This window comes from Streptomyces sp. NPDC046349, from assembly GCF_055587885.1.
The window spans coordinates 115,343-172,385 of sequence record NZ_JBVJFK010000016.1; the positions used below are offsets into that span (position 1 = coordinate 115,343).

The following is a 57,043-nucleotide window of genomic DNA, read 5'->3' on the forward strand; positions in this document are numbered from 1 at the left end:
CCACTGGACAAGGGCCCCGCCGCGCAGGAGCACATCGACCCTGTCAACCCGGCGGCCGCGCACGACGCCATCCCGGCCGTGGACCCCCGCCTGCTCGTCAGGGAAGAGGGCCTGGCCGGCTACTGGGGCGAGTTCAAGCGCAAGATGAAGGCCGGCGACCTGGGCTCCCTCCCGGTCGTCATCGGTCTCATCGTCATCTGGTCCATCTTCCAGGGGCTGAACTCGAACTTCCTCTCCCCGGAGAACCTCAGCAACATCGCGATCACGATGACCGGCACCGGCATGATCGCCATCGGCATCATCTTCGTGCTGCTCCTCGGTGAGATCGACCTCTCGGTCGGCTCGGTCAGCGGTGTCTCGGGCGCCATCGTCGCCGTTCTCGCCGTCACCCACGGCGTGAACGAATGGGTGGCCATCATCGCGGCCATCGTCGGCGGAGCCCTGATCGGCTCGATCCACGGCTTCTTCTTCGCCAAGGTCGGGGCCCCGGCCTTCGCGGTCACCCTGTCGGGCCTGCTCTTCTGGCTGGGCGCGATGCTGCAGATCCTCGGCAGCAACGGCACGATCAACATCGACTCCGACGGCGTGGTCGGCCAGCTGACCACGTACTTCTTCTCGGACGTGGCCGTCGCCTACGGGCTGGCCGCGCTCGCGGTGGCCGGCTACTTCCTCGCGGCCTTCCTCGACGCGAGGCGCCGCGAGGCCGCCGGGATGCCCTCCCGGCCGCTCGCCGAGATCCTGCTGCGCACCGGCCTGCTCGCGCTGTGCACTTTCGGCCCCGCCGTGCTGTTCAACCAGTACAAGGGCCTGCCCCTCGCGGTGGTGCTCTTCCTGCTGGCCCTGGTCGTCACGGACTTCCTGCTGCGCCGCACGACCTTCGGACGAAACGTTTTCGCACTGGGTGGCAGCGTCGAGGCCTCCCGCCGTTCGGGCATCAACGTCACCCGGATCCGGATCACGGTCTTCGCGATCTCCAGCACCTTCGCCGCCATCGGCGGCCTGTTCTGGGCCTCCAAGATCGCGGCGGCCAACCAGAGCGCCGGTGCAGGCGACCTGCTGATGAACGTCATCGCGGCGGCCGTGATCGGCGGCACCAGCCTCTTCGGCGGCCGCGGCCGGACCTGGAACGCCCTCCTGGGTGTCATGGTCATCGTCTCGATCCAGTACGGTCTGGCCCTGGAGGGCATCGCGACGCCGATCCAGTACATGATCACCGGCGCGGTCCTGCTGGCCACCGTGGTGATCGACTCGGTCACCCGCAAGACCCAGAAGACGGCCGGACGCGCCTGACCGCGCGTCCGACTGCCCGCCGGAGCGCATCGCGGCGGTAAGAACGGTCACAGTGCCCGGCGCCACTTCGTGTGGCGCCGGGCATCCGTGCGTACAAACGCGGGTACTCCTGTGCGGGTATACGCCCGTATGCGATGTGTGGCCGCACGGTGGCGTGCACATGTATGACAAAGCTGTGACTCCGCCGGGACGGCCCGATGACCGCGCCCGCGAGCGGAACATTAGACTCGACAGACCAGCAAGCAACTGCAAGGAGGCACGGGTGCTGCTGACCCGCATCAAGGGACCGCGCGATCTGGACCGGCTCAGCCAGGAGGAGCTGATCCAGCTCGCCGCAGAGATCAGGTCCTTCCTCGTCGACGCCGTCTCCAAGACCGGCGGGCACCTCGGCCCCAACCTCGGCGTGGTCGAACTGACGATCGCCCTGCACCGGGTCTTCGAATCGCCCAAGGACAAGGTCCTCTTCGACACCGGCCACCAGGCCTACGTCCACAAGCTGCTCACGGGCCGCCAGGACTTCGCCGGCCTGCGCACCAAGAACGGCCTGTCCGGCTACCCCTCGCGCGCCGAGTCCGAGCACGACGTGATCGAGAACTCGCACGCCTCCACCGTGCTCGGCTGGGCCGACGGCCTGGCCAAGGCCAACGAGGTGCTGGGCCGCGAGGACCACCACGTCGCCGCCGTCATCGGCGACGGCGCGCTGACCGGCGGCATGGCCTGGGAGGCGCTCAACAACATCGCCGCCGCCAAGGACCGCCCGCTCGTCATCGTCGTCAACGACAACGAGCGCTCCTACGGCCCCACCATCGGCGGCCTCGCCAACCACCTGGCGACCCTGCGCACCACGGACGGCTACGAGCGCTTCCTGGCCCGCGGCAAGGAGCTCCTGGAGCGCACCCCGGTCGTCGGCAAGCCGCTCTTCGAGACCCTGCACGGCGCCAAGAAGGGCCTCAAGGACTTCATCGCCCCGCAGGGCATGTTCGAGGACCTCGGCCTGAAGTACATCGGCCCCATCGACGGTCACGACATCGAGGCCCTGGAGTCCGCCCTGCAGCGCGCCAAGCGCTTCAGCGGCCCCGTCATCGTCCACTGCCTCACCCAGAAGGGCCGCGGCTACACCCCTGCCCTCGAGCACGAGGCGGACCGCTTCCACGCGGTCGGCGTGATCCATCCGGACACCGGCCTGCCGGTCAAGACCGCGGCTGCCAGCTGGACCTCCGTCTTCGCCGACGAGATGGTCAAGATCGGCCACGATCGCGAGGACGTCGTCGGCATCACCGCCGCCATGCTGCACCCGGTGGGCCTGAACAAGTTCGCCGAGGCCTTCCCGGACCGCATCTACGACGTCGGCATCGCCGAGCAGCACGGCGCCACCTCGGCGGCGGGCCTCGCCACCGGCGGCGTCCACCCGGTGTTCGCGGTGTACGCCACCTTCCTCAACCGCGCCTTCGACCAGGTCCTGATGGACGTCGCCCTGCACAAGTGCGGCGTCACCTTCGTCCTGGACCGGGCCGGCGTGACCGGCGACGACGGCGCCTCCCACAACGGCATGTGGGACATGTCCATCCTGCAGGTCGTCCCCGGCCTGCGCCTCGCCGCGCCGCGCGACGCCGAGCAGCTGCGCGCCCAGCTCCGCGAGGCCGTCGAGGTCAAGGACGCCCCGACCGTCGTCCGGTTCTCCAAGGGCGTCGTCGGCCCGGCCGTACCGGCCGTCGGCCGCATCGGCGGCATGGACCTGCTGCGCACCCCGGCCCCCGAGGTCACCCGTCCGGACGTACTGCTCGTATCGGTCGGCGCACTCGCCCCCATGTGCCTCGAGATCGCCGACCTCCTCGACAAGCAGGGCATCTCCACCACCGTCGTCGACCCCCGCTGGGTCAAGCCCGTGGACGAGGCCCTGGCCCCGCTCGCGGAGCGGCACCGCGTGGTCGTCACCGTCGAGGACAACGGCCGCACCGGCGGTGTGGGCGCCGCTGTCTCGCAGGCCCTGCGGGACGCGGGCGTCGACGTACCGCTGCGCGACTTCGGCATCCCGCAGCGCTTCCTCGACCACGCCCTCCGCAAGGAGATCATGGCCGAGATCGGCCTGACCGCCCCGGACATCGCCCGGCAGGTCACGGGCCTGGTGGCCAAGCTCGACGGCCGCTACGACAGCGAGCCGGCCGCCACCGTCGACTAGGGGCGGCCACGCCCCCTAGATCGCCGCGCGGTTGCACGTCACGGGCCGGGAGATCACTCTTGAGGAGTGGGCCTCCCGGCCCGTTCGCGTGCGTCGACACCTGTTCGGAGGTGCGTCGGTGAGTAGGGATACGAACAGCCCCTTCCGCACCAAGACGGTGGAGCAGTCCATCCGCGACACGGAGGAGCCGGAACACGCGCTCCGCAAGTCGCTCTCCGCCTGGGACCTGACGGTGTTCGGTGTGGGTGTCATCATCGGCACCGGCATCTTCGTCCTGACGGGCATCGCGGCCCGGAACAACGCCGGACCCGCAACCGCCCTCGCCTTCGTGGCAGCGGGCATCGTCTGCGCCCTCGCGGCGCTCTGCTACGCCGAGTTCGCGTCCACCGTGCCGGTGGCCGGATCGGCGTACACCTTCAGCTACGCCTCCATCGGCGAACTGCCCGCGTGGATCATCGGCTGGGATCTGGTGCTCGAGTTCGCGCTCGGTACGGCGGTGGTCGCGGTCGGCTGGTCCGGTTACGTGCGCCACCTCATGGACACCAACCTGGGCTGGACCCTGCCGACCTCCCTGTCCGGCCCCGACGCCGGCGGCCACTTCGACCTGCTGGCCTTCCTGCTGGTCCTGGTGTTGACGTGGATCCTGGTCGTCGGTACGAAGCTGTCGGCCCGCATCACGGCGGTCGTCGTCGCCATCAAGGTCACGGTCGTGCTGCTGGTCATCATCGCGGGCCTGTTCTTCGTCAAGGCCGACAACTACTCGCCGTTCATCCCGCCGGCCCAGCCACAGGCCGAGGGCAGCAGCGGCTGGCACTCGCCGCTGGTGCAGTTGCTCTTCGGCTACGAGCCCACCAACTTCGGCGTCATGGGCATCTTCACGGCGGCCTCGCTCATCTTCTTCGCCTTCATCGGCTTCGACGTCGTGGCGACGGCGGCCGAGGAGACCAAGAACCCCCAGCGGGACATGCCGCGCGGCATCCTCGGCTCGCTGCTCATCTGCACGGTGCTCTACGTCGCTGTGACCCTCGTGGTGACGGGCATGCAGAAGTACTCGGAGATGTCCGCGACCGCCCCGCTCGCCGAGGCCTTCAAATCGGTGAACCAGCCATTCTTCTCGGGTGCCATCAGTCTCGGCGCGTCCGTCGGCCTGATCACCGTGTGCATGATCCTGCTGCTCGGCCAGACCCGTGTGTTCTTCGCCATGAGCCGCGACGGACTGCTGCCCCGGGTCTTCTCCGTGACGCACCCGAAGTACCGCACCCCCTACCGGGCGACCGTCCTGCTCGGCGGGGTCATCGCGATCGTCGCGGGCTTCACCAGCCTGGAGAGCCTGGCGGAACTGGTCAACATCGGCACCCTGTTCGCCTTCGTGGTGGTCGCGCTCGGTGTCATCGTCCTCCGCAAGACCCGCCCCGACCTGCACCGGGCCTTCCGCACCCCGTGGGTGCCGTTCATCCCGATCCTGTCGATCGCGGCCTCGCTCTGGCTGATGCTCAACCTTCCGGCCGAGACCTGGCTGCGCTTCGGCATCTGGATGGTCATCGGCGTCATCGTCTACTTCGCCTACGGACGCCGGAACAGCCGTCTGGGCCAGGTCGGCGCGGACGCCAAGTACTGAAAGGCACAGGCGCGCGAACGCCGGAGCCGGCCGTACGGGTGACCCGTACGGCCGGCTCCGGCGTTCGCGGGGACCGTCAGCCCTTGGCGGGGGAGTCCTTCGCGGAGGCGGGGACCTTCTCGTCCTTGCGCAGGGCGTCCCACAGCTGGGTGGCCTGCGGCTCGGCCACGACCACGCGGTTGGGGTCCACCTTGTCGTAGGCGACCGGAAGCATGATGGTCTCCATCGTCTCCGGGTTCACACCCTTCATGCTCTGCGCGAAGTCGGACAGCGCGGTCAGCGAGGCCAGATCGGAGTCGGTGGTCAGCGACTTGGTGCCGGCGTCCGCGAGCTTGTAGAGCCGCGCCGGGTTGCCGAGCGCGTCCTGCTTCTTGATCTCGGCCAGCATCGCCAGCATGAACTGCTGCTGCAGGCCTATGCGTCCGAGGTCGCTGCCGTCGCCGTAGCCGTACCGGGTACGGACGAACTTCAGCGAGTCGGCGCCGTTCAGCCGGTGCGTGCCCGCGTCGAGCTTCAGACCGCCCTTGGCGCCGCTCATCGGCTTGTCCAGGGTGACGGTGACCCCGCCCAGGGCGTCCACCAGGCCCTTGAAGCCGGCGAAGTCCACCTCGACGAAGTGGTCCACGCGCACACCGGACATCTGCTCGACGGTGTTGACCACGCAGGCCGGGCCGGCCAGCGAGTACACGGAGTTGAACATGACCCGCTTCGCGGACGGCACGGACTTGCCGTCGCGGTCCTTGCACTCGGGCCGGGTGATCAGGGTGTCGCGGGGGATGCTCACCGCGGTGGCCTTGGCCCGGCCCTCGGGTATGTGCACCAGCATCGCGGTGTCCGAGCGGGCCCCGCTGACGGAGCCCTGGTCGAGGTCCCCGTTGGCCCCGGCCCGCGAATCGGAGCCGAGCACCAGGATGTTCTGCGCGTTCGCGACCACCTTGGCGGGCCGGTTGTCCCCGATCGCCTGGTCGAGGTCGACGCTGTCGATGTTGTCGTTGAGGTGGCTGTACGTCCACCAGCCCGCTCCGGCCGCGCCCAGGATCAGCACGGCGACCAGCAGCAGGGTGATCCGCAGAATGCGGCGTCGGCGGCGCCTGGGCCGCGCGTGCGTTTCCGTCATGGGGGTGAATCTTAGACAGGTATTCGAACAGCCGGAGCCCGCCCCCCGGAGGGAGCGGGCCCGGCCGTCGAACAGCGGCCTGCGACCCGGACTAGGCCGGGACGCTCGCGACACCGGGGGCGAGGAACTTCTTGCCGTTCACTCGCTCCGAGACGCCCTCACGGTCCAGGTACGGCGTGATGCCGCCCAGGTGGAAGGGCCAGCCGGCACCGGTGATGAGGCAGAGGTCGATGTCCTGGGCCTCGGCCACGACACCCTCCTCCAGCATCAGGCCGATCTCCTGCGCGACCGCGTCCAGGACGCGCATCCGGACCTGCTCCTCCGTCAGGACGGAGTCGCCCTGCACCAGGAGCGCGGCGACCTCGGGGTCCAGCTCCGGCTTGCCGGAGTCGTAGACGTAGAAGCCGCGCTTGCCCGCCTCGACCACGCGCTTGAGGTTCGGGGAGACGGTGAAGCGCTCCGGGAAGGAGCGGTTCAGGGTCTCGGAGACGTGCAGGCCGATCGCCGGGCCCACGAGCTCCAGCAGCACCAGCGGGGACATCGGCAGGCCGAGCGGCTCGATGGCCTTCTCCGCGGTGGCGACCGGGGTGCCCTCGTCGATGACGTTCTGGATCTCGCCCATGAAGCGGGTCAGGATGCGGTTCACGACGAACGCCGGGGCGTCCTTGGTGAGGACCGCGGTCTTCTTCAGCTTCTTGGCGACACCGAAGGCCGTGGCCAGCGAGGCGTCGTCGGTCTGCTCACCGCGGACGATCTCCAGCAGCGGCAGGATCGCGACCGGGTTGAAGAAGTGGAAGCCGACCACGCGCTCCGGGTGCCGGAGCTTGGAGGCCATCTCCGACACCGACAGCGAGGAGGTGTTGGTGGCGAGGATCGCGTGCGCCGGGGCGACCGCCTCGACCTCCGCGAACACCTTCTGCTTGACGGACATCTCCTCGAACACGGCCTCGATGATGAAGTCCGCGTCCGCGAAGCCCTCGGCCTTGTCCAGGACACCGCTTACCAGGGCGGTCAGGCGGTTGGCCTTGTCCTGGTTGATGCGGCCCTTGCCGAGCAGCTTCTGGATCTCGGCGTGGACGTAGCCCACACCCTTGTCCACGCGCTCCTGGTCGATGTCGGTGAGGACCACCGGCACCTCCAGGCGGCGCAGGAACAGCAGCGCCAGCTGCGAGGCCATCAGGCCCGCGCCGACGACACCGACCTTGGTGACCGGACGGGCCAGGGACTTGTCCGGGGCACCGGCCGGGCGCTTGGCGCGCTTCTGGACCAGGTTGAAGGCGTAGATGCCCGAGCGCAGTTCGCCGCCCATGATGAGGTCGGCCAGGGCCGTGTCCTCGGCGTCGAAGCCGGCCTGGAGGTCGCCGTCCTTGGCCGCGGCGATGATGTCCAGCGCGCGGTAGGCGGCCGGAGCGGCGCCGTGCACCTTGGAGTCCGCGATGAAGCGGCCCTTGGCGACGGCCGCGTCCCAGGCCTCGCCGCGGTCGATCTCCGCGCGGACGACCTCGGTGGTGCCGTTCAGGACGTTGGCGGTCCACAGGAGCGACTGCTCCAGGAAGTCCGCGCCCTCGAAGATCGCGTCGGCGATGCCGAGCTCGAAGACCTGCTTGCCCTTCAGCTGCCGGTTCTGGTTCAGCGAGTTCTCGATGATGACCGAGACCGCGCGCTCGGCGCCGATCAGGTTCGGCAGGATGGCGCAGCCGCCCCAGCCGGGAACCAGGCCGAGGAAGACCTCGGGCAGCGAGAAGGCCGGGATGGCCTTCGAGACGGTGCGGTAGCTGCAGTGCAGACCGACCTCGACGCCGCCGCCCATCGCCGCGCCGTTGTAGTACGCGAAGGTCGGGACGGCCAGCGCCGAGAGGCGCTTGAAGACGTCGTGGCCGCCCTTGCCGATGGCGAGCGCCTCGTCGTGCTTCTTCAGCAGCTCGACGCCCTTGAGGTCGGCGCCGACCGCGAAGATGAACGGCTTGCCGGTCAGCCCTGCGCCGACGATGGTGCCGGCGGCGGCCTCCTGCTCGACCTGGTCGATCGCCGCGTTCAGGTTGGCGAGGGACTGCGGACCGAAGGTGGTCGGCTTGGTGTGGTCGAAGCCGTTGTCCAGCGTGATGAGCGCGAAGCGCCCGGCGCCGAACGGCAGGTCCAGGTGGCGGACGTGCGCGGACGTGACGACCTCGTCGGGGAACAGCTCGGCCGCGCCCTTCAGGAGCTCAGCGGTGGTGCTCACTTGGAGTCTCCCTCGGCGTTGAAGTTCGGGTTCTCCCAGATGACCGTCGCGCCCATGCCGAAGCCGACGCACATGGTGGTCAGGCCGTAGCGGACGTGCGGCTGCTCCTCGAACTGGCGGGCCAGCTGCGTCATCAGGCGCACGCCGGAGGAGGCCAGCGGGTGGCCGAAGGCGATGGCGCCGCCGTACTGGTTCACGCGGGCGTCGTCGTCGGCGATGCCGTAGTGCTCCAGGAAGGCCAGCACCTGCACCGCGAAGGCCTCGTTGATCTCGAAGAGACCGATGTCGTCGATCGTCAGACCGGCCTGGGCCAGGGCCTTCTCGGTGGCCGGGATCGGGCCGTAGCCCATGACCTCCGGCTCGACACCCGCGAAGGAGTACGAGACGAGGCGCATCTTGACCGGGAGGTTGTTCTCGCGGGCGAAGTCCTCGGACGCGATGATCGCGGCGGTGGCACCGTCGTTGAGACCGGCGGCGTTGCCCGCGGTGACCCGGCCGTGCGTACGGAACGGGGTCTTCAGGTTCGCCAGGTTCTCCAGCGTGGTGCCCGGGCGCATCGGCTCGTCGGTGGTGACCAGGCCCCAGCCCGTCTCGCCCGCGGCCTCGTTGGTGTTGCGCACCGAGATCGGGACCAGGTCCTGCTGGATCTTGCCGTCGGCGTACGCCTTGGCGGCCTTCTCCTGCGAGCGCACGGCGTACTCGTCGGCGCGGAGCTTGGTGATCGTCGGGTACCGGTCGTGCAGGTTCTCGGCGGTCATGCCCATGAACAGGGCCGACTCGTCGACCAGCTTCTCCGAGACGAAACGCGGGTTCGGGTCCACGCCCTCGCCCATGGGGTGGCGGCCCATGTGCTCGACACCGCCGGCGAGGGCGACGTCGTAGGCACCGAAGGCCACACCGCCCGCGACGGCGGTCACGGCGGTCAGCGCGCCGGCGCACATGCGGTCGATGGAGTAGCCGGGGACGGACTGCGGGAGGCCCGCGAGGATGCCGGCCGTACGGCCCAGCGTCAGGCCCTGGTCGCCGATCTGCGTGGTCGCGGCGATGGCGACCTCGTCGATCTTCTTGGGGTCCAGGTCCGGGTTGCGGCGCAGCAGCTCCCGGATCGCCTTCACGACGAGATCGTCGGCGCGGGTCTCGTTGTAGATGCCCTTCGGGCCCGCCTTGCCGAACGGGGTGCGGACGCCGTCGACGAAGACGACGTCCCTGACGGTACGAGGCACGTTGGCTCTCCTCCAGGTGCGGGATGGCACTGCTGCGCGGGGGCGCGTTCGGCATAGGTTGCTGAGCGCCCGCTCACCCGACCATGCTACTTGCGGGTAACCAATGTGCACACCCCCTCCCCGAGGAGCGGCGAAGGTCACACTCGGCTCCCCGTCCCCCGCCGGTGCGCACGCCCTCCCCGAGGCGTCCGATCGGAGCGCCGGGGCCACCCGCCGGGGCGGGGCCGCAAGGTCGTAGCGGTCAGGTCGTCGCTCATCGGACCATGAACCTCCAGGCCGCGGCCGCTCGCCGCGCCCGGCGGTCGTGAACGAGCCGTGCAGCACCGGTGCCGTCCGCAGCGGACCCCTGCACGGCGGCCACCCGCCGGCGGCCACACGCCGACCGGCCCCTGCCCCGCCCGGGCCCGACATCCGGGCGGGATGGGGCGATCGGGCCGCGGCCTCTCGGTCACCGAGCCCCACCCGGCCGTCCCGGCCCGAAGGAGACCCACTTCGAGGCCACCTGCGCGGGCCCTGCCCGGGTACGGGTGATCGAGCGCGTCCACCACCTCTCCCGGACGTGGCTCAAGCGCACCCGGATCGACGGCCGCACGACGGGCACGTCCGTCATGGAGACGGACGGCGACCCCGCCGAGCGGCCGCTCCGGGCACGGCTGCGTCCCGGTCCGCGCATGGCGGACCGGGACGCGGCGGAACTCTCCTACGCCGTGGCGGCCAAGGCCGTGACCAGGACCGGCGTCACCTGCTCGATCTGCCACGGCCGAGCGCCGTGCAGCGCCAGGGCCTGGGCCACCGCGTCGGCCTCCAGTCGCTGCGGGGGCTCCCAGCACAGGCGGCGGACCGTGTCCGGCGTGACCAGGTTCTCCTGGGGCAGGTTCAGCTGCTCCGCCAGCGCCGAGACGGCGGTGCGGGCCGCGGCCAGCCGGGCCGCGGCGGCCGGGTCCTTGTCGGCCCAGGAGCGCGGCGGGGGCGGGCCGGCGGGGGTCGCACCCGGCTGCGGCAGCTCGTTCTCGGGCAGCGCCTTCGCCCGGTCCACGGCGGCCATCCACTGGTCGAGCTGACGGCGGCCCATCCGCTGTCCGTAGCCGGGCAGGGCCGACAGGGTGTGCACGTTCGCGGGCAGGGCGAGCGCGGCCTCGACGATCGCGGCGTCGCCCAGTACCTTGCCCGGCGACACGTCGCGCCGTTGCGCGATCCGGTCGCGGGACTCCCACAGCTCCCGTACGACGGCCATCTGCCGGCGGCGGCGCACCTTGTGCATGCCGGACGTACGGCGCCACGGGTCCTTGCGCGGCGGAGCCGGGGGAGCGGAGGCGATGGCGTCGAACTCCTGCCGGGCCCACTCCAGCTTGCCCTGCCGGTCCAGCTCCTCCTCCAGGGCGTCCCGCAGGTCCACCAGCAGCTCCACGTCCAGGGCGGCGTAGCGCAGCCACGGCTCGGGCAGCGGGCGGGTGGACCAGTCGACGGCGGAGTGGCCCTTCTCCAGCGCGTAGCCGAGAACGCTCTCGACCATCGCGCCGAGGCCTACGCGCGGGAAGCCCGCGAGGCGGCCCGCCAGCTCGGTGTCGAACAGCGAGGTGGGAACCATGCCTATTTCACGCAGGCACGGCAGGTCCTGGGTGGCGGCGTGCAGGATCCACTCGGTGCCGGAGAGGGCCTCGCCCAGCGCGGACAGGTCGGGGCAGCCCACCGGGTCGATCAGAGCGGACCCGGCACCCTCGCGGCGCAACTGTACGAGGTAGGCGCGTTGGCCGTAGCGGTATCCGGAGGCGCGTTCGGCGTCGACCGCCACAGGGCCGGTGCCCGCGGCGAACGCCGCGACCACATCGGCGAGGGCGTCCGCGTCGGCGACCACCGGCGGAATCCCCTCGCGGGGCTCCAGCAAAGGAATCGGCACCCCACCGGGCGGAACAACGACGTCGTCCGGGGGGCCGCCCCCGGTGGTGGTGCGCAGGTCTGCTGCGGTCTCTTGGGCGTCGGTCACCGGTCAAGGGTATCCGTGTATACGACGCGCCCGTCGCCGGAACGTTCCGTCGACGGGCGCGATCAGTACGCGGGATGTTTTCCGGGGGTATTGCCGGACGTGTATTCGGGCGCTCCGGCTATTCGAGCGCTCCGGCCCGTGTTCAGTGGATGATCCCGGTCCGCAGGGCCACGGCGACCATTCCCGCGCGGTCACCGGTGCCCAGCTTGCGGGCGATGCGGGCGAGGTGGGACTTGACGGTCAGGGCGGACAGGCCCATCGAGACGCCGATGGCCTTGTTGGACTGGCCCTCCGCGACGAGGCGCAGGACCTCGACCTCGCGGCCGGAGAGCTCCCGGTAGCCGCCCGGGTGGCTCGGGGTACCCGGGGGGCGGCGGTGCATACGGGCGGCGGCAGCGCCGATGGGGGCGGCGCCGGGCCGGGTGGGGAGCCCGATGTTGGTGCGCGTACCGGTGACGACGTAGCCCTTGACGCCGCCCGCGAGGGCGTTGCGCACGGCGCCGATGTCGTCGGCGGCGGACAGGGCCAAACCGTTCGGCCAGCCTGCGGCACGGGTCTCGGAGAGCAGGGTGAGACCGGAACCGTCGGGCAGGTGTACGTCGGCCACGCAGATGTCGCGCGGGCTGCCGACGCGGGGGCGGGCCTCCGCGATGGACGACGCCTCGATCACATCACGGACTCCGAGGGCCCACAGATGGCGGGTCACGGTGGAACGGACGCGCGGGTCGGCCACGACGACCATGGCCGTCGGCTTGTTCGGGCGGTAGGCGACCAGGCTTGCGGGCTGCTCGAGAAGAACGGACACCTAGGCCTCCTGGGGGAGTGGCGGGACGGCCGGCTCGGGGAAGGAAGCCGGTGCGAACCGTGCGGATGGTCACTGACTCCTTCGGCACGTCACCCGCCCGGCTTTAGAGAATGATCACGATTTGGTGAGTAACAATTCGGGCAATTCGGACGCACGATCGATCATCGGGTGATCAGAAGCCCACAACGGAGGCCGGACCGGGACACTCGGTTGCGGGCTTCGGCCGCACGTTCCCCGTCGCGTGGCGGCCGTACGGCCCCGTGCCTACGGGTGGTGCGGACCGCGGCGCTGTGGCAGGGAGACCACACCCGTCGCCGTGTCCGTCGGACCCACCGGCGGCAGCCCCGCGATCTGGCAGACCAGTTCGCACCACGCCGCCAGGTGCGCCGAGGTGTCCGGAACCCCGCCCACCCCTTCGCGCGGCGTCCAGGAAGCCCTGATCTCGATCTGCGTCGCGGGCCGCCGCTCCGCGAGCCCGCCGAAGTAGTGCGAGCTCGCCATGGTCACCGTCCCGCTCGCCTCTCCGTAGGCCAGTCCGCGCGCCTCCAGGGCACCCGTCAGCCAGGACCAGCACACCTCCGGCAGCAGCGGGTCCGCGGCCATCTCGGGCTCGAGCTCCGCCCGCACGAGGGTCACCAGCCGGAAGGTCCCGTGCCAGGCGTCGTGCCCGGCCGGATCGTGGAGCAGGATGAGCCGGCCGTCGGCGAGGTCGTCCTCCCCGTCCACCACCGCGGCCTCCAGCGCGTAGGCGTACGGGGCCAGCCGCTGGGGCGGCTTCGTCGGGTCGATCTCGACCCCCGGGCGCAGCCGGGCCTTCTTCAAGCCTTCGACCGCCCGGCGGAACGGGAGTGGGACGGAGCTCTCCTTCGCACTGTCCGTACCGTCGGCGCCATCTGAAAATCGTCCCTGAGCCGCAGCCATGCGGGGAAGACTAGGCGGTATGTGCGGCCGTACGGCGCAGGGACACCCGCGCCGGGACGGGCACTTCTTCATACGTGCGAAGATTTGGGTCGTGAGCGCCAACGACCGCCCCAAGGGCCAGCCGAGCCAGACGTACGATTCCGCCTTCCTGAAGGCGTGCCGGCGCGAGCCGGTGCCGCACACGCCGGTGTGGTTCATGCGGCAGGCCGGGCGCTCCCTCCCCGAGTACCGCAAGGTCCGCGAAGGCACCGCGATGCTCGAGTCCTGCATGCGGCCCGACCTGGTCACCGAGATCACCATGCAGCCGGTGCGGCGCCACAACGTCGACGCGGCGATCTTCTTCTCCGACATCGTGGTCCCGCTCAAGGCCATCGGTGTCGACCTGGACATCAAGCCCGGCGTCGGCCCCGTCGTCGCCCAGCCGATCCGCTGCCGCGAGGACCTCGCACAGCTGCGCGACCTCACCCCTGAGGACGTTTCGTACGTCACCGAGGCGATCGGCATGCTCACGAGTGAACTGGGCTCCACGCCGTTGATCGGTTTCGCGGGCGCGCCCTTCACCCTCGCGAGCTACCTGGTCGAGGGCGGCCCCTCGAAGAACCACGAGCACACCAAGGCCCTCATGTACGGGGACCCGCAGCTCTGGGCCGACCTGCTCGACCGCCTCGCGGAGATCACCTCCGCCTTCCTGCAGGTCCAGATCGAGGCCGGCGCCTCCGCCGTCCAGCTCTTCGACTCCTGGGTCGGCGCGCTCGCCCCGGCGGACTATCGCCGCTCCGTCATGCCCGCCTCGGCGAAGGTCCTGCAGTCCGTCGCCTCCTACGGGGTCCCGCGGATCCACTTCGGCGTCGGCACGGGCGAGCTCCTCGGCCTGATGGGCGAAGCCGGCGCGGACGTGGTGGGCGTCGACTACCGGGTCGCGCTCGACGAGGCGGCCCGCCGGGTCGGCCCGGGCAAGGCCCTCCAGGGCAACCTGGACCCGGCCGTGCTCTTCTCCACCACGGAGGCGGTCGAGGCCAAGACCGACGAAGTCCTCGCGGCGGCCGCCGGCCTGGAGGGCCACGTCTTCAACCTCGGCCACGGCGTCCTCCCGACGACCGACCCCGAGGCGCTGACCCGCCTGGTGGACTACGTCCACACCAAGACGGCCCGCTGAGCACAGCCGCACCCCGGCAAGATCGTAACGTCGGTACCGTGCCGTGCATGACATGGCACGGACCGACGTTTCGCATATCCGACGGAGAACACGTCGACGGGGCCTGGTGCATCGTCTGGCGCAGGCACGACCTGCTGGACGAGTACTTCGTCGAGAACCTCTTCGTCTACGCGGACGGCGTGATCACCAGCGACCGGCACGATCCGACCGACCTCGCCGGGCTGGAGCGGCTGCTCGCCACGGGGAAGCTCGCCCTGGACCCGCCGCACGCGAGCGGGCGGCGCGACGAGCCGCCGAAGCGGTCCAAGTGGGAGACCCGGTATCCCGAGCCGCGGACCGACGAGAGCTTCGTCCTGGAGGTCGCCGACCAAATCCGCCGGCTGGCGGGGCGGCAGACCACGGCCGACCGCTGCCAGGACGCCGTCCTGGCCTACACGGCACAGCCGACGCAGGAGCGGCGCCTGCTGCTCCGGGACGCCTACCTGGCGGTCCCCGCCCACCTGCGCGTCTACGTCCTCGGCGACATGGACCGCCAGGACCGGCCGCTGCGGATGCTGCTCACCGACCTCGGCGAGGCGGTGGACGGCGACGGGCCGGTGGCGACCGAGGACATGCACCGTCACGCCCTCGCATACCTCACCGAGCTCGCCGGGGGCATCGGGCGGATGCGGCGGAGCCGGGCCGTCCCGTACGCGGACGACCCGGCCCGGACCCCGGTACCCCCGGTCGTCGTCGACGAGGCCGTGTACCCCAGCGGCCGGCCCACCGAGCCCGGCCTGTTCACCCTGCGCAACGACTACGACGCCCCCTTCGCGTACGCGGGCCGGACCTATCCCACCGTGGTGCACGCCTACTGGGCCCTGTCGGCCGCCCACCGGGCCGACCACGATCGGATCCTCGCGGCCGCCACACCCGGCCGCGCACGGGAGCTGGCCGGCGGGGCGGCGCGGCGGGCCGACTGGTCCGCGACACGGCTCGCCGTCATGGCCGGGCTGCTGCGTGCCAAGTTCGACCGGCACCCCCGCCTCGCCGAGGTCCTGCTCGCCACGGGGGAGGCTCCCATCGTCTGCACCGGCACCTCCGAGTCGCCGTTCTGGCGCGACGAGGGCCCCCACGGCGGCCGCAACTGGACGGGCCGCCTCCTGGAGCTGGTCCGCTCGGAACTGCGCGCCGCGCAGAGCGGTCAGATCCCCGCCGCTCGGACCGCGGAGACCGCCTTGCGCGCCGCCACCAGCACCGGGTCCCAGACCGGGGAGAACGGCGGAGCGTAGCCGAGGTCGAGCGAGACCATCCGGTCCACCGTCATGCCCGCCGTGAGGGCCACCGCCGCGACATCCACCCGCTTCGCGGAACCGGCACCGCCGACGATCTGTACGCCCAGGAGGCGGCCCGTTCGGCGTTCCGCCAGCATCTTCACCGTCATCTCCGCCGCCTGCGGGTAGTAGCCGGCCGTGTTGGTGGAGGTGATGGTGGCCGTCACGAAGCGCAGGCCCGCCTCCAGCGCGTCCCGCTCACGCAGCCCGGTGCGGGCGATCTCCAGGTCGCAGACCTTGCTGACCGCCGTGCCGACCACGCCGGGGAAGGTCGCGTAACCGCCGCCCACGCCCGAGCCGATGACCTGGCCGTGCTTGTTGGCGTGGGTGCCGAGCGGGATGTGCCGGGTACGCCCCGCGACCAGGTCGAGGACCTCCACACAGTCGCCGCCCGCCCAGACGTTGCCGTGACCCCGCACCCGCATCGACAGGTCCGTGAGGATCCCGCCCGAGGGGCCGAGCGGGAGGCCGGCGGCGCGGGCCAGCGCCGTCCGCGGCTCCACGCCGATGCCGAGCACGACCACGTCCGCCGGGTACTCCTCGCCGGCCGCCGTGACCACCGCGCGGGCCCGGCCCTCCTCGTCCGTGAGGATCTCGGCGGCCTCGGCGCGCGCCACCGTGACGATCCCCATGCGGTTCATCGCGGTGTGCACCAGCCCGCCCATGTCCGGGTCCAGCGTGGCCATCGGCTGCTCGCCCCGGTGCAGGACGGTCACCTCGTAGCCGCGCAGCACCAGCGCCTCGGCCATCTCCACGCCGATGTAGCCCGCCCCGACCACGACCGCCCTCCGGCCCCGCGTGCGCTCCAGCGAGTCCATGAGCCGCTGGCCGTCGTCCAGGGTCTGGATGCCGTGCACCCCGTGCGCGCCGATGCCGGGCAGGCGGGGACGCACGGGCCGGGCCCCGGTGGCCAGGACGAGATGGTCGTAGTGCGTCCACGACTCGGATCCGCCGTCCAGATCGCGGGCGCGCACCCGGGATTTCTCCAGATCGAGCTCCACCACCTCCGTGCGGGTGCGCAGGTCGATGTCGCGGGCCCGGTGCTCCTGGGGGGTACGGGCGATCAGGTCGTCGCGCTCGGCGACCAGACCGCCGACCCAGTACGGGATGCCGCACGCGGAGTAGGAGGTGAAACGGCCGCGCTCGAAGGCGACGATCTCCAGCTCCCCGGCGCCCCTGAGCCTGCGCGCCTGCGACGCGGCGGACATCCCCGCCGCGTCGCCCCCGACCACCACCAGTCGTTCCGTCGCCATCGCCCCTACCGCCCCTTCACCGCCGTCGAATGGTGAACACGCTACGGGCGAACGCGCGTTCAGTCGCGCACGTCGGCCCCGGTGTCCGGAGCAGGAGCCGGGGCAGGAGCCGCACTCGGAGCCTCGGACGAATGCGCCTGCCGGGCCGCCGGCACCGCCACCCGCTTCGGAGCCAGGCCCGTCCTGGGACGCGCCGGCCGCCACCGCCGGTACACCCGTACCAGCGCCGCCACCACCGCGGCCGTCAGCAGGAACGGCAGGAGCGCCCCCAACGCCACCAGCAGGTAGCGCAGGATCTTCGTGAAGACCTCCCAGCCGCCGCCCAGCGCACCGAGGAAGGTGGGCTCCTTCTCCTTCTCCTCCACCGCCGCGGGGGCGGGTCCGGAGACCTCCAGTGTGATCGTGCCCATCGAGGTCCGGTCCTTCAGCGCCGTCTGCTGCGCCAGCAGCGACTCCAGGTCCGACTGGCGCCGGCTCAGCTCGCTCTCCAGCATCACCACCTCGCTCAGCGCCGAGGCCTTGCCCATCATCTCCCGCACCCGTGCCACGCTCGCCTGCTGCGAGGAGACACGGCTGTCGATGTCGGCGACCTTCTCCGTGACGTCCTGCGCGTCGACCTTGCGGTGCAGCAGTTTCCCGCTGCCCTCCATGGCGCCGAGCACGGCGTCGTAGCGCTCCCCGGGCACCCGCAGGGTCACGGTGGAGGTCATCCGGCCGTCCTCGCCGCGCTTGGTCGACTCGCTGCCGACGTAGCCGCCCGCGCCGTCGGCCGCGGAGCGCGCGGCCGCGAGAGCCTTCTGGACGTCGGCCGTCTCAATGCCGAGCGTTGCCGTGCGGATGACGTTCGGGCGGACCGCGGCCGGCGCCCCGTCGTTCTTCGCGGCAGATCCCGCAGACCCCGCCGGAGCCGGGGCCGCCGCGGCGCCCGCCGCCCCCTCACGGGCCTTCCCGTCCGCCGCGGGCGGTGCGACCGCCGCCTTGTCGCTCGCCGAGCCCTGGCCGTCCGCGCCGCAGCCGGTGAGCGCGAGGACCCCGGTGAGACAGAGGGCGGCCAGGGCCGCCGCGGAACGGTGTCCGCTGATGCTGTGCATTGCTGTAAACCCCCGATGATCGGCTGGTGTTGCCGTTTCGACGTACAGGGTCCTGCCGCCGGTTTCGCACACGCGGTTCCGGGCCGGTCCCGATGCGGTCACGGTCCGGCCTCGGTGATCGGTCTGAGACGATGTGTCCATGCACGAAGCGGACATGCGTACGGATCGGCCGGGGAGCCCCACCCGGCCCGCCGGCTCACCGGGCCACGTCGTCGTCATCGGCGGCGGGATCGCGGGCCTCGCGGCGGCCCACCGGCTACTCGCCGCAGGCGCCCGGGTCACGCTGCTGGAGGCCGGAGCGAGGCTCGGCGGAAAGCTGTACTCCGGCGAGCTCGCGGGGGCCCCCGTCGACCTCGGCGCGGAGTCCGTGCTCGCCCGCCGCCCCGAGGCCGTCGCCCTCGCCGAGGCCGTGGGCCTGGCCGACGCCGTGCAGCCGCCCGCCACCGCCACCGCCCACCTGTGGACCCGGGGCGCGCTGCGGCCGATGCCGCGCGGCCACGTCATGGGCGTCCCCGGCGACCTCGGACCGCTCGCCGCCTCCGGGGTCCTCTCCGCCGAGGGCCTGGCCCGGATCGAGGCCGAGCGGACGCTGCCGCCCACCGAGATCGGCGAGGACGTCGCCGTCGGCGCATACGTGGCCGCCCGCCTCGGCCGCGAGGTCGTCGACCGGCTGGTGGAACCGCTGCTGGGCGGGGTCTACGCGGGCGACGCCTACCGCATTTCCATGCGGGCCGCCGTCCCCCAGCTCTTCGAGGCCGCCCGCACGCACGCCCTGCTCGGTGACGGCGTACGGGACCTGCAACGCAGGGCGCAGAGCGGGTCCCAGCAGGCCGGCCCGGTCTTCGCCGGCATCGACGGCGGCATCGGACGCCTCCCGCTCGCCGTGGCCGACGCCTGCCGCAGGGCCGGTGCGCGGATCGTCACCGGCGCCCCCGTGCGCGAGGTCCTTCGTACGGCTGAAGGCTGGCGGGTCGTGTCCGCCGCGGAGACCCTCGAAGCGGACGGCGTCGTCCTCGCCGTCCCGGCCGGCCCCGCCGCACGGCTGCTGGACACCCTCGCGCCGGCCGCCGCGGCCGAGCTGCACCAGGTCGAATACGCCTCCATGGCGCTGGTCACCATGGCCTTCCGGCGCGCAGACCTGCCGGCGGCCGTCTCCGGCGGCGGCGCCAGCGGCTTCCTCGTACCGCCCGTCGACGGCCGGACCATCAAGGCGTCCACCTTCTCCAGCAACAAGTGGGCCTGGGCCGGCCGGGACCCCGACCTCTTCCTGCTGCGCACCTCCGTCGGCCGGTACGCCGACGAGCGCGACCTCGAGCGCGAGGACGGCGAACTCGTCGAGGTGTCCCTCACCGACCTCGGCGAGGCCGTGGGCCTGACCGCCCGGCCGGTCGCCTCCACGGTCACCCGCTGGGAGGGAGGACTGCCCCAGTACCCCGTCGGCCACCTCGGCCGGGTCGCCCGGATCCGCGGCGCCGTCGAGGCCCTGCCCGGCCTCGCGGTGTGCGGCGCGCTCTACGACGGGGTCGGGATCCCGGCCTGCGTCGCGAGCGCCGGCCGGGCCGCGGACACGGTGATCGCCTCGCTCGGTGCGCGTACGGCACCCCTGGCTCCGACCACTGATCGGCGCACGGGACAATAGGCACATGACTGCACCAGAGAAGATTCCCAACGCGGGGAAGAAGGCGAAGGACCTCAACGAGGTCATCCGCTACACCCTGTGGTCCGTCTTCAGGCTGAAGGACGTCCTGCCGGAGGACCGCGCCGGTTTCGCCGACGAGGTCCAGGAGCTGTTCGACCAGCTGGCCGCCAAGGACATCACCGTCCGCGGCACCTATGACGTCTCCGGCCTGCGCGCCGACGCCGACATCATGATCTGGTGGCACGCGGAGACCGCGGACGAGCTGCAGACCGCGTACAACCTGTTCCGCCGCACCAAGCTGGGCCGTGCGATGGAGCCGGTGTGGTCGAACATGGCCCTGCACCGCCCGGCCGAGTTCAACAAGTCGCACATCCCGGCCTTCCTGGCCGACGAGGTCGCCCGCGACTACGTCAGCGTCTACCCCTTCGTGCGCAGCTACGACTGGTACCTGCTCCCCGACGAGGACCGCCGCCGCATGCTCGCCGACCACGGCAAGATGGCCCGCGGCTACCCGGACGTGCGCGCCAACACCGTCGCCTCCTTCTCCCTGGGCGACTACGAGTGGCTGCTGGCCTTCGAGGCGGACGAGCTGTACCGCATCGTCGACCTCATGCGTCACCTGCGGGCCTCCGAGGCCCGTATGCACGTCCGTGAAGAGGTGCCCTTCTACACCGGGCGCCGCAAGTCCGTCGCCGACCTGGTGGCCGGGCTCGCCTGATACCTCCCCTGGGGGGAAGGACCGGAGGACGACCACACCGTCAGGTGAGTGCCTCCGGTGGATCGGGAGGCACAGCCCCCGAAACGACGCAGCCGGAGATCCCGCCCGGAAGTTCAGACGACCGGCGGCAGCAGCGCCCTGCGGGCGCCCGCCGCCCCGTCGTCCAGCGACACCGGTGCGGGCTCCGGATGCGGCGCGCAACGGACGCGCCACCCCGGGGTGGCGCCCGTCAGCAGATACCGCTCCACGTGTCGGTCCACGCAGGTGTTGCGTCCGCCGACCACTCCGTGGGAGCCCGCGCCCGTCTCGGTCACCAGTGACGATCCGGCGCCGAGCCGACGCTGCAGTTCCAGTGCGCCCGGGTACGGGGTCGCGCCGTCCCGTTCCGCAGCGACCACGAGAGTCCGCGGCAGCCGCTCGGGCTGGGCCCCCACCGCCACCGGCGACTGCCGTCCGCGCACCGGCCAGGACGCGCACGGCAGGTTGAGGAAGGCGTTGGCCCAGGTCTCGAAGGGGGCCGTACGGGCCAGCGCGGTGTTGTCGCGGTCCCAGGTCTCCCAGTCGGCGGGCCAGGGGGCGTCGTTGCACAGCACCGCCGTGTAGACGGCCGTCGCGTTCTCGGCGTCGGCCGCCGTGGCCGGGTCGGGCGATGCCTGGGCGGTCAGCAGCGAGGGATCGCCGCGCAGGAACGCGGCCAGGGCAGCCGCCCGGTCCGGCCAGACGTCGTCGTAGTACGCGGCCTGGAGGAAGGCGGCCCGCAGCTCCCCGGTCCCGACGGTCCCGCCGGCCGGATCACGGGCCACCGCGTCCCGGACCCGCTCGTAGCCGGCCTGCACGGCCGCCGGGGTGGTGCCGAGCCCGTACGTGCCGTGGTGGCGTGCCACCCAGGCGCGGAAGTCGTGCCAGCGGCCCTCGAACCCGCGTGCCTGGTCGAGGTTGTTGCGGTACCAGACGCGGCGCGGGTCGGGGTCGACCGCCGAGTCGAGGACCATCCGGCGGACGTGGCCCGGGTACAGGGTGGCGTAGACGGCGCCGAGGTAGGTGCCGTACGAGGCGCCCATGAAGGTCAGTTTCTCCTCGCCGAGCGCGGCGCGCAGGACGTGCAGGTCTCGGGCGTTGTTCAGGGTGGTGTAGTACGGCAGGGCCGCGCCCGCCCGGCGCGCGCAGCCGTTCGCGTACTCCCGGGCCTGCGCGCGCCGTTCCTCCTTGTCCGCGGCTGAGGGCCGGACAGGCTCCTGGACGGGGCCCTGGGCCCTGGCCCGCGGGTCCGTGCAGGACAGCGGGGCCGAACGCCCGACCCCGCGCGGGGCGTAGCCGACGAGGTCGTAGGCGGCGGCGATCGGCCCCCAGCCGGGGAGGTCGGCGACGAGCGGGAAGGACATCCCGGAGGCCCCGGGGCCGCCGGGGTTCTGGACGAGCGCGCCCTGGCGGGCGGCGCCGCCGGCCCCGGTGGCGGAGGCCCGGCTGACGGTCAGGGAGATCTGCGGGCCGTCGGGGCGGGCGTAGTCGAGCGGGACGCGCAGGGTGGCGCACCGGACGCGCGACGGCAGGTCCTCGGTGGCGGGGCAGGAGCGGAAGTCGAGCCCGGCGGCACCGCCGCCCCGGGAGGCGGCTGCCAGGGCCGCCCGGCGGGCGACGAGCGCGGCTCCGGCGCTCTCGGCGGCGGTGTCGGCGGAGCCCGGATCCTGCGGGACGGGTGCGGCCACGGCGGTGGGCGCGCACAGGGCCAGCACCAGTGCGGCCACGACGGATCCGTGGCGTGCGGTTCTCGTCAGCATGGGCGCCCCTGCCTCTCATCCGATGAACCGATGAGAGGCCTGGGCGCCGCACTTGTAAAGGATCACCGGCCGGTGTCGCCGACCGTGGCCCCGGTTGCCGTATCAGCAACTGCTCGAACTCGAACAGCTGGAACTGCTCGAGCTCGAACAGCTGGAACTGCTCGAGCTCGAACAGCTGGAACTGCTTGAACTCGAACAGCTGGAGCTGCTCGAACCGGAACAGCCGGAGCCGGAGGAGCCCCCGCAGCTCGAACCGCTGCCGCCCGAGCAGCCGCCCCCGCCGCTGCCGCCCGAGCAGCCGCCCCCACCGCCCCCGCAGCCCGAACCGCCCGCCCCGCTCGTCGCGCACCACAGGACCGGCAGCAGCTCGGCCGAGGAGTCGGAGGAGGACGTGTGCGGGCGGTGGGAGCGCGCGCCCGCCTGGGCCGCCGCGAGCCGGGTGCCGCGCGCGGCGGGCACCAGCTGCTGGCGCAGGAACGGGTCGCGCAGGTCGCGCAGGCCGAAGAGCGCGGTCTGCACGTGCGGGGTGCGGTCGTTCACGTACGCGGAGCGCAGCGCGAGCAGCGAGCGCAGCCCGGCCCGGGTGACCCGGTTCCCGGCACGGGCCATGCAGAACAGGCCCAGGACGATGCCCGCCAGCAGTACGGGCGCCACCATCGCGACGAACGGCACACCGGGGTCGGGATCGAGGGCGAAGCCGACGACGGTCAGCGGGATCGACGCCACCAGCCAGACCGCGCAGGCGACGGCCTGGACGAGCCCCCAGCGGCGCCAGCGCCGGCCGCTGCCGGGCGGGGCGATCAGCCCGCGGGCGGCCAGGGCGTCCCCGATCTCCTGGACGGCCGGGTCGCGCATGGCGGCGTAGCGCACCTGGTAGAGCCAGCCCGAGGGGGCTCCGGCGTGGGCGTGGAGCACGGCGCGTTCGGCGGGGTCGGCGGCCCGCGCCCCGGGGCGTACCTGGACGATGCCGGGTCCGCCGACGAGGAGCCGGCCGTCGCCGAGCATCGAGACGAGCGCGGTGTCCACAACGGTGCCGGGTCCGCCCACCACGAACGCGGCCTCGGACAGGTCGTGGAGGGCGGCCGACAGGACCGCGGCTCCGGGCCGGGCGCGGCGCAGCCCGCGCACGAGGAGGACGCAGGAGACGATGACGGCGATCCAGATCGCGAGGGCGAGGATGTTCACGCGGCCCTCCCCGCCAGCGCCCGGGCCCAGCGCACGATCCGGCCCGGCGGCCTGGCCCCCGCCCGCTCCCGCCACCACGCGGTGAGCCGGCGCCGGGAGGCCGGGTCGGCCGGCAGGTCCTGGATCAGCAGGTGCTCGGCGAAGTCCAGGGCGTCCCTGCGGTATCCGGCGGTCATGGGGCGGCCCTTCGCGTAGGCGAGGAAGGCTTTGCGGTACGGTTCGCGGCCGCCGAGGATCCCGGGCAGCTCCGGAGCCACCTTGGCGACCACGTCGGCCCGCTTGGCGGCCAGCGCCCGCACCTGTACCCGGATGCGCGCACGGTCGAAGCCCTCGGGCACGGGGGTCCCGGCAACGAGCGCGGACAGCAGGGCGGCCTGCCCGAGCGCCACGCGGGTCCGGGCGGCCTCGCCCGCGCCGGCCTCGGGTTGCGCCCCGCCTTCGTGCCGTGCCGAGGCCTGCGGCTCCGCTCCGGCTTCGTACTGTGTCCAGGCTTGGTGCTCCGCCCCGGCCTGCGGCTGCGCCCCGGCCTCGCCCACGGCCTGCGCCCCGGCCCCGGGCTCGCTCAGCGGATCCGTCGTCGCCGCTGCGCGGGCAGCGTGCCGGTCGGCCGCTGCCGGCAGGGCTCGGGGCGTGGTCGTCAGCACCTCGCGGATCGCGGCCAGTTCGCCCGCGAGCTCCGACTCGGGCGGGAAGTCGTCGTCCCGCTCCAGCAGGACACCCGCCGGTGCCACCCGGGACCGGAGTTCGGCCAGCAGGTCGAGCACCACCGGCGGCACGGGGTGCGCGTGGGTGTCGTGCCAGACGCCGCCGCGTTCGACGCCGCCTGCGACGTGCACGTACGCCAGCGCCTCCAGCGGGATCGCGTCCAGGACGGCGGCGGGGTCCTCGCCCCGGTTGACCCGGTTGGTGTGCAGGTTGGCGACGTCGATGAGGAGCCGGACCCCGGTCCGCTCGACCAGTTCCGTGAGGAACTCCCCCTCCGTCATCTCCTCGCCGGGCCACGAGAACAGCGCGGCGATGTTCTCCAGCGCCAGCGGCACGGGCAGCGCGTCCTGCGCGATCCGCACGTTCTCGCACAGCACGTCCAGCGCGTCGCGGGTGCGCGGCACGGGCAGCAGGTGCCCGGCCTCAAGCAGCGGCGAGGACGTCCGTACGAAGGCGATGTGCTCGGTGACGAGTGGCGCCCCCAGCGCCACCGCCCGTTCCCCGAGCGCCGCCAGCTTCTCCGGATCCGGGCGGTCGGCGCCGCCGAGGCCGAGCGAGACCCCGTGCGGCACGATGCGCGTGCCGCGCTCGCGCAGCCGCCCCAGTGCCTCGGGCAGGTGGCCCGGGCAGATGTTCTCGGCCACCACCTCGACCCAGTCCAGGCCGTCCAGCCGGTCGACCGCGTCCGCGATCTCCGGCCGCCAGCCGATGCCCACCCCCAGGTGTGCCATGGGCTTCATGTCCCCTCGCCCCCTCTCAACGCACGTGTGCCGATGTCATGGCCCCGACGCGGTCGCGCCAATCCCAGGAGGGTGACGTTCAGAGCAACATTTGAGGTTCCCGGCGGCGGTGCGGGCCCGCCCGGCCAACAGGAGACCGTCAGAGCCGGGCCCGCAGCGCCGGATGGTCGGCGACGACCGTCGCGCTGCCCGGGGCGATCTCGGTAAACCCGGCGTCGCGGACCAACGGCAGCCCGCTCCCGCTCAGCTCCGCCCACCGCTCGCGCGCCGCGGTCCGTACGGCCAGGCGGAAGCCCGACTCCTGCCAGGTGGCCCGCTCCGCAGGCGTCAGCTCCCACCACGCCAGTTGCGCCGCGTGCCCGGCCTGGGCCATCGCCTTGCCGGCCGACATCTCCAGGGCGGGGTTGAGCCACAGCACCGGCAGGGCGGAGCCGTCGGCCGCGGCGACCGGCTCCGGGTCGTCGAGGTCCGTGCCCGACACCTGGAGCTTGGCCAGCTCCTTGGGCCAGCCGTCGAGGGGCACCGGAGGGAAGACCCGGACCTGGGCGGCGTCGCCGTGCACCGTGATGCCGGGCAGGGTCTGCGCCTTGCGCCACTCCGCCCCGCGCGCCCGCCGGACCACCTTGCGGATCCGCGCGTCCTGCCAGTCCCGGACGGCCTGCGCCCATGCGCCACCGCCGTGCGCCCGCTCGTCGGTGAGCAGCACCAGCACGGCCCGGGCCGCGGTCTCCAGGGCGTCGGTCCGGGCGGGCGGCTCCGCCTTCTCGATGCGGACGACCAGCGGCAGGACGAACTGCGGTGCCTCGTCGCGCAGTGCGTGCTCCCGCCGGAAGGCGCTGTCGGCCCCGACCGCGGGTACGCCGGAGGTGTCGTTCGCGTGCTGGCTGCTCATCCCGCCAAGGATGCCAGGCTCCACCTTGAGGAGGATGTCCCGGGTGGCGGACCCGGGTGAGGATCGAGGCCATGAAGAGTGATCTTTTCGCGTCCGAGAACCTCGCCCAGGCCGCCGTCGCCCCGGGCATGAGCCTGCAGAACGCCAAGTCCGTGAAGTACAACGTCAACGGCGAGATGCTGGCCCGTCAGGGATCGATGGTCGCCTTCCGCGGCAACCTGCAGTTCGAGCGCAAGGGGCAGGGTATAGGCGGCATGCTCAAGCGCGCCGTCACGGGTGAGGGCCTGGCGCTGATGTCCGTACGCGGCCAGGGCGAGGCCTGGTTCGCCCACCAGGCGGGCAACTGCTTCATCATCGACCTCGAGCACGGAGACGCCCTCACCGTCAACGGGCGCAACGTGCTGTGCTTCGACCCCACGCTGTCCTACGAGATCAAGATGGTCAAGGGTGCCGGCATGACCGGCGGCGGCCTCTTCAACAGCGTCTTCACCGGCACCGGCAAGCTCGCCGTCGTCTGCGACGGACACCCGATCATCATTCCGGTCACCCCGCAGGCCCCCGTCCACGTCGACACCGACGCGGTCGTGGGCTGGAGCGCCCAGCTGGAGACCGGCCTGCACCGCTCCCAGTCGGTCGGCTCGATGATCCGCGGCGGCTCCGGCGAGGCGGTCCAGCTGAAGCTGAGCGGCGAGGGCTTCGTCATCGTCCGCCCGAGCGAGCTCACCGAGACGGCGGCCGCGCACTGAACCTGACCGGGGTGGGCCGCCGCCACGGCCGCCGACCCCGGGTGCTGAGCGGGATCTCCCGCGCCCTGCCCGGCCCGCGGCGCACCGGCCGCCGTGGTCACGGCGGAGCGCCCGGGTTCGGCGCCGCTGCCGCTGGCGGCCCTGACGGCCCTGACGGTCGCGCTCGCGCCGGCCGCCGCCGCGGGCGCGGTGGCCTGCCGGGCCGCGGCCCGGCAGGGTTGAGGGCGCGCGACCGACCGCTACGTACCGATCAGCTCGGACACCTTCACGAACCGGTAGCCGCGCTTGCGCAGTTCCGGGACGATCTTCCGGATCGCCTCCTCGGTCACCGGGGCGGCGCTGCGCGTGCAGTGCATCACGACCACAGAGCCGGGCTTCACCCCGGCGAGGACCTGCTCGGCCACCGCGTCCGGGTCGTTCGCGAAGGCGTCCCCGCTGACCACGTCCCACTGCACCGCCGTGACCTCGGCCGTGGACAGGGCGCGCAGCGCCGGGTCGTCGTAGCAGCCGCCGGGGAAGCGGAAGTACGGGACGGTGTTGACGGCGCCTGCCCGGCGGAAGGCGGCGAAGGCCCGGTCCACGTCGGCCCGGGCGGCGGCTCCGTCGAGCGCGGGCAGTCCGTAGCAGGGGGACTTGAAGGCGTGGTGGCTGTAGGAGTGGTTCGCGATCTCGAAGTTCGGGTCGGTCCCGATGGCCTTGGCCTGGTCCGGGTACTCCTCGGCCCAGCGGCCCGTCATGAAGATCGTCGAGGGCACCTTGAGGGTGCGCAGCGTCGAGATCAGCTGCGGGTTGTCGAAGCGCTCCCCGCCGGCGGCGCGCGGCCCCTGGTCGGAGGTCATGTCGGCGTCGAAGGTCAGCGCCACGGTCTTGTCCGTGTGCTGCTTGGCCCGTTCGAAGACGGGGGTCAGGCCGTTCGGGCCGGGGGCCAGGGTCGGCGCCTTGCCGGGCGCGCCGGCGGGCGGGGCGCCCGGGGCACCGGGGGAGGGGCTCGGGGGGGCGGCCGCGGCGCCGGGCGCGGAAGCCGCGGGGGCGGACGCCGCAGGCGTGCCCAGGCGGGCTTCGCGGCCGGCGTCCTTGGTGCCGGAGCCGCCGCAGCCCGCGAGGGAAGCGGTGAGGGCGGCACTGAGTGCGGCCGCGGCCGCAACCTTGCGCACAGAAATGGTCACGCACGCAAAATATATGACTATGTGACAAGTGGGTGTCTGCGGCACTCCCACTCGTGCCGCGAGACCCCCCGTCAGCGCCGCCAGGGGCCCGTCACGGCGAAGGTGGTGCCCGGGGCGTAGGCGTTGACGTACATGGTCCGCCCGTCGGGGGAGAAGGCGACCCCCGCGAACTCCCCCCACTCCGGGGCGCCCGGTTCGCCGATGTCGTCGGCGTTGCGGGCCACCGGATAGACCTCGCCGCCGGCCGTCACCCCGAACACGTACTGCGCCCCGCCGCCGTCCTCGCACACCATCAGACCGCCGTCCGGGGCCAGGCAGATGTTGTCGGGGGAGTCCCCGGGCAGCTGTACGTCGGCGGCCGGCCCGAAGAGCACGTCCAGGCGGAGCCGGCCCCGGCGCGGATCGTAGAACCACACCTGTCCGTGGTGGTCGGCCGACGCCCCCTCGCCCCTGCGGGCGTAGCTGGACACGAAGTGGACCCCGTCGCCGCCCCAGTAGCAGCCCTCCAGTTTCTGCGCGTGGGTGATGCCGCCCGGCCCGAAGTCCTGGTGCCGGATCGGCGTGACGGCCGCCGAGGGGTCCGGTACGGGCACCCACTCCACCGGGAACTCCGCCCCGGGCTCGTCGACCCCGGCCAGGTCCGCCAGGCCCGGGACGCGCAGGGCCTCCAGGGCGCCGCCGGCCCGCAGCGAACCGGTGCCGCCGAGCGGCCGTTCCGGCAGGAACCGGTAGAACAGCCCGAAGGGCCGGACGAAGGCGTCCTCGGTCTCGTAGACCACCCCCCGGTACGGGTCCACGGCGACGGCCTCGTGCGCGAAGCGGCCCATCGCGGTGAGCGGGACGGCGCCCGTGCGCTGCGGACGGGCCGGGTCCACCTCGAAGACGTGGCCGTGGTCCCGCTCGTAGCCGGCGGTACCGGCCCGGTCCTCGGTCTCCTCGCAGCTCAGCCAGGTGTTCCAGGGGGTGCGGCCGCCCGCGCAGTTGACGGCGGTGCCGGCGAGGGCGACCCGCTCGCCGGTGACCCGCCCGTCCGGGCCGAGGTCCAGCGCGGTGCAGCCGCCGAGCGCCCCGGGGTCGTACGTCAGCCCCGCCACGGCGGGGACGCGCAGGGCGGCGGTGGCCCGGTTCTCGTGGTTGCGCACCAGCCGGACCCGGCCGCCCCCGGCGTCGAAGGCGGCCATGCCGTCGCAGTTGGCGGGGACGGCGCCCTCACCGGAGCGCAGGGGGTCGCCCGCCCGCGAGAGCACCCGGTAGGTGAACCCGGCGGGCAGATCGAGCAGCCCGCGCGGGTCGGGGAGCAGCGGACCGTACCCGCCGGCGGCCCCGGCCGCCCGGGAGGAGGCGGGGGAGCCGCCGGCGAACAGTGCCCCCAGCGCTCCGCTGAAGGCGATCGCGCCGGCGGCGAGCAGGCTGCGTCGGGTGGCGGACATCGGCGGCTCCCGGAGGACGTCGGGCCCCGTGGGGGTTGTCCCGCCGATCATGCCGGGCCGGCAGCCGATCCCGTCCGACCGACAGGGGCCGAAGGGAGTCGAAAGGGACGGCCTACGGCCGGGTGGTCCCCGGGAGGCAGGCCACCGCCGGGTTGAAGGTCTCGTGCAGGCCGCGGGGGTTCTTCTTCCAGAGCCACAGGTGCAGGGCGTAGTGGACCGGCTGGCCGGGGAAGTTGCCGGGCTTGGGGCCCTTGAAGGCGGTGCCGAACATCGTGGGGCGGTCGTCGTCCGTGGTCAGCTTCTGATCGCGGTCGTAGACCAGCCACTGGACCCCGACGAGGCGCTTGCCGCCGCGCCCGTCGTCCTCGTAGTACAGCGCGGCGGGCTTCGTCGGGTCGACGGAGTTGTCGTAGGCGTGGTTGAAGTGCGGGTAGCCGAGCGCGCCGGTCCTCCCCGCCCGGTCGAAGACGCAGTACTTGTCCGGCACGTAGCCGGCCGCCACCGCGTTGGCGTGCACCTGGTAGCGGGCGGTCGCGGCGTACGCGGCCGCCCGGTCGGCCAGGGCCCGGCCGGCGTCCGGGCCGTGGCCGGCTGCGGCCGGCGGCGCGGCGACGGCCGCCAGGACGAGTGCGGCGGCTGCGGTGAGGGCGGGGGCGAGACGTCGGGCCATGCGCGGGCTCCTCGTGACGGGCTGGCTGGTGGCACAGCCCTTCCCGCCGGCCGCCGTACCCGCCCCGCGTCCGCCCCGGACACGGCACGGACGGACGACCGCCGATCGGCCGACGGCCGGCAGGCGGTCGCCGGACGTCCGGCCCCCGCCCCCGGAGCCGACGGCTCACCCGAACGGGAGCGGCGCCGTTTCGCGGCGCACCGGCACGGGGAACCGGTGAGTCCGCAGACGGCCGTTGCGACGGCCACGGCAACGGCCACGGCGGAGTGCGACGGAGGGTGCGGAACATGGCGCAGCGGGATGCGGCACCGAACGGCGACGGAGGACTGCACGACATCGTGTCGGCCGTCTCCAGGGGCGCGCCGGAGTACCGGCAGTGCCCCCACCCCATGTACGCGACCCTGCGCGAGCAGGCCCCGGTGTGCCGGCTGACACCGCCCCACGGGGTCGACACGTATCTGATCACCCGCCACGACGACGCCCGCGACGCCCTGTCGGACCCCCGGTTCAGCAAGGACATGCGCGGCGCCATCGACACCTACCACGCGGTGTACGGCAGCTTCTTCGACGCGCTCGACGACAACGTGCTCTTCTCGGACCCGCCCCGGCACACGCGGCTGCGCCGCATCCTGCGGAGCGCCTTCACGCCCCGGCGGGTGGAGCAGATGCGTCCGAGGATCACCGAGATCGCGCAGACGATCCTCGGCGAGTGCCGCAGGGCCGGCACGGTCGACCTGATGGCCTCGTTCGCGTTCCCGCTGCCGATCGCGGTCCTGTGCGAACTGATGGGCATTGCGCCGGAGGACCGCCCGGAGATCCTGGAGCAGTTCGCGGTGGTGACCCGCTCCCGGTTCGACCCCAGCCGCAGGGCGGAGCTGCAGGCGGCCGAGGAACGGCTCCAGCACCGGCTGGAGCGGCTCATCTCGGACACCCGCGACCATCCGTCGGACACCTTCCTCAGCGACCTCGTCCAGGCCGAGGAGCGGCTGGAGGACCCCGAACTGGTCGCGTCGCTGTGGGTCCTGTTCTTCGCCGGGCACAAGACCACCGCCTACCAGATCGGGAACTCCGTCCTCAACCTGCTGCTCCACCCCGACCAGGCGGCAAGGCTCCGCGAGGATCCCCGGCTCATTCCGGGGGCGGTCGAGGAGATGCTGCGCTTCGAGGGGTCGGTGGAGACGTCGACGTTCCGGTACGCGGCCGAGGAGGCCCGGATCCGGGACACGGTGATCCCCAAGGGCGCCCTGGTGCAGATCGCGATCTCCTCGGCCAACCGGGACCCCGAGAGGTTCGACTCGCCCGACGAGCTGGACGTGACGCGCGAGGGACTCCAGGGCACCCACCTCGGCTTCGGCCACGGCACCCACTACTGCCTGGGGGCCCCGCTGGCCCGGCTCGAACTCGAGATCGCACTCGCCTGCCTGCTGCGGGAGTTCCCGGAGATGGCGGTGGCGGACCTGGAGGAGACCCGGGGCGCGTGGCTCAAGGGACCGGTGCCGGCGTTCCGGGGACTGGAGCACCTGCGGATCGTCCTGGAGCCCTCGCGCCCGGACGGAGAAGCGGACGGGGACCCGGACAGGGACCCGGGCGAGCCGACCCTGGCCTCCATGGCCTCCGGAAAGTGACCCAGACCCGATGGGGCGGTGAATTGGCATGACGGATTCCGTGAGTACCCCCGCACTGCGCCTCCTGGGAACGCCCGCGGACGAACTGCGGATCGCCGCGGTGGGCACCAGCGAGGTCATCCGGATCGCCCGGCGTCCCTCCGCGCCCGGCCCGGAGACGGCGGGCACGGTCCACTCCAAGATCGACATGCACCATCACTTCTGCGCACCGGAGTGGCGCGAGTGGGCCGTGCACCACGGGCTGATCACAGCGGAGCAACTGCCGCCGTGGACCCGCCTCGACACCGAGGCGGCGATCCGCTTCATGGACGACGCCGGCATCACCACCGCCGTCCTCAAGCCGATGCTGCCGGCGCGCTACCGCTCGTCGGCCCAGCTGCGCGAGGCGATCAACATCACGCTGCGGTCGATGATCGAGGTGGCGTCCTCGCACCCGGGGCGGTTCTCGTACTACGTGCCGCTCTTCCTGGACGACGAGGAGGCATCGTCCTGGGCGGTGCGCCGCGGCCTCGGACAGCTCGGCGCCGTCGGCGTCAACGTGACCGCCAACTACGGGGGCGTCTACCTCGGGGACCCCGCCTACGACCGGCTGTTCCACCAGCTGAACGAGTGCCGCGCGGTGGTGGACACGCACCCGCACAACCTCCCGGGAGGCCCGCCGGGCCCGCCCGGCGCGTCGACCGTTCCCGGCATCCCCAACTTCATGTGCGACTTCCTGCTGGACACCACCCGGGCCGCGGTGAACATGATCAGCCGCAGGACGCTGGACCGCTTCCCGGACATCTCGGTGGTCCTGCCCCACGCCGGCGGCTTCCTGCCGTACATCGCGACGCGCCTGCAGGCGCTGGGGCGGTTCTGCGAACCGAGCATCGAGCCCGCCGCCGTCCGCGACTGCTTGAGCCGCTTCTACTACGACACCGCGGGCCCCATGGCGCCCGCGGCGACCCTGCTGGAGCACGTGCCGGCCGACCACGTCCTGTTCGGCACGGACTGGCCCGCCGCCCCCGCCGACACGGTCATGGACCTGGCGCTGCCCGCCCTCGACGGGGACCCGGCCTTCACCCCGGAGCAGCTGCGGGGGATCTACCACGACAACGCCATGCGGCTGCTCCCGCAGCTGGCGACGGCCTGACGGACACGCGGGGGGTGCGGGCCGGGCCGTGTGGCCCGCACCCCCGACCGCGATCGGTGATCCGGTGATCCGGTGATCAGACGAGCTTGGCGCTCAGGGTGATCGTGGTGCCCGTCAGGGCCTGGCTCACCGGGCAGTTCTTCTTGGCGTCCTCGGCGGCGGCGAGGAAGGCGGCCTCGTCCAGACCCGGGACCGTGCCCTCGACGGACAGGTGGATCCCGGTGATGCCCTCACCCGGCTGGAAGGTGACGTCGGCCTTGGTCTCCAGGCGGGTGGGCGGGTTGCCCGCACCCGCGAGGCCGTGGGAGAGCGCCATCGAGTAGCAGCTGGAATGGGCGGCCGCGATCAGCTCCTCCGGGCTGGTCTTGCCGTTCGCCGCCTCGGAGCGCGCGGGCCAGGAGACGTCGTACGAACCGATGCCCGAGGAGTCGAGGCTGACGACGCCCTTGCCCTTCAGCAGGTCGCCTTCCCAGACGGTGTGCGCGTGACGCGTGGTGGCCATGGTGATCCCTTCGCAGATGGTGGGAAACGGCCGGGCTCCCGACGGGGGCCCGGCGCTCCCAAACCTACTGGGACACCAGGGGTTTCGCGTCGCGCGCCAGCGCGGTGAGCCGCGATATGGCGCGGAAGTACTTCTTCCGATAACCGCCGTTCAGCATGTCCTCACTGAACAGCTTGTCGAAGGGGACACCGGAGGCCAGGACGGGGACCTCGCGGTCGTACAGCCGGTCGGCGAGGACCACCAGCCGCAGCGCCGTCGACTGGTCCGGCACCGGGCCGACATCGGTCAGGCAGACGGCCGTGATCCCGTCGGTCAGCGCGCCGTACCGGCTCGGGTGCACCCGGGCCAGGTGCTCCAGCAGGCCGGGGAAGTCGTCCAGGCTCGCGCCCTCGGTCGCGTACGCGGCCTTGGTGACCTGCTCGTCGGAGAACGGCGCCGGGGCCTCCGGCAGGCCGCGGTGGCGGTAGTCCTGGCCGTCGATCCGCAGCGGCCGGAAGTGCGCCGACAGCCCCTGGATCTCCCGCAGGAAGTCGACGGCGGCGAAGCGGCCCTCTCCGAGCTTGCCGGGCAGCGTGTTGGAGGTGGCGGCCAGCGCCACGCCCTGTTCGACGAGGCGGCTGAGCAGCGAGGACACCAGAACGGTGTCGCCCGGGTCGTCCAGCTCGAACTCGTCGATGCACAGCAGCCTGTGCCCGCCCAGGGTCTGCACGGTCTGCTGGAAGCCGAGCGCGCCGACCAGGTTCGTGAGCTCCACGAAGGTGCCGAAGGCCTTGAGCGCGGGCTCGGCCGGGGTGGCGTGCCACAGGGAGGCGAGCAGGTGGGTCTTGCCCACGCCGTAGCCGCCGTCGAGATAGACCCCGCGGGGCCCGGTGGGGGCCGCCGGCTTCTTGGAGAACCAGCGCTTCCTTCCGGAGCCGCTGGCGTGCGCCCCGCCCAGGCCCGCGGCGAAGCCGCTCAGCACGGTGACGGCATCGGCCTGGCTCGGCTGGGCCGGGTCGGGGTCGTAGGTGTCGAAGCGGACGGAGTCGAACCGCGGCGGCGGCACCATCTCGGCCACCAGCCGTTCGGCGGGAACCCGCGGCTCACGCGCGCACAGGGCCTGCGGCCCGGCGTCGGCTATCGGGGGCCGGCCGGAGGTGGAGAGTGATGTCGACACAGCCCTTAACTCTACGGGGCGTGGCACACTGCACCGATGCGACGCCTGTTCCCTGTGACCGATCAGACACCAGCCCGCAGCCAGGACGGGACGGACCGGGAGTGGTCGCTCGACGAGCTCGCGGACGCCTACGCCTACCCCGCGCTGGCCGCGGACGCCCACTGGCTGCGCGCCAACATGGTCTCCACCCTGGACGGCGCCGCCCAGCACGACGGCCGCTCGCAGCCCATCTCCGGCGAGACCGACATGCGGATCTTCGGCACCCTTCGGGCGCTGGCCGATGTGGTGGTCGTCGGCGCCGAAACGGTTCGCCAGGAGGGCTACCGGCCGGCCCGCGCCCGGGAGGCCTTCGCCGCCCGCCGCGAGGCCGCCGGACAGGGCCCGGCCGCCGCCATCGCCGTGGTCACCGCGAGCATGGACCTGGACTTCTCGCTGCCCCTGTTCACCTCCCCGCTGGTGCCGACCCTGGTGGTGACCGGCGCCGCGGCGCCCTCGGACCGGGTGGCCGAGGCGGAGGCCGCCGGCGCCGAGGTGCTGGTGGCCGGCGAGGGAGCGGCCGTGGACGCGGCCCGGGCGGTACGGGAGCTCGCAGCGCGCGGGCTGCGCCGCCAGCTCACCGAGGGCGGACCCCGGCTGCTGGGCCAGTTCGTGGCCGCCGACGTGCTGGACGAGCTGTGCCTGACGATCTCCCCGACGCTCACGGCGGGCGGCGCCCAGCGCATCGCCGGAGGCCCTTCCGTCACGGTTCCGCACCGGCTCGCGCCCGCCTGCGTACTGGAGGAGGCCGGGTTCCTGTTCACGAGCTACCGTCGGATCTGACAAGGGGCGGAATTTCCCGTTCCGCTTTGCTTTCGCTGGGCACATATACCTGCGCAGGCCCCGTGCGAGAGCGGGGCAGGATGGTTTCCGCAGGGGCCGGCCGGCCGGCCTCGGCCCATGAAGGAGAGGGCGTCCGTGTTCACGAGCGTATTGATGATCGAGCAGCCGCTGACCACGGTGGACGTGGACTTCGTCACCAGCCTCCACGGAGACGACCCGGTCTCCTTCGTCGTCCTCATGCAACCCCGGGGCGACCAGGACCGACTGCTGCGCGCCATCGACGACGTAGCGCTCGGTGAGCTCCCCGAGGCCATCCGTGAGGGCGACGAGCCCGAGGGCGAGGACGCGCTCGGCCCGGCCGCGCACGCCCTCGCGCACTCCCTGAACGCCCTGCGCCAGAAGGGTGCCAAGGCCGTGGGGCAGATCGTCGAGAAGCATCCGCTCGACAAGCTGCAGTCCGTCGTGGACGAGACCGGCGCCGACGAGGTGATCGTCCTGACCTCCCCGCACTTCGTGGAGGAGTTCTTCCACCGGGACTGGGCCTCCCGGGCGCGCCACAAGGTCGGCGTTCCCGTGCTCAAGCTCTTCGCCCACAACGAATAGGCTTGGGCCCAGAGCCCGACCGCACACAAGCACCGCACTCGATCCTGGAGCGACCTGAATGAAGCCCGGCCTGCCGACCGCCATGGAACGGCCCCACTTCATCGGCATCGGCGGCGCCGGAATGTCCGGCATCGCGAAGATCCTGGCCCAGCGCGGAGGGAAGGTCGCCGGCAGCGACGCCCGCGGTGACTCCGAGACCGCCGAGGCGCTGCGCGCCCACGGCGTCACGGTCCACGGCGGGCACGCCGCCGGCAACCTCGCCGCCGACTCCACCTGCGTGGTCGTCTCCAGCGCCATCCGCGCCGACAACCCCGAGCTGGCCCGCGCCGCCGAGCTCGGCATCCCCGTCGTGCACCGCTCCGACGCCCTCGCCGCGCTCATGGACGGTCTGCGCCCGATCGCCGTCGCCGGTACGCACGGCAAGACCACCACCACCTCGATGCTGGCGGTGTCCCTCTCGGCCCTCGGCCTGGACCCCTCGTACGCCATCGGCGGCGACCTGGACGCCCCGGGCTCCAACGCCCACCACGGCGAGGGCGACATCTTCGTCGCCGAGGCCGACGAGAGCGACCGCACCTTCCACAAGTACACCCCGCAGGTCGCGATCATCCTCAACGCGGAGCTCGACCACCACGCGAACTACGCGTCGATCGAGGAGATCTACGAGTCCTTCGAGACCTTCGTCGGCAAGGTCGTGCCCGGCGGCACCCTGGTCGTCGCCCACGGCCAGGAGGGCGCCGCCGAGATCGCCCGCCGCGTCGCGGGCAGGGACGGCCTGACCGTCGTCACCTACGGCGAGGAGGAGGGCGCCGACATCCGGATCACCAAGATCACCCCGCGTGGCCTGACCAGCGAGGTCACCGTGGTCCTGGACGGCCGGATGCTCACCTTCACCGTCTCCGTCCCCGGCCGCCACTACGCGCACAACGCCGTCGCGGCCCTCGCCGCAGGCGTGGCCCTCGGCATCCCCGCGCACAACCTCGCCTCCGCGCTCGGCAAGTACACCGGCGTCAAGCGGCGCCTCCAGCTCAAGGGCGAGGCCGCCGGCGTCCAGGTCATCGACTCCTACGCGCACCACCCCACCGAGATGAACGCCGACCTGGAGGCCATCCGCGGAGCCGCCGGCGACTCCCGCATCCTGGTCGTCTTCCAGCCGCACCTCTTCTCCCGCACCCAGGAGCTGGGCAAGGAGATGGGCCAGGCCCTGGCCCTTGCCGACGCCTCCGTCGTCCTGGACATCTACCCCGCCCGCGAGGACCCGATCCCCGGCGTGACCAGCGACATCATCATCGCCGCCGCCCGGGCCGCCGGGGCCGACGTCACCGCCGAGCACGACAAGGCGGCCGTCGCCGACGTCATCGCGGGAATGGCCAAGCCCGGCGATCTCGTTCTCACCATGGGCGCGGGAGACGTCACGGACCTCGGTCCCGCCATCCTCGCCCGCCTTTCGAGCTGACGGAACGAGGGAGCGGAAGAGTCATGTCGTACGAGGTCGAGAAGACGGACGAGCAGTGGCAGGCGGAGCTGACCCCGTCCGAGTACCAGGTGCTGCGCCTCGCCGGCACCGAGCCGGCCTTCCGCGGTGAGTACACCGACACCAAGACCGAGGGCGTGTACTCCTGCCGCGGTTGCGGGGCCGAGCTGTTCCGCTCCTCGGAGAAGTTCGAGTCGCACTGCGGCTGGCCGTCCTTCTTCGACCCGAAGGACACCGACGCCGTCGAGCTGCTCGCCGACACCTCGCACGGCATGGTCCGCACCGAGGTCCGCTGCGCGAAGTGCGGCTCCCACCTGGGCCACGTCTTCGAGGGCGAGGGCTACCCGACGCCCACGGACCAGCGGTACTGCATCAACAGCATCTCGCTGCGTTTGACCCCGGCCCCGGACGCGGGCTGACCCTCACGACACCTCGTTCAGGGCTTTCGGGCCGCTCAGGATCTCGACGGGCCCTCCCCGCCCCCTGCGGGCCGGGAGGGCCCGTCCGCGTGCGTGCTCAGCCGCTGCACTGGGTCAGTTCGCCGCCCTGGCGGACGCTGTACTGGCCGGGCGGCACGTTCATGACCTGGAAGCCGCCGTTCTGGGCGATCTCGACCGTCCCGCCGAAGCCGGCCGACCCGTACACGTAGGCCGGACCCGGGGTGAAGCCGCCGCCGGACAGGTGCACCTTCCCGTTCTCGAGGACCCCGGAGGTCGAGCACGTGGCGGCCGGGACGGCGGCCGGCGGGGTGTGCGGTGCCGCGGCGAGGGCGGCGGGGGAGGCGACGAACGAGGCGGCCGCCAGGGGACCGAGGACGAGGAGCCGTGTGCGCCGGTTCATGGGTCTTCCTTACCGCGAGGAAAAGGGAGGCCGCGGACCGCAGGGCGCGAGCCGCGGGCACCGTCCCTCCATCGTCACCCCGCCCCCTGCGCGGTGCGACCGGAGCAGCGATCGGCCGGAATCGGACGGTCATGGTGTCGAGGACGTCGCGGTTCGATTCCGATCCGGTCTCTGGCCTGGGGTGATCCGACGGAGATAGCACGGTCGGCCGGTGAACACACCTATCCGTTTCTTCCGTCTGTCTGGTTATGATCGGCCCCTCACATCCCGTCACAACCAGACCGGTTGTGGCCGTCCCCTCTGCAGTGCCGTGCCCGGTCCGGCCGTTCGGCCACCCCTGACGTCCCCACGCCCCCGCTCCCGAGGACCGATGTCTCCCATAGAACCCGAAGGCGTAAGAGGGCGGTCGACGCCGCGTCGGTGGCGCAACGTGCGCCTGCGCACCCTCCTCATCTGGCTGGCCGTGGTCCCCACCGTGGCGATGGGCACCCAAGTCACGTTGACCGCTCAACGGTTGCTGGAGCAGTCGGCCCAGCTGCGGGCCGACGTGGAGGCCGCCGAGCGGGTCGGAGCCCCGCTCTACACGCTGATGGTCGACATGCAGGCGGAGCGGACGGCGACCGCCTCCCTGTGGGCGGGCACCGAAGGGTCCGAGGGCGAACTGCGCGTACGGCGCGCCGCCACGGACTCGGCCGCCGCCGAGTTCCGGGTGCTCGCCGACGACCCCTCGCGGTCCTTCGCCGAAGTGACCCGGCAGCTCGAGAAACTGTCCGCGTACCGCCAGCGCGCGGACACCCGCAGCGGCGCCGCCGACAGCACCCTCGCCTACTACTCCGACGTCATCGGCAAGGTCATCCAGGTCTACCAGCAGGAGTTCAGCCACGCGGAGGACGCCGAACTCGCCCAGGCGAGCCGCCCCGTGGTCTCGATGCTCCAGGCCACCGAGATGGTGGCGCGCGAGGACACCGTCCTGGCCCTCGCCGGCCCGTCCGGGGAACTGACCTTCGTCGGCTACGACCAGTTCGTCAGCTCCCTGGGAGCCCAGCGCTACCTGCACGAAGCGCTGATCGTGCCCCACCTGACGGCGCGGGACGAGCGGTTCTACGAGCGGGTCGTCGGCTCCGAGGACTGGCAGGAGAAGACGCGCATAGAGAACGCGGTCCTCTCCGGGCACAAGGACACCGTCTCCGGCATCAAACTCCCCGGCGAGGTGGGCGGCTGGTCGTCCGCGCACGCCAACTTCTCCGTGCAGATGACGACGCTCAACATCGACCTGGCCCGCTCGGTGCTCACCCGCGGCGAGGCCAAGGCCGCCGAGCTGCAGGCCGAGGTGGCCTGGCTGATAGCGGGCAGTGGCGGCGGACTGCTCGCCGTCGTCGTCGTGGTCGTGTTCACCACCCGGTCGGTCCTGCGCCGCCTGCACGACCTGCACGAACGCACCGTGACCGTGGCCGAGGAAACCCTCCCGGACGTCGTCGCCCGGCTCCAGCGCGGCCAGACCGTGGACCCGGCGGCCCTGCCGGCCGTGAGCGGTGACCGGGACGAGGTCGGACGCATCAGCGACGCGTTCGCCCGGGCCGTCGCCGTGTCGGTTGACGGACACCGCCAGTTGGCGGCCGAGCGCCACGGGTTCGGCCTGTTCGCCTCGGGCATCGCCTCCCGCACCGGAAACCTCGTCAGCCGCCAGCTGAGCCTCACCGAGGACCTCCAGGACACCTTCGGCAACGACGAGGCGCTGCTCGCCCAGCTCATGCGGTCCGACCAGCTGACGGTCGGCATGCGGCGCCAGATCGAGAACCTCCTGATCCTGGCGGGCGGCGAGGTGCCCGACCCGCACACCGAGCCCATGCGCGTCGCCGACCTGCTGCGCGAAGCCGCCGCGGAGGTCGAGGACTTCCGGCGCATCGAGCGGCAGGCCCTGGACGAGACCAGCGTGGAACCGAGCGCCATCAGCCAGATCAGCCACCTGCTGGCCGAGCTGCTGGACAACGCCACCCGGTTCTCCCCGCCGAAGTCCAAGGTGGTCATCCGCGCCGAACTGGTCGCGGACGGCCTGTCCGTCGAGATCGAGGACCGCGGTCCGCGGGTGAGCCCCGAGCGGTACGAGGAGATGAACGGGCGCCTGCACCAGGCGCCGCCGTACTCCGTCCTCGCGCAGAACGCCCACCGGCTCGGCCTCTTCGTCGTGGGCCACCTCGCCGACCGGCTCGGCGCCACGGTCACCCTGCGCCGCTCGGTGTACGGGGGCACCTGCGCCGTGGTGGTACTGCCCGCGGAACTCCTGCGGCCGAGCGGGGCGGAGATCCTGCGCCGGCCCGCCCGCCGCGAGCCCGCCCCCGGGGCCGCGGTCCCGGCCCCCGCCGCTGCCCCGGCCGTCGAATCCGCTCCCGCCCCCGCCGAGGAGCACGGGCCGGAGCCCGACCACGGACCCCGGTCCGACCACGGGTCAGAGCCCGACCACGGGTCAGAGTCCGGCCACGTGCCCGAGCCGGAGCCGGTGGCGCACACCAGCGCCGGACTGCCCAGCCGCCGTACGAAGACACCCCGGCACGCGCCCGCCACCGCACTCGCGGTCCGGCCGGCCCCGGTGGCCGCCCCCACGCGGCCGGCCCTCCCCGAGCGCGTCCCGCAGACCCACATAGCCGACCAACTGCGCGCCCCCCACGCGCCGGAAACACAGGTCCCCCAGGACACCGCGACACCGGAAGAGGTCGCCGACGCCTGGGCGGACTACGAACAGGGGACCCAGACAGTGGAAGAAGAGCTCCGACGGGATCAGTCATGACCACCTCATCGAACACCGCGGCATCCAACGATGCGATCTACAGCGTCCTCGACAACAACCTGAGCAGGATCGCCGGCATCCAGGGAGCCGTGCTCCTGTCCAACGACGGCATCCGGCTCAGCGATTACCTGCTGGACCAGCCCCAGGCGGAGCGCATGGCGGCCGCCGCCTCCGGTATCGCCTCCACGATGAAGGCGATATCCCGGGAGATCGACGGCGGCCGTGTCATCCGCCAGCTCGTCGAGATGGACGACAGGTACCTGTGCATCGTCGGCTGCGGTGAAGGCAGCACGCTCATCGTGGTGACCTCGCGCAAGGCCCGCCTCGGCGAACTGGGCGGCGAGGCCGTACGCACCGCGCAGGCGCTCGGCGAATGGCTGGGCACCCCCGAGCGCGGCCAGACGCCGAACTCCTGATGCCGCAGGAGGATCCGCAGCCCGCGGGCCGCCGCCGTACGCGGCTGTACGCCCTCACCGACGGCCGTACAGCCGCTGAGCACACCGTCCTGACCATGGACACCACCATCACGGCGGCGGTCGCAGGCGACGCGCACGGGGGACTCCCCACCGAGTGGCAGGAGATCCTCGTCATGTGCGCGCCGCCGGGCGGGCGCGCGGTCGCGGAGATAGCGGCGCGGATGAACATCCGCCTCACACCGATGACGCTGCTCCTCGGCGAACTCGCCGACCGCGGGCTGATCGACCACCGGCCGCCCCTGGCGGCCTCCGACACCACCGACGTCAACCTGCTCATGAGAATCAGGGACAACCTTGCCCGGATATGACACGCCCGCCCCGCCCTCGTCCCGGGAACCGGACCCGGTCAAGATCCTCATCGCCGGTGGATTCGGAGTCGGCAAGACCACCCTGGTGCAGACGATCTCCGAGATCGAACCGCTGCGGACGGAGGAGCGGCTGACGGCTGCGGGCGTCGGCGTCGACGACCTCGACGGCATCGAGTCCAAGACCCTCACCACCGTCGCGATGGACTTCGGCCGGATCACCCTCACCGACGCCGGAGTCGTCCTCTACCTGTTCGGCACGCCGGGCCAGGAACGCTTCTGGTTCATGTGGGACGACCTCCTGGCCGGCGCCCTCGGGGCGATCGTGCTGGTCGACACCCGGCGCCTCGACCGCAGCTTCCCCGCCGTCGACTTCTTCGAGAGCCGCGGCCTGCCCTTCGTGGTGGGCGCGAACTGCTTCCACGGCGAACAGCCCTACACGGCCGAGGAGATCGGGGCGGCGCTGCACCTGCGCGACCCGGACACCCCCGTCCTCATGCTCGACGCCCGCTCGCGCACGGACGTCCGCGCCTCCCTGCTCTCCCTGCTCGACGTGCTCATCGACAAGGCGCAGCACGCCCCGGCGGCCGCGGGCGGCTGACCGTCCCCGGCCCGCCGGCCAGAGCGTCCAGGTGGTCCGCCAGGGTGCGGTGCGGGGTCCACCCCCGGGAGCGGGCCCGCGTCAGGTCCAGGACCACGGAGTGGGCCAGTTGGTCCACCGCGTAGCGGCTCAGGGCCGGCTCGGCGGTCGGCAGCGCCTCCGCGACCCGGGCCGCCGTACGGGCCAGCCGGAGCGGCAGGTGGCGGATCCGGGCCCGGACACCGTGGGCGTCCAGCACCGCGCGGACCGCGGCGTCGCGCCCGTACGGCTGCCCGTCGGCCACGTTGTACGCCCCCGGCGGCCAGGCCGCGGCCGCCAGGCAGGCCGCCGCCAGGTTCTCCACCGCCGTCAGGCTCAGCCGCACGTCCGGGCCCGGCAGCAGCAGGGTGCCCGCCCGGACCCGTGACAGCAGCCGCGGCAGCAGCGTGGTGTCGCCCGGTCCGTACACGGCCCGCGGGCGCAGCACCACCGCACCGGCGGCCAGCGCCAGGGCCTCGCCCGCCGCCTTCGTACGGCCGTAGGCGTTCAGCTGGCCGGCGCGCGGATGGTCCTCGCCGACCAGGGAGCGGTCCAGCCGCGGATCGTAGACGCTGGCGCTGCTCACCCACACCACCGGCCGGCCCGCGGCGGCCCGCATCAGCCGCTCCGTGCCGGCGACGTTGACCTCGTGCATCAGCGCCTGCGCCGCGGAACCGGGGGAGGGGTCGCCGACCGCCGCCGCGCAGTGCACCACCACGTCCACCCCGGTGAGATCCGGTTCGCCGGCCGTCGCATCCCAGAAGCGGTGCCCGCCCACCGGGCCCGGCCTGCGCCCCAGGCCCACCACCCGCGCCCCGGCCGCCGCGGCGGCGCGCGCCACGTGTCCGCCGCAGAACCCGCTCGCGCCCGTGACCGCGATCACGACGCCGCCCGGACGCACAGCGTCCGCCAGCCGGGCAGCGCCGCACCCCGGTCCACCCGGGCCCGCGTCACCACCGGCCGGTACGGGGCCAACGCCGCCAGTACGTCGGCCAGTTGGACGGACGCCAGCCGGGCCCCGGGGCACGCGTGCGCGCCGGCCCCGAACACCAGCCGGGACAAGGCCGGTTCCGCGGGCCGACGGGCGTCGGGGTCGCGCCCGTGCGCGTCCGCCGCGTGCCGGGCGACCAGCAGCAGCCGGTCACCTGCCCGCACCGGGCAGCCGCCGACCGTGCCGTCCGCGGCGGCCACGCGCGGCAGCAGCGGCGAGGCCGCCGTGACCCGCAGCAGCTCGGCCGCCAGCGCCGGGCGCAGTGCCTCGTCGCCGGCCTGGTCCCACAGCCCGGCGTCGGCGCACCAGGCCGCGGCCCGCGGCAGCGCCGCGACCGTGGTGTTCACGGCGGCGACCGCCACCATCGCGGCCAGTGCGCCGTCGGCGCGGCCCGGGCCGTCCCCGGGCATTCCCGCCTGTTCGGCCGGGGCAGGCCCGCGCCCGCTCCGCGGCGTCGACCGCCGGGCCGCCGCATGCCGGTCCTCCCCCGCCCCGCCGTCGCGCGCGCCGGACGCCGCCGAGCCCGACCACGCGGCGGCGGGCGCCCCTTCGCCTTCACCCCCCAGCAGGCCGCCCAGCCGTCCTGCGGCCCGGGCCGCGGCGGCCTCGGCGCGCGGGCGGCGCGGCCCGGGCAGGTGGCTGCGTACGGAGGCGGCCGCGGCCTCGGCGGCGGCCCGCGCGACCTCGCACGGGTCGGCGCCGGAGCCCAGCAGCGCGCACACCACCGTCCCGGCCAGCTCCCGGGACAGCTCGACGAGGTCCACCTCCCCGCCCCCGGCGAGGGGCTCGAGACGGCGGACGAGCAGGGGCTGCCACAGGGCCCGGAGGTCCTCCACGCCGGCGGCGCCGAGTCCGGCGGCCAGGTCCCGCCGGTCCGACCGGTGACCGCTGCCCTCCTGGTCGAAGAGCACACCCCCGTCGCCCGCCAGAGCCGCGCGCGCCGCACCGCCCGTCGTACCGGCGGCCGTCCGGTCGAGCGGCAGCCGCGTCAGGGCCTGCCGGTAGGCCTCTGCCCCGTGCACGAGCAGGGTGCCGCCGAGCCGGCGCACGGGCCGTGCGCGCGTCGCGGCGAGCAGCCCGAACAGCACGGGGTGGCCGCCGAGGTAGACCCGGCGGTCGCGGCGCCGGGCCCGGGCGTGGGACGTGGGACTCATCGGGCTGTACCTCCGTGGGACGGGCGTGCGGGTGCTGCGGGCATGCGACTCGGGGCTCGGGACTCGGGTCCGGCGGGGCTCGGGTCCGGCGGCCCGGACCTGGCGGGGCCCGGCGGCCCGGACCTCGGCCGGCCTGGCGATTCGGTCGGTTCGGGCCCGGTCCGGGGCGCGTTGAGGGCCGATGGTGTGGGCCCCTGCCGACACGCGGCTGCAGAAGGCAGCCGGCCCCGGGGGACACGCCGGGTCCAGGCGTCACACCCGGCCCAGGCGCTGCGCCGCGAGGGCGGCCGTCGCCGCGCGGTCCGGTTTGCGCGAGCGCCCCGACAGCGGGATCCGCGCCAGGAGCACCTCGTCCGGGCGGGCCGTGCCCATACGGGCGACCGGCTTCGACAGGGCCGCGCGCAGAGCCGGTTCGTCCGTGCCGCGCTGCGGCTGGACGACGGCGACGAGGCGTTCGTCGCCGTCGCCCGCCGGGATCCCGACGAGCACGGCCAGCTCCACCCCCGGTACGTGCAGGGCGGGCTCGTACAGGCCCGGGTAGATGTTCTCGGCCCGGCGCAGCACCATGTCCTTGCACCGGCCCTCCAGGACGATCCGGCCGGCCCCGTCCAGCCGCGCCCGGTCGCCCGTACGCACCCACCGCTCGGGCTCCTCCCCGAGGTAGCGGTGGCGGGCCGCCGGCCCGGACAGCAGCAGCTGTCCGTCCCCGTCCCGTTCGGCCCGTACGCCGGGCAGTGGGGCCCCGACCAGGTCCCCGGGTCCGTCGAACGCGGACTTCTCCCGGGACTCGACGGCGGCGGCGGGGAACAGCTCGGTGAGCGCGTACACGCCCCACGCCTCGGCCGCGCCCGCGTCCCGTACACGGTGCAGCAGGCCGGCGCCGGCCGGTGCGGAGCCCGTCCACACCCGCCCGTGGAAACGGGCGCCGGCGCCCAGCGCGTCCCGCAGCCGGGGCGGGGTCAGATAGGTGTCGCAGGGCCGGAGGCGGTGCAGCTGCCGGGCCAGCAGGCGGGTGCGCGCGGCCGGCAGGGCCACGGGGGCGCCGCGCGTCAGCGAGGGTACGAGGACGAAGAAGGTGCCGCCGAGCACCGGCTCGTCCCCGCGGGCGTCGAAGAGGGACGACACGGTGGCCATGCCGGCCGACAGGCTCGCCCGGGTGTGCACCACGGCCCGGGGCCGGGAGGTGGTCCCGGAGGTGAACACGATCACCGCGTCGGCGTCGCCGTCCACGCCGGCGTGCGCGGGGACGCCGAGCCGCGGCGCCCCCAGGTCCAGCGCGGGCGCGCACCCCGGCAGCCGGGGGCCGACCGTCGCCACCGGCCCCAGCCCGGCCAGGTCGGGCAGCGCCAGCCCGGCCCGGCGGGCCAGCGGCCGGGCCCAGCCCGCCACCGCCTGCGCGGCCGCGTCGGCCAGGACCAGCGCCGGCCGCGCCAGCGCGAGGCGGGCCCGCAGTACGTCGGGCCCCGCGCCCGGGTCCAGGACGGCGCCGCGCAGGCCGAGGCGCCACAGGGCGAGCAGGACGGCGAGGGCCCGCGGCCCGGGGCGCACGGCGACCCCGACGGTGTCCCCGGCGCGCAGCCCGCGCGCGTGCAGGGCGGCGGCGAACGCGTCCGCCAGCTCGGCCAGTTCGCCGCGGGTGGCCCGCACGCGCGGTGCGCCGGTACGGGTGGCGGTGAGCACGGCGGCCCGTTCCGGGCGGCTGCGCAGCGCGTGGTCGAGTCGGTCCAGCATCAGCGGGGGTCGTCCGTTCCGTGCGTGCCGCTGCCCTGGTCCAGGTACCAGCGGGCGGTGCCGGCGAGCCCGTAGGCCCGCAGGCGCCGCGTCGAGTTCTCCACGACCATCTCCCGGCAGTGGACGATCCGGTCGGTGTGGCGGCGTACGGCGTTGAGGAAGAGCCGGTCGGTCGGCGAGGGGCGCCGCGGCATGCCGCCGACGGCCAGGTACAGCTCGGCGGTGATCGCCATGTTGTTCCCGGCGTGCATGCGGTACGGCGCCCGGTAGCCGTGCCGGCGGGCGTGCCGCGGCCGCAGCCGGCCGAAGAGCGCGGCGAGCGCCACCAGCACGGCGAAACCGGCCCGGCCCAGCAGGCCGTGCTCGTCGCGGCGGGCGGTGATCCGCCCGCAGACGAGCCCGGGGCGGCGGGTGAGCGCGGTCCGTGCGGCCGCCCTCCAGCCGGGCCGCGGCAGGCAGTCGGCGTCGGTGCGGGCGAGCAGCCGGGCACCGCGAGCGATCGCGTGGCGGAAGCCGGTGTCCACGGCGGAGCCGACGCCCTTCTCGGGCTCTTCGATCACCTCCACCGGGAAGGGAGCGTGCGCGGCGAACTCCCGGGCGACGGCGCCGGTGCCGTCCGCCGAGGCGTTGTCGACGACCAGCAGGGTGAAGTCCCGGTCGCGCTGCGCGGCGAGCGCCCGCAGGGTGTCCGCGAGCCGGGCCTCCTCCTCGTGCGCGGGCACCACGACCCACATGCGGCTCACGACTTCTCCCAGACCATCGTCATGATGCTGATGCCGCCGCCCAGGCCGACGAACATCACCCTCTCCCCGGGCGCCAGTTCCGGGAACACCCGGTCCAGCTGCACCCCGATGCTGGCGCTGGCCACGTTGCCGAGCTCCGGCACGGTCACCACCAGCTTCTCGGCGGGCACCCCGGTCAGTTCGGCGAACCGCTCCAGATAGGGGACCGTCACCTGGTGCACCAGCACCTTGGCGAAGCCCTCCCAGCCCATCCCCGTGCGGTGCAGCGTCCGGTCGATGACGGCGGTGCCCACCTTCTCGAAGACGCTGCGCAGTTCGTGCCCGTCGCCCCGGAAGTAGGTGTACGCGTCCCCGCGCGGGTGCCGCGAACCGCCGCCCGGTATACCGCCGACCTCCCAGTGCTCCGAGTGGGTCTCGCAGTCCACGTGGAGGATGCCGCCCCGCTCCACGGCCTCCACCACGACGGCCGCGCCGGCGTCGCCGAAGGTGTAGCCGGCGAAGCCGTCGCGCAGCTCCGCCAGTCCGGAGGGGTCCTTGCGCACCGCCCGGCTCGGGGTCTCGCCGGTGACCACCAGGGCCCGCCGGGCCCGCCCGGCGAGGATCATGGACCGGGCGAGGTCGATGCCGTTGACGAAGCTGTTGCAGGCGTTGGTGACGTCCAGGGCGTGGGCCCGCGAGCCCAGTTCCGCCTGCACGATGTGCGCGGTCGCCGGCTCGACCATGTCGCGGGACGCGGAGGCGAAGAGCAGCAGGTCGATGTCGAGCGGGGAGAGGGAGGCGGCGTCCAGGGCCCGGCGGGCGGCGCCCACGGCGAGCGTGGAGGCGTACACGCCCTCGCCCGCGACGCGGCGGGAGCGGATCCCGGTGGCCTGCGTCAGCAGCCTGGGCGGCAGTGTCAGGCCACTGCGGCGCGCCACCTCCCCCTGGAGGGCTTCCGAGGACAGTACATCCTCGGGCAGGAAGCTGCCGACGGCGGTCGGCCCGGCGCTCCGCGGCGGGTCACTCGGCTCGATGAACATGCCCTCACGATGGCAAGCCGGGTGCGCCCGGGGCCTGAGTACGGATGCTCAAGTGGCCGGGGTGCCGGTGCCCGGTCCGGATGAGTAGGAACACGCCGTTCCGGCCATGTGGCCCGTTCTCGCCGTCTGTTGCGGGGGCGTGGTTCAAGCGTCCCGTCCCGGCGGCGCGGCGGCGCCCGGCGCGGCGCACCGCCACGCCGTCCGTTCTCCAGGTGTACGGCGCGCTGTCACGAAGGCATCTCCGTCCGGTACCCGGGGGCCGCTGTCCTTGGGGCGCCCCTCGACTCCCCCCTCACCCCCAGAGGTCGTCACCCCATGGCAGAACTCGACCGCCGCAGGTTCCTGCAGATAGCCGGCGGCACGGCCGCCGTCGCGATGCTGAACGAGAGCATCGCCCGGGCCGCCGCCATCCCGGCGCAGGGCACCACCGCAACGATCCGGGACATCGAGCACATCGTCGTCCTCATGCAGGAGAACCGGTCCTTCGACCACTACTTCGGCGCGATGAAGGGGGTCCGCGGCTTCGGGGACCCGCGGCCGGTGCTCCAGGACAACGGCAGGACGGTCTTCCACCAGTCGAACGGGACGAAGGACATCCTGCCCTTCCACCCGCAGGTCGCGGACCTCGGGATGCAGTTCCTGGAGGGGCTGAACCACGACTGGGCCGGCGGCCACCAGGCCTACAACAACGGCAAGTACGACAAGTGGATCCCGGCCAAGACGGCCACGACCATGTCGTACATGACGCGGAACGACATCCCGTTCCACTACGCCCTCGCCGACGCCTTCACGGTGTGCGACGCCTACCACTGCTCCTTCATCGGCGCCACCGACCCCAACCGCTACTACATGTGGACGGGTTACACCGGCAACGACGGCGTCGGCGGCGGCCCGGTCCTCGGCAACCAGGAGCTCGGCTACGGCTGGAAGACCTACCCCGAGCGGCTGGAGGCGGCCGGGATCTCCTGGAAGGTCTACCAGGACATCGGCGACGGCCTGAACGCCGCCGGATCCTGGGGCTGGATCGACGACGCCTTCCGCGGCAACTACGGCGACAACTCGCTGCTGTACTTCAACGCCTACCGCAATGCCCAGCCCGGCAGCCCCCTGTACGAGAAGGCCCGCACCGGCACGAACGTCGAGGCGGGCGACGGCTACTTCGACCGGCTGCGCGCCGACGTGGTGGCCGGCACGCTGCCGCAGGTCTCCTGGATCGCCGCCCCCGAGGCGTTCAGCGAGCACTCCAACTGGCCCACGAACTACGGCGCCTGGTACATCGCGCAGGTCCTGGACGCGCTGACGGCGAACCCGGCGGTGTGGGCGAAGACCGCCCTGTTCCTCACCTACGACGAGAACGACGGCTTCTTCGACCACGTGGTCCCGCCGTACCCGCCGGCGTCCTCCGCGTGGGGCCTGTCCACCGCCGACGTCTCGAAGGACCTCTACGCGGGCGGCGGAGGCTACGCGGCCGGACCGTACGGGCTCGGCCCGCGCGTCCCGATGATCGTGGTCTCCCCGTGGAGCAAGGGCGGCTACGTCTGCTCCGAGACCTTCGACCACACCTCGGTGATCCGCTTCATGGAGAAGCGCTTCGGGGTGCACGAGCCGAACATCTCCCCGTGGCGCCGCGCCGTCTGCGGCGACCTGACCTCGGCCTTCGACTTCACCCGGGCCGACGCCGCCCCAGCCGCGCTGCCGTCCACGGCCGGCTACCTCCCGCCGGACAGGGACCGCCACCCCTCCTACCACCCGACGCCACCCGCCACGGGCGCCCTGCCGCCGCAGGAGGCCGGGTCCAAGCCGACCCGCGCGCTCGGCTACGTCCCGTACGTGGACGGCGCCCGCACCGTCTCCACCGGCAGGTTCACCCTCACCTTCGCCTCCGGCCCGACCCTGGGCGCCCACTTCCACAGCACCTCGGGCAACCGCACGGACGGCCCGTGGCCCTACACGGTCGAGGCGGGCAAGACCCTGTCGGACACCTGGTCCACCAGCAGCTCCACCGGCAACCAGATCAACCTGACGGTGTGGGGTCCCAACGGCTTCCTGCGCACGTTCAAGGGCCCGGCGAAGAAGGCCGGGCCCGAGGTGACGGCCCGCCACGCGAGCGCCACCGGCAACCTGGACCTGACGATGACCAATTCGGGCACGGCCGCGGTCAACCTCACCGTGACCAACTCCTACGGCGGCGCGGCCCAGACCTTCCGGGTCGCGGCCGCAGGCACGGTCACCCACACCGTGAGCCTCGCCACCACGGGCCGCTGGTACGACGTCAAGGTCGTCTCCGACCTCGACCCCACCTTCCTGCGGCGGTTCGCGGGGCACGTGGAGACCGGCGCCCCCGGCGTCTCCGACCCGGCGATCAGGACCGCCTGATCCGGTCCTGCGGCGCGCGCAGCAGCCGCCGTTCCAGGACTGCCAGGTCCCCGGGGCGGTGGCTGCGGGCGTGCCGGAGCAGGAGATCGCGGGCGGTGTCCGGGACCCGGCGCCGCTTCGGGTGGCGGGTGGTGAACTCCTCGCCCGCGAAGAACCGCACGGCACCCTCCAGCCCGACCCGGTCCGACTCCCGTACCGCCCAGGCCAGTTCCGCGGTGGCCACCCCGGCCAGCAGCCGCACGGGAGCCCGTTCGGCGAGCAGCCACGCCGCGTCACGCGGCTCCGGCCGTACGGCGCCCAACCAGCCGAAGGCCACACTCGGCGGCACCCCGCGCGGCGGCGCCGGATCCTCGGCGCCCGCGGCGAGCGCCCCGGCGTACTCACGCAGCGCGCCGGGCGCCGCGGCCACCCAGCGGGCGCGGTGGCGTGCCGGGATCCCGTCCGGGGACAGCGGGTCCAGCAGCCGGTGCGACTCGGGGGTGGCGTGCCGGGTCCCGTCGTCCTCCCCGCATCCGCAGTCGAACAGGTCCTCGCCGGCCGCGGCGGCGAGCCGGCGGCCCAGCTCCCGAACGGCCCTGACCTCGTCGGCCTCGGCGGGGTCGGTGATCTCGTAGCTGCGCGGGTGATGGGGGTGCCGGGCCCCGTCCGGCCGCGAGAAGTCCCCCATGACCAGCCGGTCCGTGCGCGGTGTCGGGTTCACGGTGTGATGGTAGGCGCGGTGGGCATGACGTACGGCGTCGGTTGTCACCATCCCCGTCACCCAGGGAGAACGCATGGCCATCGCCCACCGCCGGATCGGCACCGGACCCGTCCGCGTCATCGTGCTGCACGACTGGTTCGGTACGTCCGCCAACTGGGGCTCGGTGCTGGACCACCTGGATCCGGAAGGGTTCTCGTACGCCTTCCTCGACTACCGCGGCTACGGCGAACGCCGGGACGTCGCCGGCCGCCACACCCTGCCCGAGATCGCCGACGACGTCCTCCGCCTCGCCGACCAGCTGGGCTGGGACACCTTCTCCCTGCTCGGCCACTCGATGGGCGGCAAGGCCGCCCAGCAGGTCCTCGTCCACGCCCCCGAGCGGATCGAGAAGCTCGTCGGGATCAACCCGGTCCCCGCCGCGCCGTACGAGATGGACGACGCCGCCCACGCGCTCTTCTTCGGCGCCGCCGAGAGCCCCGCGAACCGGCGCGCCATCCTCGACCTCGTCACCGGCAACCGGGCGAGCCGCCACTGGATCGACCGGATGGTCGCCCACTCCCTGGAGATCTCCCGCCCCGAGGCCTTCGCCGACTACCTCGCGAGCTGGCAGTCCCTGGACCTCTCCGCCGCCGTCAAGGGCAACACGGTCCCGGTGCTCGTCCTGGTCGGCGAGTACGACCTCGCGCTCACCGCCGACGTGATGCGCGCCACCTGGCAGGTCTGGTACCCGAACTGCCGCATCCGCACCCTCCCCGGCGCCGGCCACTACCCGCCGCACGAGACCCCCGTGGCCTTCGCCACCGAAGTGGAAGCCTTCCTCCGCGACTAGCGGTGGCTCTCGGCCGTCGGTGCAGACAAAAAACCCCTGGGGTACGAGGAGACCTCGTACCCCAGGGGGACAGGGTGAGTGACGGGACTTGAACCCGCGGCCACCTGGACCACAACCAGGTGCTCTACCAACTGAGCTACACCCACCACGAGGGGCGGAGGACCGCCCGTCGATGTGCATGCACAGCATAGCCGATCTGCGGGGTGGCCCTGCGACGCGTTATCCGGCCGACCGGCTCGCGGCCAGGGTGGCGGCGAGCGGGGCCGTGGACCCGCCGTCGCGGCCGGCGGCGTGCCGGGCGGCCGCCACGGCGAGGGCCCTGATGATCGGGTGGGGCCTGGTCCCGTCGTCCTGGAGCTCCGGCTGGAAGAGCGTGGCGAGGAAGAAGGGGTGCCCGGGCAGCTCCGCGATGCGCACCTGCCCGTCCGCGTCGTGCCCCGACAGCCGCAGACCGTGCGCGGTGAGGGCCGGCAGGTGCCGCGGAGCGGGCCCGTAACTGCAGTGGTAGCGCTCCGTCGACCGCTCCGCGCCGAGCGCTGCCTCGGCGAGCGACCCCGGCTCGGCCCGCACGAGGCCCTCGTGGCCGACGAGCGAGCAGGCGAGCGGGGCGATCAGCAGGTCCGGGGCCCCGGGGTCGTTCTCGGCGTGCGCCACGTCGGCAAGCCCGCACACCGTCCGGGCGTACTCCAGCAGCGTGTGCTGGAAGCCGCCGCAGGTCCCGAGGAAGGGGATGCCCTCCTCGCGGGCCACCCGGATCGCGGCCAGTGCCCCGGCCTCGCTGGCGTACGGGCTGCCCGGCAGTACCCACACCGCGTCGAAGCGGGCCAGGGTCCCGGACGCGGCCTCGGCCGCGGCATCGCCGGTGGGGATCCAGTAGGCGTCGAGGACGAGCCCGTCACGGGCGGCGAGGGCGTCGAGGAGGAGCGGGATCCGCGTGTGGGACTTCACGTGGGGGGAGCGGTCGCCGACCAGGGCGATCCGCGGCACCCCCGTGTGTGCGGTGTGTGCGGTCGTCATACCGCTCATCTTGTGACCGGCGCCCGCTTCAGCGCCAACGATTGTTCGTGCACCTGCGATAAGTGATTCTGATGACCATGGATCCGCACCTGCTCCGGACCTTCGTCACCGTGGCCCGGCTCGCCTCCTTCTCCGGCGCCGCCCGCGAGCTGGGCTACACCCAGTCCGCCGTCTCCCAGCACATCGCCGCGCTGGAAGGCGACCTGCGGGCGGAGCTCCTCACCCGCCGGCCCGTCGCACCGACCCCGGCCGGGCTGCGGCTCCTGGAGCACGCAGGACCGCTGCTGCTGCGGCTCGACGCCGCGCGGGCCGACGTACTGCGGCTGGCTGCCGTCCCGCCCGGGCGCGTCACACTCGCCGCGTCCCCGCTCGCCGTCGGCCCCAAGCTGCTCGCCGCCCTGCCCGCCACCGGGGTCACCCTGCGCGTGCTGCCCCCGGCCGAGGTACCGGCCGCCGTGGCCACCGGCGGGTGCGACCTCGGGCTGGTCGACGGCACGGCCGCGCCGAGCGACCCGCTGCGGCTGCCCGACGTGGCACCGCTCACCGTGACCGGCGTGGGGGAGGAGGAGCCGGCCGTACTGCTGCCCGAGGGACACCCCTTCGCCGCCCGTGCCTCCGTCCGCCTGGACGACCTCGGCGACGCCCGCTGGATCGACGCCCCCGGCATCGGCCTGCCGCTCACCGCCGCCCGATCCTCCGTCCGCTACGAGGGCACCGACCTGCTCGCCCTCTGCGCCCTGGCCGCCGCCGGGCACGGCCTCGTACTCCTCCCGCGCCGCGTCGCCGAGGCCGCCGGCGCGGGCGTCGCCGTACCGCTGTCCGCCCCGCGCCTGGTGCACCGTACGGAACTGCTCTCGCCCGGCACCCCGACCGGCGCGGCCGCCGCCCTCGCCGCACGGCTCACGGCAGGATCCCCGGTATGACCGATGACACCGACACCGACACCGACGCCGCCGGCCCCGCCCCCTTCACCGCGGCCGACTACGCCGCCCGCATGGCCTCGGCCGCCCGGAGCGCAGCCGAGGCGGGGCTCGCCGGGCTGCTGATCGCCCCCGGACCCGACCTCACCCACCTCACCGGATACCGCCCCACCGCCGAGACCGAACGGCTGACCCTCCTCGTCCTGGCCGCCGGGCAGGAGCCGGTGCTCGTCGTCCCCGCCCTCGAGGCGCCCGACGCGGCCAAGGCACCCGGAGCCGACGCCCTGACCCTGCGCGACTGGGCCGACGGCAAGGATCCGTACGCGCTGACCGCCCCGCTGCTGGACCTCCGCGGCCGCTTCGGGGTCAGCGACAACACGTGGGCCCTGCATCTGCTCGGCCTCCAGCGGGAGTTGCCCGACACCTCCTACGCGGCGCTGACCGACTGCCTGCCCATGCTCCGCGCCGTCAAGGACGCGCGGGAACTGGAGCGCCTCGCCGCGGCCGCAGCAGCCGCCGACGCCGCCTACGCGCAGATCCTCCACCTCCCCTTCGCCGGCCGCCGGGAGACCGACGTCGCCGCGGACCTGGCCGCCCTGCTGCGTACGCACGGCCACTCCCAGGTCGACTTCACCGTCGTGGGATCCGGGCCCAACGGCGCCGACCCGCACCACGAGGCCGGCGAGCGCGTCGTCCGCCACGGCGACATGGTGGTCCTCGACTTCGGCGGCCTGCGCTTCGGCTACGGCTCCGACATCTCCCGCACGGTGCACGTCGGCGAGCCCACCGCCGAGGAGCAGCGGGTCCACGACATCGTCCGCGAGGCCCAGCAGGCCGGGTTCGCGGCGGTCCGGCCAGGCGTCGCCTGCCAGGAGGTGGACCGGGCGGCCCGGGCCGTGATCACGGAGTTCGGGTACGGCGACCGCTTCATCCACCGCACCGGCCACGGCATCGGCGTCACCACCCACGAGCCGCCGTACATGGTCGAGGGCGAGGAACAGCCCTTGGTGCCCGGCATGTGCTTCTCCGTCGAGCCGGGCGTGTACCTGCCGGGCCGGTTCGGCGTCCGCATCGAGGACATCGTGACCGTCACCGAGGAGGGCGGGCGCCGCCTGAACAACGCCCCGCGCGAACTCGCCGTCGTCGAGTAGGGGGTTGACCGACCTGACCCGCCGGACACCCTCACCCCGCTCAGGCGCCGAGGACCACCGCCGACTCGCCGGGCAGGTGGATCCGCCCGTCCGGGCCGGGGTGTTCGAGCGGCTCCCAGGACGCCAGCACCCGCACCCCGTTGCGGCCCGCGGCGATCGTCACCGGTTCGGCGGAGAGGTTCACGGCAACCCGTACGTCGCCCCGCCGGAAGGTCAACCAGCGCCGCTCCTCGTCGTGGGCGACCCGGACCGCCGCCAGGTCCGGGTCGCGCAGGTCCGGGTGGGTGCGGCGGAGCGCGACCAGGGTGCGGTACCAGCGCAGCAGGCGGGCGTGGTCCGGCTGTCCGGGCTCGGACCAGTCCAGGCAGGAGCGGTCCCGGGTCGCCGGGTCCTGCGGGTCGGGGATCTCCTCGGCCTTCCAGCCGTGCGCCGCGAACTCCCGGCGCCGGCCGCTGCGCACCGCCTCGGCGAGCTCCGGGTCGGGGTGGTCGGTGAAGTACTGCCACGGGCTCCGGGCGCCCCACTCCTCGCCCATGAACAGCATCGGCACGAAGGGCCCGGTCAGCACCACCGTCGCCGCGCAGGCCAGCAGCCCTGGGGAGAGCGAGGCCGACAGCCGGTCGCCGAGCGCACGGTTGCCGATCTGGTCGTGGGTCTGCGCATAGCCGACGAACCGGTGGGCCGGGGTCCGGCGGTGGTCCACCGGCCGGCCGTGCGTACGGCCCCGGAAGGAGGACCAGGTGCCGTCGTGGAAGAAGACCCGGGTCAGCGTCTTGGCCAGGGCGGCCAGCGGTGCCTGTGCGAAGTCGGCGTAGTAGGCCTGGGATTCGCCGGTCAGCGCAGCGTGCAGGGCATGGTGGAAGTCGTCGTTCCACTGGGCGTTCAGGCCCAGGCCCCCGGCGGCGCGCGGGGTGGTGGTGCGCGGGTCGCACCGGTCGGACTCGGCGATCAGGAACAGCGGTCGGCCGGTCTCCGCGGCGAGCCCGTCCACGGCCGCGGACAGCTCCTCCAGGAAGGTCAGCGCCCGCCCGTCGGCCAGTGCGTGCACGGCGTCCAGCCGCAGCCCGTCGATGCCGTAGTCGCGCAGCCAGGCCAGCGCGCTGCCGGTGAGGTACGCGCGCACCTCGTCGGATCCGGGTGCGTCGAGGTTCACCGCCGAGCCCCACGGGGTGTGGTGGGTCTCGGTGAAGTACGGGCCGAAGGCGGGCAGGTGGTTGCCGGAGGGCCCGAGGTGGTTGTGGACCACGTCGAGGACCACGCCCAGCCCGGCCTCGTGCGCGGCCGCCGTGAACCGGGCCAGGCCGGCCGGGCCGCCGTACGGCTCGTGCACAGCCCAGGGCGCGACCCCGTCGTAGCCCCAGCCGTGCCGGCCGGCGAAGGAGCACACCGGCATGAGCTCCACGTGTGTGACCCCGAGGGAGACGAGGTGGCCGAGGCGGGCGGCGGCCGCGTCGAAGGTGCCCTCGGGGGTGAAGGTGCCGACGTGGAGCTCGTAGAGGACCGCGTCCTGGAGCGGGAGTCGCGGCGACGGCGCGGGCCGCGGGGCCAGGGCCTCGAGGTCGACGACGGCCGACAGCCCGTCGGGTCCGTCGGGCAGCCGCCGGCCGCGCGGGTCGGGCCGCGCAGTGGTCTCCCCGTCCAGGACGAAGCCGTAGCGGCTCCCGTCCCCGGCCGGGGCCTGCGCGGTCCACCAGCCGTCCCGGTCGGGATCGCGTGTCATGTCGTACGTCACGTCGTCGAGTCGCAGGGCGACCCGGCCCGACAGCGGTGCCCACACCTCGAACTGCACGGGCGGTCCCCTCGTCTCCGGCGGTGTCCAGCGTGCTTATCGTGCCCATCATTCCGGGCGTGGCGGGGGAGTTCTGGACACTCTGCCCCCGACGGGCCGACAATCACCCTGTGACGTCGAGTTTCGAACTTCCTGCCTTCCCCGCGCCGCGGCTGTCGGACGCCGAGCGGGACCGGGTGCTGGGCCAGCTCAGGGAGGGCGCGGCCCTCGGCAAGCTGTCCCACGACACCTTCTTGCGCCGCATGGAACTCGCCCTGGTGGCACGCCGTTCCGAGGACCTCGCCGTCCTCACCGCCGACCTCCAGGCCAGGGAGGCCGCCGAAAGCCCCTGGACGCGTCGGCTGTTCGGCTGGGTCGGCCGCGTCTCGGCGGTGTCCGCCGGAGTCCGGCGCGCCTGGAACGCCGAAAGGCTGCCCAAACTGCTGCTGCCCCACCCGAGCGCGGCGG

General features: G+C 73.3%; 49 protein-coding genes and 1 tRNA gene (1 of these 50 only partly in view). 23 read left to right on the plus strand and 27 right to left on the minus strand.

Translation table 11 applies throughout. From position 1 onward, the window contains the following. Positions 1–3 precede the first annotated feature (3 nt). The 3 genes from ACZ6JS_RS31675 (at position 4) to ACZ6JS_RS31685 (ending at position 5,087) form a co-directional block, all read left to right on the plus strand. Positions 4–1,290 (plus strand): sugar ABC transporter permease, encoded by a 1,287-nt coding sequence (locus ACZ6JS_RS31675; protein WP_469303182.1) that lies wholly within the window; start codon positions 4–6, stop codon positions 1,288–1,290. Positions 1,291–1,552: 262 nt separating this feature from the next. Further along, positions 1,553–3,469 (plus strand): 1-deoxy-D-xylulose-5-phosphate synthase, encoded by a 1,917-nt coding sequence (gene dxs, locus ACZ6JS_RS31680; RefSeq protein ID WP_469303078.1) that lies wholly within the window; start codon positions 1,553–1,555, stop codon positions 3,467–3,469. A 118-nt stretch (positions 3,470–3,587) separates the two neighbouring features. After that, on the plus strand, positions 3,588–5,087 hold the full coding sequence (locus ACZ6JS_RS31685; protein ID WP_469303080.1) for an amino acid permease: 1,500 nt from the start codon (positions 3,588–3,590) through the stop codon (positions 5,085–5,087). Between the two features lie 76 nt (positions 5,088–5,163). Here ACZ6JS_RS31685 and ACZ6JS_RS31690 read toward each other — a convergent pair whose 3' ends face one another. The 6 genes from ACZ6JS_RS31690 to ACZ6JS_RS31715 all read right to left on the minus strand — a co-directional run bounded on the left by ACZ6JS_RS31690 (position 5,164) and on the right by ACZ6JS_RS31715 (position 13,358). Continuing rightward, on the minus strand, positions 5,164–6,204 hold the full coding sequence (locus tag ACZ6JS_RS31690) for an LCP family protein (RefSeq protein WP_469303082.1): 1,041 nt from the start codon (positions 6,202–6,204) through the stop codon (positions 5,164–5,166). Positions 6,205–6,295: 91 nt separating this feature from the next. Further along, a complete protein-coding gene (locus ACZ6JS_RS31695) occupies positions 6,296–8,425 on the minus strand; it encodes a 3-hydroxyacyl-CoA dehydrogenase NAD-binding domain-containing protein (RefSeq protein WP_469303083.1) in 2,130 nt (709 codons plus the stop codon). Further along, positions 8,422–9,648 (minus strand): thiolase family protein, encoded by a 1,227-nt coding sequence (locus tag ACZ6JS_RS31700; RefSeq protein ID WP_030847655.1) that lies wholly within the window; start codon positions 9,646–9,648, stop codon positions 8,422–8,424. The genes ACZ6JS_RS31695 and ACZ6JS_RS31700 overlap by 4 nt, the downstream gene beginning before the upstream one ends. A 700-nt stretch (positions 9,649–10,348) precedes the next feature. After that, on the minus strand, positions 10,349–11,632 hold the full coding sequence (locus ACZ6JS_RS31705) for an HRDC domain-containing protein (protein WP_469303086.1): 1,284 nt from the start codon (positions 11,630–11,632) through the stop codon (positions 10,349–10,351). Between the two features lie 142 nt (positions 11,633–11,774). Beyond that, positions 11,775–12,437, minus strand: coding sequence for a helix-turn-helix transcriptional regulator (locus ACZ6JS_RS31710; protein WP_469303088.1), 663 nt, complete (start codon positions 12,435–12,437; stop codon positions 11,775–11,777). Positions 12,438–12,701: 264 nt separating this feature from the next. After that, positions 12,702–13,358 carry a DUF3000 domain-containing protein gene (locus tag ACZ6JS_RS31715; protein WP_469303090.1) on the minus strand — a complete coding sequence of 219 codons (657 nt, stop codon included), beginning with the start codon at positions 13,356–13,358 and terminating at the stop codon, positions 12,702–12,704. A gap of 91 nt (positions 13,359–13,449) precedes the next feature. On the opposite strand from ACZ6JS_RS31715, the gene hemE reads away from it, so the two are divergent. After that, positions 13,450–14,514: a uroporphyrinogen decarboxylase gene (gene hemE / locus ACZ6JS_RS31720; RefSeq protein WP_469303091.1), complete on the plus strand. Its 1,065-nt coding sequence runs from the start codon at positions 13,450–13,452 to the stop codon at positions 14,512–14,514. A gap of 47 nt (positions 14,515–14,561) precedes the next feature. Further along, on the plus strand, positions 14,562–15,785 hold the full coding sequence (locus tag ACZ6JS_RS31725) for an NADAR family protein (RefSeq protein ID WP_469303093.1): 1,224 nt from the start codon (positions 14,562–14,564) through the stop codon (positions 15,783–15,785). On the opposite strand, the gene ACZ6JS_RS31730 is transcribed toward ACZ6JS_RS31725, so the two are convergent. Both ACZ6JS_RS31730 and ACZ6JS_RS31735 read right to left on the minus strand, forming a co-directional pair. Then, positions 15,698–17,080, minus strand: a complete 1,383-nt coding sequence (locus ACZ6JS_RS31730; RefSeq protein ID WP_469303095.1) for an FAD-dependent oxidoreductase — start codon at positions 17,078–17,080, stop codon at positions 15,698–15,700. The genes ACZ6JS_RS31725 and ACZ6JS_RS31730 overlap by 88 nt on opposite strands. 59 nt (positions 17,081–17,139) lie before the next feature. Beyond that, the gene (locus ACZ6JS_RS31735; protein WP_469303096.1) at positions 17,140–18,171 is read right to left on the minus strand and encodes a DUF4349 domain-containing protein; all 1,032 of its coding nucleotides are present in this window, start codon (positions 18,169–18,171) and stop codon (positions 17,140–17,142) included. A 139-nt stretch (positions 18,172–18,310) separates the two neighbouring features. Between ACZ6JS_RS31735 and hemG the strand changes: the two genes are divergently transcribed. Together hemG and hemQ are read left to right on the plus strand one after the other, a co-directional pair. Beyond that, positions 18,311–19,810 carry a protoporphyrinogen oxidase gene (gene hemG, locus ACZ6JS_RS31740; RefSeq protein WP_469303097.1) on the plus strand — a complete coding sequence of 500 codons (1,500 nt, stop codon included), beginning with the start codon at positions 18,311–18,313 and terminating at the stop codon, positions 19,808–19,810. 4 nt (positions 19,811–19,814) lie between these two features. After that, positions 19,815–20,528: a hydrogen peroxide-dependent heme synthase gene (gene hemQ / locus ACZ6JS_RS31745; protein ID WP_469303099.1), complete on the plus strand. Its 714-nt coding sequence runs from the start codon at positions 19,815–19,817 to the stop codon at positions 20,526–20,528. A gap of 113 nt (positions 20,529–20,641) precedes the next feature. Here the strand turns inward: hemQ and ACZ6JS_RS31750 are convergent, their stop codons facing one another. The 4 genes from ACZ6JS_RS31750 to ACZ6JS_RS31765 form a co-directional block, all read right to left on the minus strand. Beyond that, a complete protein-coding gene (locus ACZ6JS_RS31750) occupies positions 20,642–22,306 on the minus strand; it encodes an alpha/beta hydrolase (RefSeq protein ID WP_469303100.1) in 1,665 nt (554 codons plus the stop codon). A gap of 102 nt (positions 22,307–22,408) precedes the next feature. Beyond that, on the minus strand, positions 22,409–23,491 hold the full coding sequence (locus ACZ6JS_RS31755) for a TIGR04222 domain-containing membrane protein (protein WP_469303102.1): 1,083 nt from the start codon (positions 23,489–23,491) through the stop codon (positions 22,409–22,411). Next, a complete protein-coding gene (locus ACZ6JS_RS31760; RefSeq protein ID WP_469303103.1) occupies positions 23,488–24,936 on the minus strand; it encodes an MbnB/TglH/ChrH family RiPP precursor modification enzyme in 1,449 nt (482 codons plus the stop codon). The genes ACZ6JS_RS31755 and ACZ6JS_RS31760 overlap by 4 nt, the downstream gene beginning before the upstream one ends. Positions 24,937–25,075: 139 nt before the next feature. Then, positions 25,076–25,828, minus strand: coding sequence for an aminoacyl-tRNA hydrolase (locus ACZ6JS_RS31765; RefSeq protein ID WP_469303105.1), 753 nt, complete (start codon positions 25,826–25,828; stop codon positions 25,076–25,078). A 71-nt stretch (positions 25,829–25,899) separates the two neighbouring features. Here ACZ6JS_RS31765 and ACZ6JS_RS31770 point away from each other — a divergent pair, with 71 nt between their 5' ends. Further along, positions 25,900–26,574: an AIM24 family protein gene (locus tag ACZ6JS_RS31770; protein WP_469303107.1), complete on the plus strand. Its 675-nt coding sequence runs from the start codon at positions 25,900–25,902 to the stop codon at positions 26,572–26,574. Between the two features lie 239 nt (positions 26,575–26,813). Here ACZ6JS_RS31770 and ACZ6JS_RS31775 read toward each other — a convergent pair whose 3' ends face one another. The 3 genes from ACZ6JS_RS31775 to ACZ6JS_RS31785 form a co-directional block, all read right to left on the minus strand. Next, positions 26,814–27,740: a polysaccharide deacetylase family protein gene (locus ACZ6JS_RS31775; RefSeq protein ID WP_469303109.1), complete on the minus strand. Its 927-nt coding sequence runs from the start codon at positions 27,738–27,740 to the stop codon at positions 26,814–26,816. Positions 27,741–27,811: 71 nt separating this feature from the next. Further along, entirely contained in the window at positions 27,812–29,170 is a 1,359-nt protein-coding gene (locus ACZ6JS_RS31780; RefSeq protein ID WP_469303111.1) for an alkaline phosphatase PhoX, read from the minus strand. 112 nt (positions 29,171–29,282) lie between these two features. Next, positions 29,283–29,840 (minus strand): hypothetical protein, encoded by a 558-nt coding sequence (locus ACZ6JS_RS31785; protein WP_469303112.1) that lies wholly within the window; start codon positions 29,838–29,840, stop codon positions 29,283–29,285. Positions 29,841–30,127: 287 nt separating this feature from the next. On the opposite strand from ACZ6JS_RS31785, the gene ACZ6JS_RS31790 reads away from it, so the two are divergent. After that, positions 30,128–31,465, plus strand: coding sequence for a cytochrome P450 family protein (locus ACZ6JS_RS31790; RefSeq protein WP_469303114.1), 1,338 nt, complete (start codon positions 30,128–30,130; stop codon positions 31,463–31,465). Positions 31,466–31,505: 40 nt separating this feature from the next. Further along, complete coding sequence (locus tag ACZ6JS_RS31795) at positions 31,506–32,597, plus strand: amidohydrolase family protein (RefSeq protein WP_469303115.1); 1,092 nt, start codon at positions 31,506–31,508, stop codon at positions 32,595–32,597. A 76-nt stretch (positions 32,598–32,673) separates the two neighbouring features. On the opposite strand, the gene ACZ6JS_RS31800 is transcribed toward ACZ6JS_RS31795, so the two are convergent. Continuing rightward, a complete protein-coding gene (locus ACZ6JS_RS31800; RefSeq protein WP_030847731.1) occupies positions 32,674–33,099 on the minus strand; it encodes an OsmC family peroxiredoxin in 426 nt (141 codons plus the stop codon). 64 nt (positions 33,100–33,163) lie between these two features. Continuing rightward, positions 33,164–34,255 (minus strand): cell division protein ZapE, encoded by a 1,092-nt coding sequence (gene zapE, locus ACZ6JS_RS31805; RefSeq protein WP_469303117.1) that lies wholly within the window; start codon positions 34,253–34,255, stop codon positions 33,164–33,166. Between the two features lie 36 nt (positions 34,256–34,291). Here zapE and ACZ6JS_RS31810 point away from each other — a divergent pair, with 36 nt between their 5' ends. The 4 genes from ACZ6JS_RS31810 (at position 34,292) to msrB (ending at position 37,570) form a co-directional block, all read left to right on the plus strand. Then, positions 34,292–35,074: a pyrimidine reductase family protein gene (locus tag ACZ6JS_RS31810; protein ID WP_469303118.1), complete on the plus strand. Its 783-nt coding sequence runs from the start codon at positions 34,292–34,294 to the stop codon at positions 35,072–35,074. 135 nt (positions 35,075–35,209) lie between these two features. Continuing rightward, positions 35,210–35,677: a hypothetical protein gene (locus ACZ6JS_RS31815; protein WP_037632411.1), complete on the plus strand. Its 468-nt coding sequence runs from the start codon at positions 35,210–35,212 to the stop codon at positions 35,675–35,677. A gap of 58 nt (positions 35,678–35,735) precedes the next feature. Then, positions 35,736–37,133 (plus strand): UDP-N-acetylmuramate--L-alanine ligase, encoded by a 1,398-nt coding sequence (gene murC, locus ACZ6JS_RS31820; RefSeq protein WP_469303121.1) that lies wholly within the window; start codon positions 35,736–35,738, stop codon positions 37,131–37,133. 23 nt (positions 37,134–37,156) lie between these two features. Continuing rightward, positions 37,157–37,570: a peptide-methionine (R)-S-oxide reductase MsrB gene (msrB, locus tag ACZ6JS_RS31825; RefSeq protein ID WP_030651645.1), complete on the plus strand. Its 414-nt coding sequence runs from the start codon at positions 37,157–37,159 to the stop codon at positions 37,568–37,570. Between the two features lie 97 nt (positions 37,571–37,667). Here the strand turns inward: msrB and ACZ6JS_RS31830 are convergent, their stop codons facing one another. Beyond that, positions 37,668–37,991 (minus strand): hypothetical protein, encoded by a 324-nt coding sequence (locus tag ACZ6JS_RS31830; RefSeq protein WP_469303122.1) that lies wholly within the window; start codon positions 37,989–37,991, stop codon positions 37,668–37,670. A 430-nt stretch (positions 37,992–38,421) separates the two neighbouring features. On the opposite strand from ACZ6JS_RS31830, the gene ACZ6JS_RS31835 reads away from it, so the two are divergent. Genes ACZ6JS_RS31835 through ACZ6JS_RS31850 form a run of 4 tightly spaced genes read left to right on the plus strand, consistent with a single transcriptional unit; the run spans position 38,422 to position 42,158 of the window. After that, positions 38,422–40,776, plus strand: coding sequence for a sensor histidine kinase (locus ACZ6JS_RS31835; protein ID WP_469303124.1), 2,355 nt, complete (start codon positions 38,422–38,424; stop codon positions 40,774–40,776). Beyond that, on the plus strand, positions 40,773–41,192 hold the full coding sequence (locus ACZ6JS_RS31840) for a roadblock/LC7 domain-containing protein (RefSeq protein ID WP_030847754.1): 420 nt from the start codon (positions 40,773–40,775) through the stop codon (positions 41,190–41,192). Before ACZ6JS_RS31835 ends, ACZ6JS_RS31840 begins: the two co-directional genes overlap by 4 nt. Further along, positions 41,192–41,560, plus strand: a complete 369-nt coding sequence (locus ACZ6JS_RS31845; RefSeq protein WP_469303126.1) for a DUF742 domain-containing protein — start codon at positions 41,192–41,194, stop codon at positions 41,558–41,560. Before ACZ6JS_RS31840 ends, ACZ6JS_RS31845 begins: the two co-directional genes overlap by 1 nt. Continuing rightward, complete coding sequence (locus ACZ6JS_RS31850) at positions 41,547–42,158, plus strand: GTP-binding protein (RefSeq protein WP_469303128.1); 612 nt, start codon at positions 41,547–41,549, stop codon at positions 42,156–42,158. Before ACZ6JS_RS31845 ends, ACZ6JS_RS31850 begins: the two co-directional genes overlap by 14 nt. Here the strand turns inward: ACZ6JS_RS31850 and ACZ6JS_RS31855 are convergent. From ACZ6JS_RS31855 to ACZ6JS_RS31875, 5 genes are all read right to left on the minus strand, one after another. Further along, entirely contained in the window at positions 42,115–43,059 is a 945-nt protein-coding gene (locus ACZ6JS_RS31855) for an NAD-dependent epimerase/dehydratase family protein (RefSeq protein WP_469303129.1), read from the minus strand. The two genes, ACZ6JS_RS31850 and ACZ6JS_RS31855, sit on opposite strands and share 44 nt — an antisense overlap. Further along, a complete protein-coding gene (locus ACZ6JS_RS31860; RefSeq protein WP_469303131.1) occupies positions 43,056–44,321 on the minus strand; it encodes a cytochrome P450 in 1,266 nt (421 codons plus the stop codon). The genes ACZ6JS_RS31855 and ACZ6JS_RS31860 overlap by 4 nt, the downstream gene beginning before the upstream one ends. 252 nt (positions 44,322–44,573) lie before the next feature. Beyond that, a complete protein-coding gene (locus ACZ6JS_RS31865; protein ID WP_469303133.1) occupies positions 44,574–46,052 on the minus strand; it encodes an AMP-binding protein in 1,479 nt (492 codons plus the stop codon). Continuing rightward, positions 46,052–46,786, minus strand: a complete 735-nt coding sequence (locus ACZ6JS_RS31870; RefSeq protein ID WP_469303184.1) for a glycosyltransferase family 2 protein — start codon at positions 46,784–46,786, stop codon at positions 46,052–46,054. Before ACZ6JS_RS31870 ends, ACZ6JS_RS31865 begins: the two co-directional genes overlap by 1 nt. A 5-nt stretch (positions 46,787–46,791) precedes the next feature. Beyond that, the gene (locus tag ACZ6JS_RS31875) at positions 46,792–47,814 is read right to left on the minus strand and encodes a 3-oxoacyl-ACP synthase III family protein (protein WP_469303135.1); all 1,023 of its coding nucleotides are present in this window, start codon (positions 47,812–47,814) and stop codon (positions 46,792–46,794) included. A gap of 315 nt (positions 47,815–48,129) precedes the next feature. Between ACZ6JS_RS31875 and ACZ6JS_RS31880 the strand changes: the two genes are divergently transcribed. Continuing rightward, positions 48,130–50,190: a phosphocholine-specific phospholipase C gene (locus tag ACZ6JS_RS31880; protein WP_469303136.1), complete on the plus strand. Its 2,061-nt coding sequence runs from the start codon at positions 48,130–48,132 to the stop codon at positions 50,188–50,190. Here ACZ6JS_RS31880 and ACZ6JS_RS31885 read toward each other — a convergent pair. Next, positions 50,177–50,890 carry a hypothetical protein gene (locus ACZ6JS_RS31885; RefSeq protein ID WP_469303138.1) on the minus strand — a complete coding sequence of 238 codons (714 nt, stop codon included), beginning with the start codon at positions 50,888–50,890 and terminating at the stop codon, positions 50,177–50,179. The genes ACZ6JS_RS31880 and ACZ6JS_RS31885 overlap by 14 nt on opposite strands. A 73-nt stretch (positions 50,891–50,963) precedes the next feature. Here ACZ6JS_RS31885 and ACZ6JS_RS31890 point away from each other — a divergent pair, with 73 nt between their 5' ends. Then, positions 50,964–51,719 (plus strand): alpha/beta fold hydrolase, encoded by a 756-nt coding sequence (locus ACZ6JS_RS31890; RefSeq protein ID WP_469303140.1) that lies wholly within the window; start codon positions 50,964–50,966, stop codon positions 51,717–51,719. A gap of 73 nt (positions 51,720–51,792) precedes the next feature. Here the strand turns inward: ACZ6JS_RS31890 and ACZ6JS_RS31895 are convergent. Both ACZ6JS_RS31895 and ACZ6JS_RS31900 read right to left on the minus strand, forming a co-directional pair. Then, positions 51,793–51,865: transfer RNA gene (locus ACZ6JS_RS31895), tRNA-His, on the minus strand. Positions 51,866–51,938: 73 nt separating this feature from the next. Next, the gene (locus tag ACZ6JS_RS31900; RefSeq protein WP_469303142.1) at positions 51,939–52,736 is read right to left on the minus strand and encodes a CTP synthase C-terminal region-related (seleno)protein; all 798 of its coding nucleotides are present in this window, start codon (positions 52,734–52,736) and stop codon (positions 51,939–51,941) included. Between the two features lie 77 nt (positions 52,737–52,813). Here ACZ6JS_RS31900 and ACZ6JS_RS31905 point away from each other — a divergent pair, with 77 nt between their 5' ends. Both ACZ6JS_RS31905 and ACZ6JS_RS31910 read left to right on the plus strand, forming a co-directional pair. Continuing rightward, positions 52,814–53,659, plus strand: a complete 846-nt coding sequence (locus tag ACZ6JS_RS31905) for a LysR family transcriptional regulator (protein WP_469303186.1) — start codon at positions 52,814–52,816, stop codon at positions 53,657–53,659. Next, a complete protein-coding gene (locus ACZ6JS_RS31910; protein ID WP_469303144.1) occupies positions 53,656–54,807 on the plus strand; it encodes a M24 family metallopeptidase in 1,152 nt (383 codons plus the stop codon). The genes ACZ6JS_RS31905 and ACZ6JS_RS31910 overlap by 4 nt, the downstream gene beginning before the upstream one ends. A gap of 40 nt (positions 54,808–54,847) precedes the next feature. Here the strand turns inward: ACZ6JS_RS31910 and treZ are convergent, their stop codons facing one another. After that, positions 54,848–56,596: a malto-oligosyltrehalose trehalohydrolase gene (treZ, locus tag ACZ6JS_RS31915; protein ID WP_469303145.1), complete on the minus strand. Its 1,749-nt coding sequence runs from the start codon at positions 56,594–56,596 to the stop codon at positions 54,848–54,850. A gap of 110 nt (positions 56,597–56,706) precedes the next feature. Here treZ and ACZ6JS_RS31920 point away from each other — a divergent pair, with 110 nt between their 5' ends. Then, a protein-coding gene (locus ACZ6JS_RS31920) for a DUF1707 and FHA domain-containing protein (protein ID WP_469303146.1) crosses the window boundary here: on the plus strand, positions 56,707–57,043 show its 5' portion. The gene runs 227 nt beyond the window's last position; the window shows 337 of its 564 coding nt (coding positions 1–337); the start codon lies at positions 56,707–56,709; its stop codon lies beyond the right edge, outside the window.

Bases quoted from the DNA above. Each gene is read 5' to 3' on its own strand.
- ACZ6JS_RS31875 (WP_469303135.1), bottom strand. From the start codon at position 47,814: ATGTTCATCGAGCCGAGTGACCCGCCGCGGAGCGCCGGGCCGACCGCC.
- ACZ6JS_RS31780 (WP_469303111.1), bottom strand. From the start codon at position 29,170: ATGTCCGCCACCCGACGCAGCCTGCTCGCCGCCGGCGCGATCGCCTTC.
- ACZ6JS_RS31760 (WP_469303103.1), bottom strand. From the start codon at position 24,936: ATGAAGCCCATGGCACACCTGGGGGTGGGCATCGGCTGGCGGCCGGAG.
- ACZ6JS_RS31730 (WP_469303095.1), bottom strand. From the start codon at position 17,080: ATGGCGACGGAACGACTGGTGGTGGTCGGGGGCGACGCGGCGGGGATG.
- ACZ6JS_RS31860 (WP_469303131.1), bottom strand. From the start codon at position 44,321: ATGAGTCCCACGTCCCACGCCCGGGCCCGGCGCCGCGACCGCCGGGTC.
- murC (WP_469303121.1), top strand. From the start codon at position 35,736: ATGAAGCCCGGCCTGCCGACCGCCATGGAACGGCCCCACTTCATCGGC.
- ACZ6JS_RS31905 (WP_469303186.1), top strand. From the start codon at position 52,814: ATGGATCCGCACCTGCTCCGGACCTTCGTCACCGTGGCCCGGCTCGCC.
- ACZ6JS_RS31790 (WP_469303114.1), top strand. From the start codon at position 30,128: ATGGCGCAGCGGGATGCGGCACCGAACGGCGACGGAGGACTGCACGAC.
- ACZ6JS_RS31890 (WP_469303140.1), top strand. From the start codon at position 50,964: ATGGCCATCGCCCACCGCCGGATCGGCACCGGACCCGTCCGCGTCATC.
- ACZ6JS_RS31900 (WP_469303142.1), bottom strand. From the start codon at position 52,736: ATGACGACCGCACACACCGCACACACGGGGGTGCCGCGGATCGCCCTG.
- ACZ6JS_RS31785 (WP_469303112.1), bottom strand. From the start codon at position 29,840: ATGGCCCGACGTCTCGCCCCCGCCCTCACCGCAGCCGCCGCACTCGTC.
- ACZ6JS_RS31840 (WP_030847754.1), top strand. From the start codon at position 40,773: ATGACCACCTCATCGAACACCGCGGCATCCAACGATGCGATCTACAGC.
- ACZ6JS_RS31735 (WP_469303096.1), bottom strand. From the start codon at position 18,171: ATGCACAGCATCAGCGGACACCGTTCCGCGGCGGCCCTGGCCGCCCTC.
- hemQ (WP_469303099.1), top strand. From the start codon at position 19,815: ATGACTGCACCAGAGAAGATTCCCAACGCGGGGAAGAAGGCGAAGGAC.
- ACZ6JS_RS31910 (WP_469303144.1), top strand. From the start codon at position 53,656: ATGACCGATGACACCGACACCGACACCGACGCCGCCGGCCCCGCCCCC.
- ACZ6JS_RS31690 (WP_469303082.1), bottom strand. From the start codon at position 6,204: ATGACGGAAACGCACGCGCGGCCCAGGCGCCGCCGACGCCGCATTCTG.
- ACZ6JS_RS31870 (WP_469303184.1), bottom strand. From the start codon at position 46,786: ATGTGGGTCGTGGTGCCCGCGCACGAGGAGGAGGCCCGGCTCGCGGAC.
- msrB (WP_030651645.1), top strand. From the start codon at position 37,157: ATGTCGTACGAGGTCGAGAAGACGGACGAGCAGTGGCAGGCGGAGCTG.
- ACZ6JS_RS31800 (WP_030847731.1), bottom strand. From the start codon at position 33,099: ATGGCCACCACGCGTCACGCGCACACCGTCTGGGAAGGCGACCTGCTG.
- ACZ6JS_RS31725 (WP_469303093.1), top strand. From the start codon at position 14,562: ATGACATGGCACGGACCGACGTTTCGCATATCCGACGGAGAACACGTC.
- ACZ6JS_RS31830 (WP_469303122.1), bottom strand. From the start codon at position 37,991: ATGAACCGGCGCACACGGCTCCTCGTCCTCGGTCCCCTGGCGGCCGCC.
- ACZ6JS_RS31765 (WP_469303105.1), bottom strand. From the start codon at position 25,828: ATGAGCAGCCAGCACGCGAACGACACCTCCGGCGTACCCGCGGTCGGG.
- ACZ6JS_RS31715 (WP_469303090.1), bottom strand. From the start codon at position 13,358: ATGGCTGCGGCTCAGGGACGATTTTCAGATGGCGCCGACGGTACGGAC.
- ACZ6JS_RS31750 (WP_469303100.1), bottom strand. From the start codon at position 22,306: ATGCTGACGAGAACCGCACGCCACGGATCCGTCGTGGCCGCACTGGTG.
- ACZ6JS_RS31880 (WP_469303136.1), top strand. From the start codon at position 48,130: ATGGCAGAACTCGACCGCCGCAGGTTCCTGCAGATAGCCGGCGGCACG.
- ACZ6JS_RS31770 (WP_469303107.1), top strand. From the start codon at position 25,900: ATGAAGAGTGATCTTTTCGCGTCCGAGAACCTCGCCCAGGCCGCCGTC.
- ACZ6JS_RS31810 (WP_469303118.1), top strand. From the start codon at position 34,292: ATGCGACGCCTGTTCCCTGTGACCGATCAGACACCAGCCCGCAGCCAG.
- hemG (WP_469303097.1), top strand. From the start codon at position 18,311: ATGCACGAAGCGGACATGCGTACGGATCGGCCGGGGAGCCCCACCCGG.
- ACZ6JS_RS31845 (WP_469303126.1), top strand. From the start codon at position 41,192: ATGCCGCAGGAGGATCCGCAGCCCGCGGGCCGCCGCCGTACGCGGCTG.
- ACZ6JS_RS31865 (WP_469303133.1), bottom strand. From the start codon at position 46,052: ATGCTGGACCGACTCGACCACGCGCTGCGCAGCCGCCCGGAACGGGCC.